Annotated in this window: 52 protein-coding genes, 1 tRNA gene and 3 pseudogenes; 29 read left to right on the forward strand and 27 right to left on the reverse strand. The window is 69.8% G+C overall.

What is annotated here, in order from left to right:
- From A5787_RS10635 to A5787_RS10645, 3 genes are all read left to right on the forward strand, one after another.
- The coding region (locus A5787_RS10635) for a cytochrome c biogenesis protein ResB (protein ID WP_197507074.1) at positions 1 to 932 on the forward strand (932 nt) is incomplete at its 5' end.
- On the forward strand, positions 929 to 1900 hold the full coding sequence (gene ccsB, locus A5787_RS10640; RefSeq protein ID WP_066965729.1) for a c-type cytochrome biogenesis protein CcsB: 972 nt from the start codon (positions 929 to 931) through the stop codon (positions 1898 to 1900). The genes A5787_RS10635 and ccsB, both read left to right, overlap by 4 nt.
- Before the next feature lie 44 nt (positions 1901 to 1944).
- Positions 1945 to 3240, forward strand: a complete 1296-nt coding sequence (locus A5787_RS10645; protein WP_066965859.1) for a MinD/ParA family protein — start codon at positions 1945 to 1947, stop codon at positions 3238 to 3240.
- An 8-nt stretch (positions 3241 to 3248) separates the two neighbouring features.
- Here A5787_RS10645 and A5787_RS27295 read toward each other — a convergent pair whose 3' ends face one another.
- On the reverse strand, positions 3249 to 3407 hold the full coding sequence (locus tag A5787_RS27295; RefSeq protein WP_156763882.1) for a hypothetical protein: 159 nt from the start codon (positions 3405 to 3407) through the stop codon (positions 3249 to 3251).
- A gap of 46 nt (positions 3408 to 3453) precedes the next feature.
- Between A5787_RS27295 and A5787_RS10650 the strand changes: the two genes are divergently transcribed.
- Positions 3454 to 3807, forward strand: a complete 354-nt coding sequence (locus A5787_RS10650) for a DUF4229 domain-containing protein (protein ID WP_066965731.1) — start codon at positions 3454 to 3456, stop codon at positions 3805 to 3807.
- Between the two features lie 113 nt (positions 3808 to 3920).
- On the opposite strand, the gene A5787_RS10655 is transcribed toward A5787_RS10650, so the two are convergent.
- Positions 3921 to 4793, reverse strand: coding sequence for a 1,4-dihydroxy-2-naphthoate polyprenyltransferase (locus A5787_RS10655; RefSeq protein ID WP_066965862.1), 873 nt, complete (start codon positions 4791 to 4793; stop codon positions 3921 to 3923).
- A gap of 34 nt (positions 4794 to 4827) precedes the next feature.
- On the opposite strand from A5787_RS10655, the gene A5787_RS10660 reads away from it, so the two are divergent.
- Positions 4828 to 5604, forward strand: a complete 777-nt coding sequence (locus tag A5787_RS10660; RefSeq protein WP_231993924.1) for an S-methyl-5'-thioadenosine phosphorylase — start codon at positions 4828 to 4830, stop codon at positions 5602 to 5604.
- Entirely contained in the window at positions 5601 to 6632 is a 1032-nt protein-coding gene (locus tag A5787_RS10665; RefSeq protein WP_066965737.1) for an NAD(P)-dependent oxidoreductase, read from the forward strand. The genes A5787_RS10660 and A5787_RS10665 overlap by 4 nt, the downstream gene beginning before the upstream one ends.
- Here A5787_RS10665 and A5787_RS10670 read toward each other — a convergent pair.
- On the reverse strand, positions 6629 to 8302 hold the full coding sequence (locus tag A5787_RS10670) for a hypothetical protein (RefSeq protein WP_066965741.1): 1674 nt from the start codon (positions 8300 to 8302) through the stop codon (positions 6629 to 6631). The two genes, A5787_RS10665 and A5787_RS10670, sit on opposite strands and share 4 nt — an antisense overlap.
- Positions 8303 to 8580: 278 nt before the next feature.
- On the opposite strand from A5787_RS10670, the gene A5787_RS27695 reads away from it, so the two are divergent.
- The 3 genes from A5787_RS27695 to A5787_RS10685 are packed head-to-tail and all read left to right on the forward strand — an operon-like array spanning position 8581 to position 12243.
- A complete protein-coding gene (locus A5787_RS27695; RefSeq protein ID WP_066965743.1) occupies positions 8581 to 10914 on the forward strand; it encodes a hypothetical protein in 2334 nt (777 codons plus the stop codon).
- A 13-nt stretch (positions 10915 to 10927) separates the two neighbouring features.
- Positions 10928 to 11584, forward strand: a complete 657-nt coding sequence (locus tag A5787_RS10680; protein WP_066965745.1) for a glycosyltransferase family 2 protein — start codon at positions 10928 to 10930, stop codon at positions 11582 to 11584.
- On the forward strand, positions 11581 to 12243 hold the full coding sequence (locus A5787_RS10685) for a DUF2064 domain-containing protein (RefSeq protein ID WP_066965747.1): 663 nt from the start codon (positions 11581 to 11583) through the stop codon (positions 12241 to 12243). The genes A5787_RS10680 and A5787_RS10685 overlap by 4 nt, the downstream gene beginning before the upstream one ends.
- A gap of 89 nt (positions 12244 to 12332) precedes the next feature.
- Here the strand turns inward: A5787_RS10685 and A5787_RS10690 are convergent, their stop codons facing one another.
- The 12 genes from A5787_RS10690 to A5787_RS10745 all read right to left on the reverse strand — a co-directional run bounded on the left by A5787_RS10690 (position 12333) and on the right by A5787_RS10745 (position 21756).
- Positions 12333 to 13685, reverse strand: a complete 1353-nt coding sequence (locus A5787_RS10690) for a hypothetical protein (RefSeq protein ID WP_066965751.1) — start codon at positions 13683 to 13685, stop codon at positions 12333 to 12335.
- Positions 13686 to 13696: 11 nt separating this feature from the next.
- Positions 13697 to 14779 (reverse strand): o-succinylbenzoate--CoA ligase, encoded by a 1083-nt coding sequence (gene menE / locus A5787_RS10695; protein WP_231993926.1) that lies wholly within the window; start codon positions 14777 to 14779, stop codon positions 13697 to 13699.
- 68 nt (positions 14780 to 14847) lie between these two features.
- Positions 14848 to 15150 carry a DUF3349 domain-containing protein gene (locus A5787_RS10700; RefSeq protein WP_066965757.1) on the reverse strand — a complete coding sequence of 101 codons (303 nt, stop codon included), beginning with the start codon at positions 15148 to 15150 and terminating at the stop codon, positions 14848 to 14850.
- Positions 15151 to 15197: 47 nt separating this feature from the next.
- Complete coding sequence (locus A5787_RS10705) at positions 15198 to 15503, reverse strand: hypothetical protein (RefSeq protein ID WP_066965760.1); 306 nt, start codon at positions 15501 to 15503, stop codon at positions 15198 to 15200.
- Positions 15500 to 16744, reverse strand: coding sequence for an inorganic phosphate transporter (locus A5787_RS10710; protein ID WP_066965763.1), 1245 nt, complete (start codon positions 16742 to 16744; stop codon positions 15500 to 15502). The genes A5787_RS10705 and A5787_RS10710 overlap by 4 nt, the downstream gene beginning before the upstream one ends.
- A gap of 113 nt (positions 16745 to 16857) precedes the next feature.
- The gene (locus A5787_RS10715; RefSeq protein ID WP_066965766.1) at positions 16858 to 17247 is read right to left on the reverse strand and encodes a VOC family protein; all 390 of its coding nucleotides are present in this window, start codon (positions 17245 to 17247) and stop codon (positions 16858 to 16860) included.
- Positions 17248 to 17260: 13 nt separating this feature from the next.
- The gene (locus tag A5787_RS10720; protein WP_066965769.1) at positions 17261 to 17887 is read right to left on the reverse strand and encodes a maleylpyruvate isomerase family mycothiol-dependent enzyme; all 627 of its coding nucleotides are present in this window, start codon (positions 17885 to 17887) and stop codon (positions 17261 to 17263) included.
- Entirely contained in the window at positions 17877 to 18767 is an 891-nt protein-coding gene (locus A5787_RS10725) for an SDR family oxidoreductase (protein WP_066965773.1), read from the reverse strand. Before A5787_RS10725 ends, A5787_RS10720 begins: the two co-directional genes overlap by 11 nt.
- Before the next feature lie 32 nt (positions 18768 to 18799).
- A complete protein-coding gene (locus tag A5787_RS10730) occupies positions 18800 to 19702 on the reverse strand; it encodes a 1,4-dihydroxy-2-naphthoyl-CoA synthase (protein ID WP_066965776.1) in 903 nt (300 codons plus the stop codon).
- Positions 19699 to 20397, reverse strand: coding sequence for a hypothetical protein (locus A5787_RS10735; protein WP_066965779.1), 699 nt, complete (start codon positions 20395 to 20397; stop codon positions 19699 to 19701). Before A5787_RS10735 ends, A5787_RS10730 begins: the two co-directional genes overlap by 4 nt.
- 5 nt (positions 20398 to 20402) lie before the next feature.
- Positions 20403 to 20894: a nitroreductase family deazaflavin-dependent oxidoreductase gene (locus tag A5787_RS10740; protein WP_369829104.1), complete on the reverse strand. Its 492-nt coding sequence runs from the start codon at positions 20892 to 20894 to the stop codon at positions 20403 to 20405.
- On the reverse strand, positions 20869 to 21756 hold the full coding sequence (locus A5787_RS10745) for an aldo/keto reductase (protein ID WP_066965785.1): 888 nt from the start codon (positions 21754 to 21756) through the stop codon (positions 20869 to 20871). Before A5787_RS10745 ends, A5787_RS10740 begins: the two co-directional genes overlap by 26 nt.
- An 83-nt stretch (positions 21757 to 21839) precedes the next feature.
- Here A5787_RS10745 and A5787_RS10750 point away from each other — a divergent pair, with 83 nt between their 5' ends.
- Complete coding sequence (locus A5787_RS10750) at positions 21840 to 22388, forward strand: TetR/AcrR family transcriptional regulator (protein ID WP_066965788.1); 549 nt, start codon at positions 21840 to 21842, stop codon at positions 22386 to 22388.
- A gap of 28 nt (positions 22389 to 22416) precedes the next feature.
- Here the strand turns inward: A5787_RS10750 and A5787_RS28605 are convergent, their stop codons facing one another.
- Positions 22417 to 24183: a PE family protein gene (locus A5787_RS28605; protein WP_066965793.1), complete on the reverse strand. Its 1767-nt coding sequence runs from the start codon at positions 24181 to 24183 to the stop codon at positions 22417 to 22419.
- 330 nt (positions 24184 to 24513) lie between these two features.
- Here A5787_RS28605 and A5787_RS10760 point away from each other — a divergent pair, with 330 nt between their 5' ends.
- Both A5787_RS10760 and A5787_RS10765 read left to right on the forward strand, forming a co-directional pair.
- On the forward strand, positions 24514 to 27132 hold the full coding sequence (locus A5787_RS10760; protein ID WP_082977157.1) for an AAA family ATPase: 2619 nt from the start codon (positions 24514 to 24516) through the stop codon (positions 27130 to 27132).
- An 834-nt stretch (positions 27133 to 27966) separates the two neighbouring features.
- Positions 27967 to 29028 (forward strand): hypothetical protein, encoded by a 1062-nt coding sequence (locus A5787_RS10765; protein ID WP_066965796.1) that lies wholly within the window; start codon positions 27967 to 27969, stop codon positions 29026 to 29028.
- A gap of 4 nt (positions 29029 to 29032) precedes the next feature.
- Here the strand turns inward: A5787_RS10765 and fadD8 are convergent, their stop codons facing one another.
- Complete coding sequence (gene fadD8 / locus A5787_RS10770; protein WP_066965799.1) at positions 29033 to 30634, reverse strand: fatty-acid--CoA ligase FadD8; 1602 nt, start codon at positions 30632 to 30634, stop codon at positions 29033 to 29035.
- Positions 30635 to 30700: 66 nt separating this feature from the next.
- Here fadD8 and A5787_RS10775 point away from each other — a divergent pair, with 66 nt between their 5' ends.
- From A5787_RS10775 to A5787_RS10800, 6 genes are read left to right on the forward strand one after another with little or no spacing between them, the layout of a single operon-like run.
- Positions 30701 to 32305, forward strand: coding sequence for an amidohydrolase (locus tag A5787_RS10775; RefSeq protein WP_066965801.1), 1605 nt, complete (start codon positions 30701 to 30703; stop codon positions 32303 to 32305).
- Positions 32302 to 33273 carry an o-succinylbenzoate synthase gene (locus tag A5787_RS10780; protein WP_066965805.1) on the forward strand — a complete coding sequence of 324 codons (972 nt, stop codon included), beginning with the start codon at positions 32302 to 32304 and terminating at the stop codon, positions 33271 to 33273. Before A5787_RS10775 ends, A5787_RS10780 begins: the two co-directional genes overlap by 4 nt.
- Positions 33270 to 34052, forward strand: coding sequence for an alpha/beta fold hydrolase (locus A5787_RS10785; protein WP_066965808.1), 783 nt, complete (start codon positions 33270 to 33272; stop codon positions 34050 to 34052). The genes A5787_RS10780 and A5787_RS10785 overlap by 4 nt, the downstream gene beginning before the upstream one ends.
- A 48-nt stretch (positions 34053 to 34100) precedes the next feature.
- Positions 34101 to 35738 (forward strand): 2-succinyl-5-enolpyruvyl-6-hydroxy-3-cyclohexene-1-carboxylic-acid synthase, encoded by a 1638-nt coding sequence (gene menD / locus A5787_RS10790; RefSeq protein WP_066965866.1) that lies wholly within the window; start codon positions 34101 to 34103, stop codon positions 35736 to 35738.
- A complete protein-coding gene (locus A5787_RS10795; RefSeq protein WP_066965811.1) occupies positions 35735 to 36268 on the forward strand; it encodes a DUF3592 domain-containing protein in 534 nt (177 codons plus the stop codon). The genes menD and A5787_RS10795 overlap by 4 nt, the downstream gene beginning before the upstream one ends.
- 38 nt (positions 36269 to 36306) lie before the next feature.
- A complete protein-coding gene (locus A5787_RS10800) occupies positions 36307 to 37461 on the forward strand; it encodes a glycosyltransferase family 1 protein (protein WP_066965814.1) in 1155 nt (384 codons plus the stop codon).
- 9 nt (positions 37462 to 37470) lie between these two features.
- Here A5787_RS10800 and A5787_RS10805 read toward each other — a convergent pair whose 3' ends face one another.
- On the reverse strand, positions 37471 to 37971 hold the full coding sequence (locus tag A5787_RS10805; RefSeq protein ID WP_082977160.1) for a MarR family winged helix-turn-helix transcriptional regulator: 501 nt from the start codon (positions 37969 to 37971) through the stop codon (positions 37471 to 37473).
- A gap of 55 nt (positions 37972 to 38026) precedes the next feature.
- Between A5787_RS10805 and A5787_RS10810 the strand changes: the two genes are divergently transcribed.
- Genes A5787_RS10810 through A5787_RS10820 form a run of 3 tightly spaced genes read left to right on the forward strand, consistent with a single transcriptional unit; the run spans position 38027 to position 41197 of the window.
- The gene (locus tag A5787_RS10810; protein WP_066965820.1) at positions 38027 to 39184 is read left to right on the forward strand and encodes a sulfotransferase; all 1158 of its coding nucleotides are present in this window, start codon (positions 38027 to 38029) and stop codon (positions 39182 to 39184) included.
- Positions 39174 to 40478, forward strand: a complete 1305-nt coding sequence (locus tag A5787_RS10815) for a DUF1214 domain-containing protein (protein WP_066965824.1) — start codon at positions 39174 to 39176, stop codon at positions 40476 to 40478. The genes A5787_RS10810 and A5787_RS10815 overlap by 11 nt, the downstream gene beginning before the upstream one ends.
- A gap of 29 nt (positions 40479 to 40507) precedes the next feature.
- Complete coding sequence (locus A5787_RS10820; protein ID WP_066965827.1) at positions 40508 to 41197, forward strand: demethylmenaquinone methyltransferase; 690 nt, start codon at positions 40508 to 40510, stop codon at positions 41195 to 41197.
- 55 nt (positions 41198 to 41252) lie between these two features.
- On the opposite strand, the gene A5787_RS10825 is transcribed toward A5787_RS10820, so the two are convergent.
- The 3 genes from A5787_RS10825 to menJ all read right to left on the reverse strand — a co-directional run bounded on the left by A5787_RS10825 (position 41253) and on the right by menJ (position 43605).
- Positions 41253 to 41588, reverse strand: coding sequence for a DUF732 domain-containing protein (locus tag A5787_RS10825; protein ID WP_066965830.1), 336 nt, complete (start codon positions 41586 to 41588; stop codon positions 41253 to 41255).
- Positions 41589 to 41613: 25 nt separating this feature from the next.
- A complete protein-coding gene (locus A5787_RS10830) occupies positions 41614 to 42291 on the reverse strand; it encodes a class I SAM-dependent methyltransferase (protein WP_066965833.1) in 678 nt (225 codons plus the stop codon).
- Positions 42292 to 42378: 87 nt separating this feature from the next.
- Positions 42379 to 43605, reverse strand: coding sequence for a menaquinone reductase (gene menJ, locus A5787_RS10835; RefSeq protein ID WP_156763884.1), 1227 nt, complete (start codon positions 43603 to 43605; stop codon positions 42379 to 42381).
- A 15-nt stretch (positions 43606 to 43620) separates the two neighbouring features.
- On the opposite strand from menJ, the gene grcC1 reads away from it, so the two are divergent.
- The 4 genes and pseudogenes from grcC1 to A5787_RS26600 all read left to right on the forward strand — a co-directional run.
- Positions 43621 to 44628: a nonaprenyl/(2E,6E)-farnesyl/geranylgeranyl diphosphat synthase gene (gene grcC1, locus A5787_RS10840; protein ID WP_066965836.1), complete on the forward strand. Its 1008-nt coding sequence runs from the start codon at positions 43621 to 43623 to the stop codon at positions 44626 to 44628.
- A 72-nt stretch (positions 44629 to 44700) separates the two neighbouring features.
- A complete protein-coding gene (gene htpX, locus A5787_RS10845) occupies positions 44701 to 45555 on the forward strand; it encodes a zinc metalloprotease HtpX (RefSeq protein WP_066965839.1) in 855 nt (284 codons plus the stop codon).
- Positions 45543 to 45662: pseudogene (locus A5787_RS28770) on the forward strand (XRE family transcriptional regulator); the annotation flags it as partial. The gene htpX and the pseudogene A5787_RS28770, both read left to right, overlap by 13 nt.
- 132 nt (positions 45663 to 45794) lie before the next feature.
- Positions 45795 to 46136 (forward strand): annotated as a pseudogene (locus A5787_RS26600) (type II toxin-antitoxin system HicB family antitoxin); the annotation flags it as partial.
- A gap of 9 nt (positions 46137 to 46145) precedes the next feature.
- Here the strand turns inward: A5787_RS26600 and A5787_RS10850 are convergent.
- Both A5787_RS10850 and A5787_RS10855 read right to left on the reverse strand, forming a co-directional pair.
- Complete coding sequence (locus tag A5787_RS10850) at positions 46146 to 47690, reverse strand: SulP family inorganic anion transporter (RefSeq protein ID WP_066965842.1); 1545 nt, start codon at positions 47688 to 47690, stop codon at positions 46146 to 46148.
- Between the two features lie 204 nt (positions 47691 to 47894).
- Positions 47895 to 48920 carry an NAD(P)H-dependent glycerol-3-phosphate dehydrogenase gene (locus A5787_RS10855; protein WP_066965845.1) on the reverse strand — a complete coding sequence of 342 codons (1026 nt, stop codon included), beginning with the start codon at positions 48918 to 48920 and terminating at the stop codon, positions 47895 to 47897.
- A gap of 148 nt (positions 48921 to 49068) precedes the next feature.
- Here A5787_RS10855 and A5787_RS10860 point away from each other — a divergent pair, with 148 nt between their 5' ends.
- The gene (locus A5787_RS10860; RefSeq protein WP_066965848.1) at positions 49069 to 50544 is read left to right on the forward strand and encodes a trypsin-like peptidase domain-containing protein; all 1476 of its coding nucleotides are present in this window, start codon (positions 49069 to 49071) and stop codon (positions 50542 to 50544) included.
- Here the strand turns inward: A5787_RS10860 and A5787_RS10865 are convergent.
- Positions 50541 to 52028 carry an NAD(P)/FAD-dependent oxidoreductase gene (locus tag A5787_RS10865; protein WP_066965851.1) on the reverse strand — a complete coding sequence of 496 codons (1488 nt, stop codon included), beginning with the start codon at positions 52026 to 52028 and terminating at the stop codon, positions 50541 to 50543. The two genes, A5787_RS10860 and A5787_RS10865, sit on opposite strands and share 4 nt — an antisense overlap.
- A 19-nt stretch (positions 52029 to 52047) precedes the next feature.
- Positions 52048 to 52539, reverse strand: coding sequence for a YajQ family cyclic di-GMP-binding protein (locus tag A5787_RS10870; RefSeq protein WP_066965853.1), 492 nt, complete (start codon positions 52537 to 52539; stop codon positions 52048 to 52050).
- Positions 52540 to 52608: 69 nt separating this feature from the next.
- On the opposite strand from A5787_RS10870, the gene A5787_RS10875 reads away from it, so the two are divergent.
- The 3 genes from A5787_RS10875 to A5787_RS10885 all read left to right on the forward strand — a co-directional run bounded on the left by A5787_RS10875 (position 52609) and on the right by A5787_RS10885 (position 53607).
- Positions 52609 to 52694 (forward strand) — tRNA-Tyr (locus A5787_RS10875).
- A 124-nt stretch (positions 52695 to 52818) separates the two neighbouring features.
- On the forward strand, positions 52819 to 53121 hold the full coding sequence (locus tag A5787_RS10880; protein WP_066965855.1) for a hypothetical protein: 303 nt from the start codon (positions 52819 to 52821) through the stop codon (positions 53119 to 53121).
- 138 nt (positions 53122 to 53259) lie between these two features.
- On the forward strand, positions 53260 to 53607 hold the full coding sequence (locus A5787_RS10885) for a DUF732 domain-containing protein (RefSeq protein ID WP_066965857.1): 348 nt from the start codon (positions 53260 to 53262) through the stop codon (positions 53605 to 53607).
- 18 nt (positions 53608 to 53625) lie between these two features.
- Here the strand turns inward: A5787_RS10885 and A5787_RS28775 are convergent, their stop codons facing one another.
- Positions 53626 to 54516: a hypothetical protein gene (locus A5787_RS28775; protein ID WP_369829105.1), complete on the reverse strand. Its 891-nt coding sequence runs from the start codon at positions 54514 to 54516 to the stop codon at positions 53626 to 53628.
- A gap of 5 nt (positions 54517 to 54521) precedes the next feature.
- Positions 54522 to 55592, reverse strand: a pseudogene (locus A5787_RS28780) (oxidoreductase); the annotation flags it as partial.

The following is a 55592-nucleotide window of genomic DNA, read 5'->3' on the forward strand; positions in this document are numbered from 1 at the left end:
ACCCGATCTGCATCCGGGTCAACGATTTTCAGGCCCACTACCTCCCGTCCGGGCAGGCCACCTCGTTCGCCGCCGACGTCGACTACCAGGCCGGTCAGGACCTGGCCGCCAATAGCTGGCGGCATTACCTGCTGGAGGTCAACCACCCGCTGCGGGTCGGCGGCGACCGGGTGTACCTGCAGGGCCACGGCTACGCGCCCACATTCACCGTGACCTTCCCGGACGGGCAGACGCGCGCGTCGACCGTGCAATGGCGACCCGAGAACCCGCAGACCCTGCTCAGCTCGGGCGTGGCGCGGATCGACCCGCCCGCCGGCAGTTATCCCAACGCGGCCGAGCGCCGACAACACGAGATCGCGATCCAGGGCCTGCTGGCACCCACCGAGCAGCTTGACGGGACGCTGCTGTCGTCGCGCTTCCCGGCGCTGAACGCCCCCGCGGTGGCCGTCGACATCTACCGCGGCGACACCGGCCTGGACACCGGGCGGCCCCAGTCGCTGTTCTCGCTGGATCCCCGGCTGATCGAGCAGGGCCGGCTGACCAAAGAGAAGCGGGTCAACCTGCGCGCCGGCCAACAGATCCGGCTCGACCAGGGTCCGGCCGCCGGCACGGTCGTGCGCTTCGACGGGGCCGTGCCGTTCGTCAATCTGCAGGTCTCCCACGACCCGGGCCAGACCTGGGTGCTGGTCTTCGCCGCCACGATGATGGCGGGGCTGGTGGTGTCGCTGCTGGTGCGCCGCCGTCGGGTGTGGGTCAGGCTCACCGCGGCCGGCGGCGAGGCGGCCGGTACGGTGAACGTCGAACTGGGCGGACTGGCGCGCACCGACAACTCCGGGTGGGGCGACGAGTTCGAGCGGTTGACCGGGCAAATATTGGACGGGCTGGGCGAGTCCGCCGCGTCCAGAACGAGTTCTCAGGTGGACGTCACATGAACACCCTGCACGTCAACATCGGGCTGGCGCGCTACTCCGACTGGGCGTTCACCTCGGCGGTGGTGGCCCTGGTGGTCGCCATGCTGCTGCTGGCCTTCGAGCTGGCCTACGCCGGGAGCCGCCGCGTGGACCGGCGCGTCCTGGCCGGCTCGGTCGCCTCCGACAGCGCCGTGCCCGGCATCGTCGAGGACACCGACCAGCGCCCGTTCGACGAGCGCGTCGGGCGGGCCGGGCTGGCGGTGGTCTACCTCGGCATCGGTCTGTTGCTGGCGTGCATCGTGCTGCGCGGCCTGGCGACCTTGCGGGTGCCGTGGGGCAACATGTACGAGTTCATCAACCTGACCTGCTGCTGCGGCCTGGTCGCCGGCGCGATCGTGTTGCGCCGGCCGCAGTACCGCCCGCTGTGGGTGTTCCTGCTGGTGCCGGTGCTGATCCTGCTCACGGTTTCCGGGCGCTGGCTCTACACCAACGCCGCGCCGGTGATGCCCGCGCTGCAGTCCTACTGGCTGCCCATCCACGTCTCGGTGGTCAGCCTGGGTTCCGGGGTGTTCATGGTCGCCGGCATTTCCAGCATCCTGTTCCTGCTGCGCACGTCCCGGCTGAGCGACCCGGAGGCCGAGGGCGCCCTGGCCCGGATGGTGCGGCGCCTGCCCGACGCGCAGACCCTGGACCGCGTCGCCTACCGCACCACGATCTTCGCCTTCCCGGTATTCGGTTTCGGGGTCATCTTCGGTGCCATCTGGGCCGAGGAAGCCTGGGGCAGGTACTGGGGCTGGGACCCCAAGGAGACGGTTTCGTTTATCGCATGGGTGGTATACGCCGCGTATCTGCATGCCAGGTCGACGGCGGGATGGCGGGACAGGAAGGCGGCGTGGATCAACGTCGTGGGTTTCGTCGCCATGGTCTTCAATCTGTTCTTCGTTAACCTGGTCACCGTGGGCCTGCACTCGTATGCGGGCGTGGGATGACAGTGAGCAACCGACCTAAGTAATCACCACAAGGGGGAGTGCAGGTGTCCGACCATCCAACGACGGGCGTGGGGGCGCCCGAGCCGCAGACCACCGAGCTGCCCCCAGCGCAGCAATCCAGCGAACAGTCGGCGGACTCGGGCGAAGCGCCGACCCGCGCCTTTGCCGGATTCCGCACCGAGCGGCGGGTCCCCCCGGCCGAGAGGCGGGAGGCGGCCCCGTCCACCGCGGCGGGACCCGCGCCCGCGCGCGGCGGGATGCCGCCCTGGGATTCCACGCCGGTTACGGGCATCCCCCGCGTCGACCCGACCGCCTACGGCGCCTACTACAACCGGCCGGCCGACGCACCGCCGGCCGAGGCCCAGGCGCCCCCGTACCGCCCCGAGCACCTGCCGCACACGCCCTACCCGGAGCTGTCCACCGGCATGCTGTTGCGGCCGGTCAAGCCGCCTCCCTCGGAGGGCTGGCGCCGGCTGGTCTACGACCTGTCCGGTCACCTGATCAACCTGGGCGAGAGCCCGCGCGCCCTGCGACACAACAACCTGGTGGCCCAGGTCAACCGCCCCCTGCGGGGTTGCTACCGGGTGGCGCTGCTGTCGCTGAAGGGCGGCGTCGGCAAGACCACGGTCACCGCGACGCTGGGGTCGACGTTCGCCGCCGTCCGCGGCGACCGGGTGGTGGCCGTCGACGCCAACCCGGACCGCGGCACGCTGAGCCAGAAGATCCCGCTGGAGACGGCGGCGACGGTGCGTCAGCTGCTACACGACGCCGGAACCATCGAGCGCTACAGCGACGTGCGCCGCTACACCTCGAAGGGCCCGAGCGGGCTGGAGGTGCTGGCGTCGGAAACCGACCCCGCCGTCTCCGAGGCCTTCAGCGCCGACGACTACGCCCGCGTCCTGGACATCCTGGAGCGGTTCTACGGCCTGGTGCTCACCGACTGCGGCCCCGGGCTGCTGCACTCGGTGATGTCGTCGGTGCTGGAGAAGGCCGACGTGTTGCTCGTGGTCGCGTCGGGGTCCATCGACGGCGCGCGCAGCGCCTCGGCGACGCTGGACTGGCTGGACGCGCACGGGCACCAGGAGCTGGTCCGCAACTCGATCGCGGTCATCAACGCGGTACGGCCGCGCACCGGCAAGGTCGACATGAACAAGGTGATCGATCACTTCTCGCGCCGCTGCCGGGCCGTGCGGCTGATCCCGTTCGATCCGCACCTGGAAGAAGGCGCCGAGATCGAGCTGGATCGGTTGCGGCGCGGAACCCGCGAGGCGCTCGCCGAGTTGGCGGCCGTCGTGGCCGATGGGTTCCCCGGCGATCAGCGCAACCCCGGAGTGGCTTAGCGGGGGTGCTAGAGGGGTTTGTCCCGGTGACCTAGCCGCCGCAAAAAGTCCGGATCGTCGTCTGGTCCGATGACGCGCGTCTTGGCCCGGTGGGCCTGTGAGCGCGCGGCGCGCCAGCCAACGTAGATCAGCGTCCCCAGGATCAGGACGAGCAGCAGGTAGAGCACTCAACACCTCCTTGGAGCGAATATACCCGCGCCGTAGGCTCGAGCTGTGTCAGAAGGAGCGAGGGACAACAGCACTGAGGAGCGCACCCGCAATCGTGTAGTCGTCGACGTATCGCTCTACGCGGTGGCGCGGTTGGCGCTCGTCGCCGCGGTGAGCGGCGCGATCTACGCGATCGCGCGGTTGCTGGGGGTCACCCAGTTCCCCGTCGTGGTCGCGGTGTTGTTCGCTCTGATCATCGCGATGCCCTTGGGCATCTGGCTGTTCGGCCCGCTGCGCCGGCGCGCCACCGCCGGGCTGGCGATCAGCGGCGAACGCCGGCGCCGGGAACGCGAACAGCTGCACGCCCGGCTGCGCGGGGAGGCCGTTCCGGATGAAGGACCCGACGAGCCCGAGGCCTAGCTGCGCCGCTTCGGGTGTGCGTCCAGGGCGTTGAGTGTGCGCGCAGGGCGGGAAAATCGCCCAGATCCGTCCGCCAGTTCACGCTCGAAACTCTGCACGCACACTCGAAGCGGTCAGTGCGCGAGCGCCAGCGCGGCCGCCACCGCGACGGCCCACACCACCATCGTCAGCCCGGTGTCACGCAGCACCGGAATCAGGTCGCGCCCGCCGCGCCCGGAGCGCACCGGCGCGAGCGCGCGCAGCGCCAGCGGCGTGGCCACCGATCCCACCGCGCACCACGGCGTCGCCGCCATGAGCACCAGGGTCAGCACCGCGGCCGTTCCCAGCAGCGCCTGATAGAGCACCCGGGTGCGGGCATCGCCCAGCCGCACCGCCAGGGTCATCTTCCGGGACTGCGTGTCGGTGGGGATGTCGCGCAGGTTGTTGGCCACCAGCACCGACGACGACAGCGCGCCGATCGACACGGCCAGCACCAGTCCGACCCAGTCCACCCGCAGCGCCTGGGTGTACTCGGTGCCCAGCACGGCGACCAGGCCGAAGAACACGAACACCGCGGCCTCACCAAAACCCGCGTAGCCGTACGGTTTTGACCCGCCGGTGTACAGCCACGCCCCGGCGATGCAGGCCGCGCCGACGGCGATCAGCCACGGCGCGCTCAGCATCGCCAGCGCCAGCCCGGCCGCCGCGCCCACCGACAGGCTCGTGACGGCCGCGGCCAGCACCGAGCGAGGGGCGGCCAGCCGCGAGCCCACCAGCCGCACCGGCCCGGCGCGCACGTCGTCGGTGCCGCGGATGCCGTCGGAGTAGTCGTTGGCGTAGTTGACCCCGATGATCAGCGCCACCGCGACCACCAGCGCCAGCAGCGCCTTCCACCACACCGCGGATCCCAGCCACGCCGCGGCGCCCGTGCCCGCCACGACGGGTGCCACCGCGTTGGGCAGCGTCCGGGGCCGGGCGCCTTCGACCCACTGCGCGAAACTCGCCACCAAGCCATCCTGCCCCATGCACCACAATGGGCGGATGCTCGGAGTCATCGGCGGCAGCGGCTTCTACACGTTCTTCGACTCGTCCGTCCGCACCATCGACGTCGACACCCCCTACGGCCCGCCCAGCGCGCCCATCACGGTGGGCTCCATCGGCGACCATGAGGTCGCGTTCCTGCCCCGGCACGGCGCGACGCACCAATTCTCGGCGCACACCGTGCCCTACCGGGCGAACATGTGGGCGCTGCGCAAACTCGGCGCGCGGCGGGTCTTCGGCCCGTGCGCGGTCGGCAGCCTGAACCCCGACAATGGCCCGGGCGCGGTGGTGGTGCCCGACCAGTTGGTGGATCGCACCAACGGCCGCGCCGACACCTACTTCGACTCGGGCGCCGTCCACGTCGACTTCGCCGATCCGTACTGCCCGACGCTGCGAGCCGCGGCCACCGGACTGCCCAATGTGGTGGACGGCGGCACCATGGTGGTGATCCAGGGGCCGCGCTTTTCCACCCGGGCCGAAAGCCGGTGGTTCGCCTCGGCCGGGTTCAGCCTGGTCAACATGACCGGCTACCCGGAGGCGGTGCTGGCCCGCGAACTCGAAATATGTTATGCGGCAATCGCTTTGGTGACCGACCTGGACGCCGGGATCGCGGCCGGCGAGGGCGTGAAGGCCGTCGACGTGTTCGCCCAATTCGAAAGGAACATGGGGCTGTTCAAGGAACTGGTGCGCGCGGCAATCCACCGGGTCGCAGTCGAGCACACCTGCAGCCACTGCCAGCCCCACACCGGCGTCACCCTGCCGGTGGAATTGCCATGAGGGTGCTGCTGACCGGTGCGGCCGGCTTCATCGGGTCGCGGGTGGACGCCGCGCTGCGGGCGGCGGGTCATGATGTCGTCGCCGTCGACATCCTGCTGCCCGCCGCGCACGGGCCGAATGCGGTGCTGCCCCAGGGATGCCGACGCGTGGACGTCCGCGATGGCGACGCGTTGGCCCCGCTGCTGGACGGCGTGGACCTGGTCTGTCATCAGGCGGCGATGGTGGGCGCCGGCGTCGACGCCGCCGACGCGCCCGCCTACGGCGGCCACAACGACTTCGCGACCACGGTGTTGCTGGCGCGGATGTTCGCCGCGGGGGTGCGCCGTTTGGTGCTGGCGTCTTCGATGGTGGTCTACGGGCCGGGCCAGTACGCCTGCCCCGAGCATGGACTCGTTGACCCGCCGCCGCGTCGGCGCGCCGATCTCGACGCCGGGATCTTCGAAAACCGCTGTCCGGTCTGCGGACTCGACACGACGTGGCGGCTGGTCAACGAGGATGCCGCCCTGCGCCCGCGCAGCCTGTACGCGGCCAGCAAGACCGCGCAGGAGCATTACGCCCTGGCGTGGGCGGAGGCGACGGGCGGCTCGGTCGTGGCGCTGCGCTACCACAACGTCTACGGCCCCGGAATGCCGCGCGACACCCCGTATTCCGGCGTGGCCGCGATCTTCCGCTCGTCACTGGAAAAGGGCGAGCCACCAAGGGTTTTCGAGGACGGCGGCCAGATGCGCGATTTCGTGCACGTCGACGACGTGGCCGCCGCCAATCTCGCTGCCGCGACCGCGGACGCCGAGGGCTTTTCGGCGTTCAATGTCTGCTCCGGGCGGCCGATCTCGATCCTGGAGGTCGCCACCGCGCTGTGCGACGCCCGGGACGGTTCGGTATCCCCGGTGGTCACCGGGCAGTACCGCAGCGGGGACGTGCGCCACATCGTCGCCGATCCCGCCCGCGCCGGCGAGGCGTTGGACTTCCGGGCGGCCGTCGGTCCGTTGGACGGATTGCGCGAGTTCGCTTACGCGCCTCTGCGTTAACGCGAGTCGTTCGGCGGCCGGAAGATCCGCGGCTTCTGCAGGGGGATCTGCCGGGTCGCGGAGTCGTCCCCCCGGAAGATTCGCGGTGAACCGGCCAGCTGCGGGGCGGCCCCGCCGGTCGGGATGCGCGTCGTCGCCGCCGCCGACGGCGGGGCCGCGTGGCCGACGGGGATGCGCGTCGTCGGCGCGGCCGGGCCCGGGTGGGTGCCGGCGGGGCCGCCACGGGTGTGGGCGGGACGGCGCCGCCGGCGTCGCACCCGCCGCCCGCCGAGCTGCCCGGTGATGACGGCGGCGGTGAGGATGCACAGGGCCAGCACGCACAGCGCGACGTCGAAGGTGCTGGTGATCTGTTGGGCAAGGTTGTTGCCGTACACCGGGTTTGGCGCGGGAGCGTTCGGCGACTCCTCGAAGCGCGGCGCCAGCGCGACGCCCACGACGACGCGGGTGATGCTCAGGGTGGCGACCAGCCCGCACAGCGACGAGATCAGCCGGGCGGAGACCGCGTCATTGCCGAGGTTGATCCGCAGCCACACCGCCAGCAAGGCCGTGGTCAGGTCGAACGCGGCCAGCACAATGCTGTCGTAGCGGGAGAAGGGGTAGTTCAGGGCCACGCCGACGGCGAGGTCGGTGATCCGCATGACCATCGAACCCACACACCAGACGATGATGAGCAGCAAGCCGTTTCGGGCCGCCGCGCGCCACGCGTTCTCCTCCGTTGCCGAGTGGTTCCGCCGGGCCAGCAGGGCGGGCGGTGCGAAAATCGCGGCGGCCGCCGCCCACGCCAGGTAGCCCTCGAACCCGACCCCCGCCGTCGACGTGTTCTGCGCGATGCCATGGAACGCGTCGATGTCGCGGCCCGCCGGAACGATCCACACGAGGATCCCGGCGACCAGCGTCGACACACCAAGCGCCACCGTCGCCAGCCGCGAGGCCCTGGTGCTGCGCAGCAGCCACCTCGACCCGACCACGACGGCGATCAACGCCACCACGCCGTAGACCACCGCCGTCGCGATGACCGCGATGTTCTGCTTGCCGAAATCCGAACCGCCCGCGCTCTGCAGCGCGTATCGCACCCGCCAGAACAGGTTGAAGCCAAAGCTCAGCGCGGCGCCCACCATCGAGGCGTAGCCGATGATCCGCACGGGCCCGCCATTGTCACCCCCGTCATCCGCCGCCCGGACCACCGGTCGCGCGCTCAGCAGGGCGCCGGCGATGCCCAACCAGGCCCCGGGTCCGACGCCGCCCGGCACGTTCACGCTGCCGCCGAAGCGGACCGTCTCGAACACATCGAAGGCGACGAAGCCGAGGACCAGCAGCGCGTAGGGGGCGTTGAGCGCCAGCCGAAGCCGCCCGGCCAGCGCGGCGTTGAATTTCGCGCTGGAGGATCTCCAGGAGCCGGCCAGGGCGATCGAAAGGAGGGCCAGCAGGGTCACGACGAACAGCACCGCCAGCAGCGTCTTGTTGCTGCCCGGGATTCCCATCCCGAAGTACAGGTTCCACGGCAACAGCAGCGCCACGACGAGCAAGGCGGCCGCGGTCAGGTCGCCGGCGATGTTCCGCCGCCGCGTGGGCGCCTGGACAGCAGCGGTCGCGGGCGTGCGGGGGCCCGGGGGCGGCGGCCCCTGCCCGCGGATGGGGCCGGTAGGGGCGTCGTCGCTGGTCTGACTCACGGTTCCCCCCGGGTGTCGAGGACGGCCACTGGCGGCGCAACTTTGGTTGCGAGGCGGGGGAACCCCCTGCCACGTCGACCACGTTGCTTACTTGGAAACATAATCTCCGTTCGGGCCGCGCGGCAGGACTGAGAATGTGGGCCCCCGGCGCGGTTTGCCAAGCCGGGACGCTCACAGGCAACGTTATAGCCCGAATGACTGTTACTGCCGACGGTATCGAAGTGTAATGATGCCGGGGACATGCTGGTTGTGGGGTAACCGGCCGAAGGAGAGCGGGTATGGACGTCGTTTTGGGGGTGGCCGTCACCGGTCCCCGTGCCCGCCTGGCGCTCGTCGGGTCGGGGGGAAGCGGCGCGGCCCTGATCGACGAGTACGCCGTCGACCTCTTTGACAACCCGATCGAAAAGTTGACCGAAACCGTTGTCGGCACGAATCGGTTGCTGGCCAACGAAAACCACCGACTGCTCGCAACTCGGCTGTGCTGGTCGGATCCGCGCCGGGTCGACGAGTTGCGCCGCGCCTTGGAGGATTCCGGCGTCCAGAATGTCGCGGTGCTGTCGGAGTCGCAGGCCACCGGCGCGCTGTCCGTCCCGGGGACCGCCACCGCAACCATGCAGGCCCAGGCCGCCGACGACCCGACCCTCGTGCTGGCCCGCGGCGCGGCCCTGGCGGCCGGGCTCGCCGGCGACGCGACGGCGATGGCCCCCGCGGTCGGACTCGACGGGGGCGCGACGGCGATGGCCCCCGCGGTCCCGGGAGCGTACGCGGCCGGCCAGGTGGGACCCGACTTGGCGTACTCGATGGCCGGGGAGTCCGACCTGCTTCCGATGGAGTGGCTGACCGAGCCCGAGGACGACGACGCCGAAACCGGTCCGGTGGGGCTCACCTCACGACGGCTGGGGGCGATGGACGCGGTGCTTGGCATCGCGGTCGCCGGTTCCGTTGCCCGCTTGGCGCTGGTGGGGCCGGTCGGTGGCGGTTATGCGGCGATCAAGCACCTGGTGGTGGAGCTGCCCGTCCCGCCGTTCGAAACGTTGATCCAGACGGTGGCCGGCTTTCAGCAGTCGCTGGCCGACGAGGGCCGCCACCTGGTGGCGACCCGGCTGTACTCGCCGGATCCCGCCCAGGCCGAAGCGCTTCGCCAGGCGTTGGCCGACTTCGGGGTTCCCGACGTCGGCCTGGTTTCCCAGCCGGAGGCAATCACGTCGCTGCTGCGGACCGTCTTCCGCGGCGCCGCGCTGCCCGGCGCCGTTGCGCTCGTGGTCACCGCCGAGGCGGCGACGTTGGTGGCGCTGGGGGCCGCGGACGCGCTGGCGAGCGTCGTGGCCACGGCGGCGCTGCAGGGCGTGGACGCCGCCACCGCGACCGTCGACATGGTGCTGGAGTGGCTGCGCTCCGCGCCCTTCGCGGTCGACGCCGCCTATGTGCTGGGGACGGTGGAAGACCTGACCAGGCTGGCCGAGGAGCTTCGCGCCCGATCGCCGCTGCGGGTCGAGGTGTTGGAGCGTCCCGACTTCGCGTTCGCGCGCGGTGCGGCGCTGGCGGCCGGGTTGGCCCCCACGACGCCCCAACCCCCGATCACGGCGGGATTGTCCACCGCGATGGCCCCCGCGGTCGGCCTCGGCGGGGCCGCGGCGGCGATGGCCCCCGCCGGCGACGAGACCGCGTTCGCGCCCGCGCCCGAGCCGGCCGCCGCCGATCAGCAGCTGGCGTACTCGCTGACCGACCAGGACCAGCCGCTCGGCGTGGACGAGTACGGCGACGAGGACTTCGACGACGATCCCGAAACCACCGCGACGGGTCGCGCGCCGCTGAGCCGGCGGTCGCTGGTGCTCGGCAATGCCGTCATCGCCTTCGCCGTCATCGGATTGGCGACGCTGGCCGCCGCGGTGGCCATCGCCGTTCGTCCGACCGCGAGTGCGCAGCCGGTGATCGGGCACCAAAACGCGGCCCCGGGCAAATTCATGCCGTTGTTGCCGACGCAGCAGCAGGCCCCCGTGCCGGCGCCGCCGCCCGACGCGCCCTGGTCAGGGTTCCAGGGCGGCGTCGTTCCGGACGCCAACGGCTACATTCCGCCGCAGCTGGCATCCCCCGGTGGTGCGCCGGCGCCCGTTCCCGCTTTCGTGCCGAACCCGGATCCTGGTGTGCCCATGCCGGTCATCGTTCCCTACCCGGGCTGGCGGCCCCCGTACTACCCGTACCCGAATGGCCCGACGACCACGACGCCGACGACGACCACCACCACGGTGACGACGACTACGACGACTACGACGGGGACGCCGTCGACCACCACGACACCACCGACGACGACAACGACCGAGCCGACGACGACCACGCAGCCGACGACGACGACCCAGCCGACGACGACCACGCAGCCGCCGTCGACCAGCACGCAGCCGACGACGACGCAGGCCCCGAAGGTGACGACCACCGTCCCGACGACCGTCGCGCCGAAGCCGACGACCGCCGCGCCGACGACCGCCGCGCCGAAGCCGGTGCAGCCGCAGCCCACGCAGACGGTGGCCCCGAAGCCCGTGACTCCGCAGCAGACGGTGGCCCCGAAGCCCGTCACCCCGCAGCTGCCGGCGACGCCTCTCCCCACCCATCACTGATCGCGGCCAGCGCATGCCCGACGACGCGGTCACGGTGGTGCTGCCCTGTCTCAACGAAGAGGAATCGCTTCCGGCGGTGCTGGCGGCGATGCCGGCCGGTTATCGGGCGCTGGTGGTGGACAACAACAGCACCGACGAAACCGCCGCGGTGGCAACCCGGCACGGCGCACAGGTGGTCGCCGAACCACGGCCCGGCTACGGGTCGGCGGTGCATGCCGGCGTCGTGGCCGCGACCACCCCGATCGTGGCGGTCATCGACGCCGACGGCTCGATGGATCCTGGTGAGCTGCCCCGGCTGGTGGACGCGCTCGACCTGGGCGCCGACCTGGTGATCGGCCGGCGCCGCCCGGTGCCCGGCCTGCACTGGCCGTGGGTCGCCCGGGTCGGGACCGTCGTGATGAGCTGGCGGCTGCGCACGCGCCATCGTCTGCCGGTGCACGACATCGCGCCGATGCGGGTCGCTCGCCGGGAGGCGCTGCTGAATCTCGGTGTCGCCGACCGGCGTTCGGGCTATCCGCTGGAACTGCTGGTCCGGGCGGCGGCCGCCGGCTGGCGCGTGGTCGAGCTGGACGTCAGCTACGGCCCGCGCACGGGCGGCAAGTCGAAGGTCAGCGGCTCGCTGCGGGGCAGCGTCACCGCGATCCTGGACTTCTGGAAGGTGATTTCGTGAGTGCCCTGCCGGTGACTGTGCTGGTGGTCGCCAAGGCGCCGGAGCCCGGCCGGGCCAAGACGCGGCTCGCGGCGACGGTCGGGGACCGGGTCGCCGCCGACATCGCCGCCGCCGCGCTGCTGGACACGTTGGACGCGGTGGCCGCCGCACCGGTGGCGTCGCGGGTGGTGGCCCTGACCGGCGATCTGGGCGCCGCGGCCCGCGCCGCCGAGCTTCGGCAACGGCTCGAGTCCTTCGCCGTGATCCCGCAGCGCGGCAACGACTTTGCCGACCGGCTCGCCAACGCCCACGCCGACTCGGCCGAGGGGTATCCCGTCTTGCAAATCGGGATGGATACCCCGCAGGTCACCGCCGAGCTGTTGGCCGACTGCGCGCGTCTGCTGCTGGACGCGCCGGCGATCCTCGGCCTGGCCCGCGACGGCGGCTGGTGGGCGCTCGGGGTGGCGGCGCCGCCGATGGCCGAATGCCTGCGCGGCGTGCCGATGTCTCGGTCCGACACCGGTGAGCTTACGTTGAAGGCGCTGCGCGACAACGGCATTGGCGTGACCGAAGTGCAGCGCCTGGCCGACGTCGACCTCGTCGACGACGTCGCCGTGGTCCGCGACGCATGCCGCCCCACAAGCCGCTTCGCGCTGGTCACCCGCGCGGCGGGGCTCTGAGCGTTCGCCGAGCCTGTAAATCTGCAGACAAAGTGCGGGTGAGGGCCTGCAGAATTACAGCCTCGCCGAAACCATGCGCGCACACTCGATCACCAGTTGGTGACGATGACGGTGTTCACCAGCAGGGCGCCAATGGCGTTGACCGCCAGCCACAACCGGTGTGAGCGGATCGGCAGCAGCGCCGGCGCCGCGGTGAGCCAGACGGTGAACGGCAGCCAGATCCGTTCGACCTCGGCCTTGCTCAGCATGCTCAGGTCGGCGAACACGATGGCGGCCAGCATGGCCAGCAGCACCAGATGGAAGCCGGAACGGCGTCGGATGGCGGCCCGGTCGAACAGCCGGCTGATCCCGGCGACGCCGCCCAGCCCGATCGCGCACACCACGCACGCCAGGTTGGCCCAGCTCCAGTACTGAAACGGCCGGTCCTTGGCGATGCCCTGCCAATAGCGCTGCTGCACAAGGGTATAGCCGTCAAACCAGTAGAACCCCGCCACGGCGAACGCCACCGCCACCGCCAGCGAGGTCAGCGCGGCGGGGCCCAGCGCGCGCAGCACCGCGCGCCAATCGGACGCCGAGACCAGGACGGCCAACGCCGGCAGGCCCAGCAGCGCCAGGCCGTAGCTGAGGAAAACGCTCCAGCCCAACAGCAGGCCGGCCGCCGCCGCGAGCAGCGCGGGGAATCGGACGCGGCGGTGTACCGCCACGGCCAACAGCGCCAGCCCCCAGGCCGCGACCCCGGCGAAGTATCCGTCGGCCGATACAGCGACCCAGATCGCCGTCGGGGCGACCGCGACGAAGGGTGCGGCCCGGCGCGCCGTCCGCTCGTCGGCGAGCGCGCGCACGCCGATCACCACGGCCGCAGCCGCACTGGAACCCACCAGCAGGCACAGCAGCCCCGCCCAGGCTCCGCCGTGCAGCCCGATCCGGTCCAGCCACACGAACGTCAGGAGCGCGCCCGGCGGATGCCCCGAGACGTGGGTGGTCCACGAGTTCGGCTGGAAGTCCACGATGCGGCTCGAGAACGTGCGGACGGTTGCCGGTATGTCGGTGATGCTCGGCACCTGCGACAGGTACTCGTCGCGGGTGGTCAACCGCCCGGCGAAACCGCGTTGCCAGCCGTCGATCATCGCCAGCGCGAACGCCCACCCGCAGGCGGTGGCCCAGGTCCCCAGCGTCAGAGTCCGCCACGAAAGCTGTTGCGCCACAGTGGGTCCCCACACGACCGCGGCCACGGCGATCAGAATCGCCGGGCCGGTACCCCAGCTGGCGTGGAGCTCCCACGCCCCGAAGATCGGCGAGGCCCCGGTGTGCGTGCCGAACCGCTCCTGGCCCACGTCCAGCCGCGGCCGCACGCCCCAGTGCAGGCGCGGCAGGATGAACGCCGCCGCCACCAGGACGACCCCGACCGCGACGGCTGCCCACTCCCGTCGCGCGACCCTCACGATCGACCAGCCTATTGATCGCCCGCGCCCGCGAAGCGGCGCACCAGCGCGACCCGGTCCACCTTGCCGATGCCGCGGCGCGGCAGCGCCTCGACGACGTGCAGCTCGCGTGGCGCGGCGGTGGCGTCCAACGTGCCCGCCAGGTGGGTGCGCAGCGCCTGCAGCGTCGGCGCGTCGCTGCCGTCGCGCACCACGATCACGGCGACCACCCGCTGCCCCAGCCGGTCGTCGGGCAGGCCGAACACCGCGCAGTCGCCGACCGCGGGATGGGTGCACAGCGCGGCCTCGACCGGCTGCGGCAGCACGGTCAGCCCGCCGGTGCTGATCGCGTCGTCGGCCCGGCCCAGCACGGTGAGCGCCCCGGCCTCGTCGAGGGCGCCCAGGTCGTCGGTGCGGAACCAGCCCGGCTCGGCGAACGGGTCGGGGTCGACCGGGTTGCGGTAGCCCTTGGCCAGCGTCGCGCCGCCGATGACGATGCGCCCGTCGGAGGACACGCGCACCAGCACCCCGTCCAGCGGGACACCGTCGTACACGCAGCCGCCGGCGGTCTCGCTCATGCCGTAGGTGCGGACCACCGCGACGCCCGACGCCGCGGCGGCGTCCAGAATCGGCCGGGGCGCCGGCCCGCCGCCGAGCAGCACGCCGTCCAGTTCGGCGAGCGCGGCCGCGGCCGCCGGGTCGGCCAGCGCCTTGGCCAGCTGCGCGGCGACCAGCGACGTGTAGCGCCGGCCGGGGCCCAATTGCCTTACCGCGCGGGGCAATTCGCTGGCATCGAAGCCGGCCGAGACGTCCAGCTCGACGGGCGCCGAGCCCGCCAGCACGCTGCGCACCAGCACCTGCAGCCCGGCGATGTGGTGGGGCGGCAGGGCCAGCAGCCAGGCGCCGGGGCCACCGAGGCGCTCGTGGGTGGCCGCCGCGCCGGCGGTCAGCGCCGCCGCGGTCAGCAGCGCACCCTTGGGCGCGCCGGTGGTTCCCGACGTCGCCACCACCAGGGCCACGTCATCGTCGATCGCCTCGCCGACCCGCAGGGCGCGCGGCGTGCCGTCGTCGTCGGGGGCCACCGCCACCAGCGCGGGCTCACGGCCGTCCAGCACACCTTCCAGGGCGGGCAACAGCACCGCGGCGGCGGAACCCGGTGGGACGCCCAGCGCACGCAGGACGGCTATGCCGGATCCTGGGCGTCGCGGGGCTCGTCGAACGGCCAGCCGTGGGTGGCCAACCGCGCCCGCACCCGCTCCACGTCCTCGTCCGACGGCAGGTCGTCGGTGACCTTGCTGATCGCCACACCGATGTCGATCTCGTCGAAATCGCCGCGGTCCATGAGTTCATGCGCCACAGCGATGACCTCGTCGTGGCCCAACCGGCGGGTCAGCAGGGCCAGCACCGGAAAGGTGTCGGTGGGCGGGATGCCCTCCGGGTATCCCGCGCGCAGCCACGAGACGATCGAATTCAGGAATCCGTTCACTTAGCTATCCCTCCGCGCGGGGGCTCGGCTGGGTGGACGATTCGATGCTACTTGTGGGGTGGCTTGGCCCCGAGGAAAGGCTGCCCGATCTGGTGCGCGACGAAGTCGCGCGAGATGTACAGCAGGGCGAAAGCGATCACCGCGACCACCACCGCGTAGATCACCCAGGCGATCGCCAGCAGCGCGGGATTCTTGTGCGGTGAGCCGCCGTCGATGCTGACCTGTCCGCCGCCGATGGCGTGCAACCGCAGCCCGAGGGCGAACACCCCCGGTAGCGCGGCGCCGGCCAGCATGCTGAAGAGCAGGATCTTCAGGGAGGCCTGGTAGTTGAACCAGTCGCCGAAGTGGCTCATGAGGGGTTCCCTGCGCTCACCGTGTCGTCGTCCGAGCCGGACCGGGGCGAGGCCCCGGTGCCGACCTTGGGCTTGGTATCGGAGGGCGGCTGTTCGTCCGCGCCCTCCAGGCCGGCGGTGAGGCTGCCCTCCCATTCGGCGTTGACGTTGTTGTGGTCGACCTTGACCCGCCGCGAGCGGATGTAGATGACCGCGGACACGGCGACCAGCAGCCCGAAGCCGATGATCGCGCCGGGGTATCCGCCGATGAGGTGCACGGTCCAGTAGGTGAGCGCGCCGACCAGACCCGCCAACGGGAGCGTGATCAGCCATGCGGTGACCATCCGGCCGGCCACGCCCCAGCGCACCTCGCCGCCTGGTTTGCCCAGCCCGCTGCCCAGCACCGAACCGGTGCAGACCTGCGTCGTCGACAGCGCGTAGCCGAAGTGAGTCGACAGCAGAATGACTGCGGCCGAAGACGATTCGGCGGCCATGCCTTGGGGCGACTTGATCTCGACCAGACCCTTGCCCAGGGTGCGGATGATGCGCCAGCCGCCCAGGTAGGTGCCCGCCGCCATCGCCAGGGCACAACAGACGATCACCCACAGCGGCGGCGCCGACTCGGTCTTGCTGACCGCGCCGTAGGACATCAGCGCCAGGAAGATGATGCCCATCGTCTTCTGCGCGTCGCCGGTGCCGTGCGCCAGGGAGACCAGCGACGCCGAGCCCCACTGGCCGTACCGGAACCCGGCCTCGGTGCGCTTGGTCGGGATGCCGCGGGTGATCCGGTAGACCAGCCAGGTTGCGATGGCCCCGACCGCGATGGCCAGGATCGCGGCGATGACGGCCGGGATGAGGACCTTGGACACCAGGCCCTTCCAGATCACCCCGTGTGAGCCGACGGCGGCGAGCGTGGCGCCGACGATGCCGCCGATCAGCGCGTGCGACGAGCTCGAGGGGATGCCGAGGAGCCAGGTCAGCAGGTTCCAGACGATGCCGCCGACCAAGCCGGCAAACACCAATTCCAGCGTCACGATGTGCCCGTCGATGAGGCCCTTGGCGATGGTGGCCGCGACGGCGGTCGACATGAACGCGCCCACCAGGTTCAGCACCGCCGACAGCGCGACGGCCGCCTTGGGCGCCAGCGCGCCGCTGGCAATGGACGTTGCCATCGCGTTGCCGGTGTCGTGGAAGCCGTTAGTGAAATCGAAAGCGAGTGCAGTGATTACGACAATGATGAGGAGGAACAAATCGATGTTCACAGCGCCTGATTCTCGTAGTAGGGGGCTTAAATTGTCGAACGGAGAAAGAGCCGAAACGCAGGTGTACCTCGACTTGCCGTCAGATGTTAGCCGTTCGTTAACCCGGCGTTCCCTCAATCACCGCGGGTGTCGCGGCGCAGCGGATGATCCCCTGGAACCTCGATGAAAATCAGCGTGATGCCGTCCGGATCGGTGACGTGCATCTCGTGCAGGCCCCACGGTTCGCGGCGCGCCTCGCGGGCGATCGGGACCCCCCGGCCCTGCAGCTCGGCCTGGGTCGCGGCGACGTCGCGGACCTGCAGCCACAGTGCACCCGGAAAGGGCCCCCGGGAATGGTCCGGGGACCCGTAACCGGCCAGCTCCAGCAAAGACTGCCCCGCGAAAAACACGGTGCCCGCGCCGTATTCGCGGGCTATCGCCAGCCCGATCTCGTCGCGGTAGAAGCTCAGCGACCGCTGATAGTCCGCCGGCCGGAGCAGCATCCGGCTGGCCAGGATCTCCATAGCGTCGTGTCTATCACGCGCAGCGGCTGCGCAGGGTCGCCACACCCGGGCCGGCGAGGTCGTCGCAGGCCGCGGCCCGCCCGGTCGTGGCGAGTAACAGCGACAGCAGCGGGCCCTCGACCGCTTCGCCCTGCCCGTGCTGCCAGTCCTGGTCCGTGGCGCGCAGCGCCAGACCGGCGATGCGGTTCTTGGAGCCGATGAGCATGTTGGAGCCCTTGTAGAAGTCGATCGCCTGGCGGACGGCGTCGGGCGGGTAGGCGTGCGGGATACCCAGCGGGCGCCGTACGTCGGCACCGTGCACCACCACCTCGCCCAGCCACGAGGTTTTCGGGCCCGGCGGCGCGGATGTCGAGTTCTGCAACCCCCGGAACTCGGCCAGGGTGGCCCCGGTGTCGGCGCCGCGGTGCTTGGCGATCTGGCCGTTGGCGAAACGGTCGAAGTTGAACCCGGCCTTGGCCATGTTGAGGAAGAAGGTGGCCGGGTTCAGCGAGGCGGTTGCCGACAGGTGCGCGACGATGTCGCGCACCGTCCAGCCCGCGCACAGCGACGGCGTCTCCCATTGCGCCGGCGTCAGGCCGGCGAGGTCGGTGGCCAGCGCGCCGCGCTCGGCCGCGATGGTGTCCCAGAGATCAGGCTTCATGGTTGGGCTGGATGCTCTGCCGTTGCATAAGGGTATTAACCCAGCGCGGGCCGAACGTGTCCAGAGCCTTGGCCGCGATCGCCATCCGGGGCGCGATCCGCACCGGCCGGGTGCGCGCCGCGGTGACCATCCACTCGGCGGCCTCCTGCGACGTCAGCGCGGGCATCCCGGCGTAGGCCTTCGTGGGCGCGATCATCGGCGTGGCCACCAGCGGGTAGTACAGCGTCGTGGAGTGCACGCCCTTGCGGCCCCACTCGGTTTCGATGACCCGGCTCACCGTCGACAGCGCGGCCTTCGACGCGTTGTAGACCGAGAACAGCGGCGATGCCTCCGACAGCACGCCCCACGTCGAGACGTTGATGATGTGGCCGTCGCCGCGCTCGAGCATCCCGGGCGCCAGCCCGCGGATCAGCCGCAGCGGCGCGTAATAGTTGAGCACCATGGTCCGCTCGACGTCGTGCCAGCGTTCCAGCGAGTCGGCCAGCGGCCGGCGGATGGACCGGCCGGCGTTGTTGACCAGGATGTCGATGCCGCCGAGGCGCTTTTCGACGTCGGCCACCAGCGCGTCGACGGCGTCCATGTCCGAGATGTCGCACGGGATGGAGATGGCGGCGCCGCCGGCCTTGGCGATCCGGTCCGCCAGGGAGTCGAGCAGGTCCTGGCGGCGGGCGACGACGACCACCGTCGCGCCCTCGCGGGCCAGCTGTTCGGCGCCCGCCTCGCCGATGCCCGACGACGCCCCGGTCAGCAGGATCCGCTTGCCGTCGAGGTCGACCGGTTTGATCGCGGGCCGGTTGACCAGGATTTGCGGCGCGGCGGGCGGTCGCATGGTCGCCAGCACGAGCTGGTCTCTGATCCTGCCGAGGGGACTCTTGCTCACGTGGGGAGTCTAGGCGGGCGCCCGAAGCCGCCTCAGAAGTAGCGCGGGAAGGGGCTCCAGTCCGGCGGCCTCTTCTGCAGGAAGGCGTCGCGGCCCTCCACGGCCTCGTCGGTCATGTACGCCAGCCGGGTGGCCTCCCCGGCGAACAGCTGCTGGCCCACCAGCCCATCGTCGAGCAGATTGAACGCGAACTTCAGCATGCGCTGCGCCTGAGGGGATTTCGCGTTGATCTCGGCCGCCCACTGCACGCCGACCCGCTCCAGGTCCGCGTGCGCCACGACCTCGTTGACCGCGCCCATCTGGTGCATCTGCTCGGCGGTGTACTCCCGGCCCAAAAAGAAGATCTCGCGGGCGAACTTCTGGCCCACCTGCCGGGCCAAATACGCGCTGCCGTAACCGCCGTCGAAGCTGCCGACGTCGGCGTCGGTCTGCTTGAAGCGCGCGTGCTCAAGGCTGGCCAGGGTCAGATCGCACACCACGTGCAGGCTGTGGCCACCGCCGGCGGCCCAGCCGTTGACCAAACAGATCACCACCTTGGGCATGAACCGGATCAGCCGCTGCACCTCGAGGATGTGCAGGCGCCCGGCGCGCGCGGCATCGACGGTGTCCGCGGTGTCTCCGCTGGCGTATTGATAGCCGGACCGGCCGCGGATGCGCTGATCGCCGCCGGAGCAAAACGCCCAGCCGCCGTCCTTGGGCGAGGGGCCGTTGCCGGTCAGCAGCACCACACCCACGTCGGGCGACATCCGGGCGTGGTCGAGCGCCCGGTACAGCTCGTCGACGGTGTGCGGCCGAAACGCATTGCGCACCTCGGGACGGTTGAACGCCACCCGCACGGTGGCGTCGTCGACGTGGCGGTGGTAGGTGATGTCGGTCAGGTCGCCGAATCCGTCGACGGGCCGCCAGGCCTGCGCATCAAAGGGGTTGGCACTCAAGGCTGTCGAACTCCGTCCTTGCTGATGGTGAGGTCGCCGCAGCTGATCGTCTGTGCGGAGACCACCACGGGGTCCTGCGCGGAGGTGGCCGTCAGCGTGTCGGACTGTCCGATGGTAGCCAGCGCGCCGTTGAGGTCGATCTCGGTGCGGCGCACCGTCCACTGGCCGTCCTGGTTCGAGGCCCGCAACCCGACGAGGTGACGGCCGGGCATCGGCGGGCCCAGGTTGCCGCAGCCGATGCCGGTGCCGTTCTCGCGCAAGTCCTGCAGGTCGAACAGGAACGGGGAGCCCTGGTTGTCGGAGACCGTCTGCAGCCGGCAGTCGGCGAACACGTACAGGTGCGCGCCGCGGCCGTCGCTGACGATGACCTGGTGCTGCCCGTCCTGCTGGGCATCGATTGCCAAGGCGGTCAAGGGGATTGGGCTGGCCGACGGCACCTCCACGCCGGAGTTGGCGCCGCTCGCCGTCGTGATCCCGACGATCCGAGCGGTGCGGCCCGAGCCGTCGCGAAACGTCCCGACCCACAACGTGTCCGGCTGGCCGTCCCAGTCCAGATCGCTGACCTTGCGCTGGGCCGCGCCGGCCGGGGGAGGCGCGCCGCCGGGCGCGCAGCCCGTCGTGGCCGACGACCGCGGTGCGAGCACGCCCAGGGAGGCGGCCACGAGCAGGGTCACCACCAGCACCGCGCGCCCCATCGCGGCTACACCGGGTCCAGTCGGAACACGGCGCAGTGGCCGGCCAGGGCTTCGAATTCCTCGGGCCGGCCGTCGATGACCAATCCGGCGCGCTTCATGAAGCCGACGCCGGTGGGCACCTCGGTGGGGAAGACACGCAGAATCGGCCGCGCGTCCTCGGGTGACAGTTCCACCATCCGCACCGTGTCGACGTGGCGGCCGCGGGCGACGGTCGCCTGCCCGGCGGCGCGCGCGTTGGCCACCCAGTCGGCACCGGGAAACCCGGCGACGACGAACTGTTTCCCGTCGACGGTCATCGGGGTCACCGGCGTTGAGCGGTCGCGTCCGGACCTGCGCCCCTTGACCGTCAGCGCCACGGGGCTCTCGCCGCCGAAACTCATTCCGAGCCGGGACATCTGGATGAAGACCTTGTTCGCCGGCTTCAGCCACCACGGCGGCCGGACGGTTTTGGCACTGCCCACGGCAGCGACGTTACCTGTGAAAGGGCTCCGCACCATGCGGCTGGGGTTCGGTTGTACCGATGGCGTTCAGCCGTTCCAGCGCTTCGGCATCGAGGGTGACGTCCGCCGCGCCCAGGTTTTCCTCGAGGTGCCCGACGGATCGCGTCCCCGGAATCAGCAGCGTGTTCGGCGCGTGCGCCAGCAGCCACGCCAGGCCCACCTGGGCGCCCGTGACGCCGAGTGCGCCCGCGATCTCGGCCACCACCGGCTGGTCGGCGACCTTCGGAAAGCCCGGGAACGACGAGCCCAGCGGGAAGTAGGGCACCCATGCGACGCCCTCGGCGGCGCACAGGTCCAGGGTGGTTTCCTGCGAGCGTTCCAGCACGCTGTAGGCGTTCTGCACGCAGACGATCCCCGCGGGCAACGCCCGCCGCACCACGTCAACCGGCACGGCGCTGATGCCGATGGCGCCGATCTTGCCCTCGTCGCGCAGCGCGATCATCTCGGCGAGCTGGTCGTCGACGTCGACGGCCTGGTCGCCCTCGGCGGCTACACCGGGCCCGAGGTCCATGCGCCGCAGGTTGACCACCGGAATGCGGTCCAGGCCGAGCTGGCGCAGATCGTCTTCGACCGCGGCGCGCAGCTCCGCGGGCTTCTGTGCGGCGGCCAGGGGGATGGGTTCGGTGCCGGTGTAGCGCGCACCGACCTTGCTGACGATGACGAGCTCGTCCGGGTAGGGCGCCAGCGCCGCCCGGATTCGGCGGTTGACCTCGCCGGGGCCGTAGAACGACGCGGTGTCGATGTGGTCGACGCCGAGCTCGATCGCGCGCCGCAGCACGCCGACCGCGTCCTCGGGTGTGGCCTCGAACAGCTGCATCGCGCCGTAGCCGATGCGCGCGACGGTGGGAAAGGTTCTCATGGCGCTCCCGTCTGACACACTGGAAGGAATGCGGAGGACCCTCCGCTTGTACGCAGCCTAGCAGAAACGGAGGGGCCTCCGCTTTGGCCCAGCCCGGCCGGTCCGACGCGCGCCGCAACCGCGAGAAGCTGCTGGCGGTCGCTACCGCGGCGTTCGCCGGCGCGCAGGGGCGACCGGTGTCGCTGGAGTCGATCGCGCGCGACGCCGGCGTCGGGATCGGCACGCTCTACCGCCATTTCCCCAACCGGGAGGCCCTCGTCGAGGCGATCTACCGCGCCGAGCTCGCCGAAGTGGCCGCGGCGGCCGAACAGCTGCTCAACCGGCATCCGCCCAGGGCCGCCCTGCGGCGCTGGATGGATCGTTACGCAAGCTTCGTGGCCGCCAAACGCGAGATGGCCGAGTCGCTACACGCGATCTTCGACTCCGGTGCGATGGAGCCCAGCCAGACGCGCGACAGCATCGTCGGCGCCGTCGAGATGCTGCTGCGGGCCGGGGCCCGCGACGGCAGTTTGCACCCCGGCGTGCAGGCCGACGACGTGGTGTCCAGCCTGATCGGCATCTTCCTGGTCAGCGGTTCGCCGGAGCAGACGTGCCGCATGCTGGACCTCTTGGTGGCCGGCGTGTCTCGCTAACCGGGGTTGGCCTAGCGACAAGTCGGTACTAGCCGCCTCCGTCGCCGCCGTGACCACCGTTGCCGTTGCCGACGTTGCCCAAGATGGCTCCGCCCCCGCCTCCCCCGCCGATGCCGGCGTTGCCGCCGCTGCCGCCCGGGCCGACGCCGATGCCGCCGGGGTTGCCTGCGGTGCCACCGGAGCCGCCGCCGTAGTATGCGCCATTGCCCGAGATCTGATAGTTGGCACCGCCGCCGTCCCCGCCGCTGCCACCGAAACCGTCGGTGCCCCCGCCGCCACCACCACCGCCGCCGCCGGAGGCAACGACCGATGTGGTCACCGAGCCGCCACCGGCGGAGCCGCCGTTGCCGCCGTTACCGCCGTCGAGGATGCCGCCGCCGCTGCCGCCGGTGCCCCCGGTGATGCCGGGGCCGGTGGCTCCGACGCTGGCGGCCACGCCACCGCCCCCGCCACCGCCGGGACCGCCAGCGGGGCCGACGTGGCTGCCGCCAGAGCCGCCGTCGCCGCCGATGCCGTCGGCGTAAGCAGTCAAGGAACCCGGATTGATCCCGACCTCACCACCGCCGCCGCCTTTGCCGCCCTCACCGCCGTGGCCGCTGGTGCTGTGGCCGCCGGCACCGCCGCCGCCACCGCCGCCGCCGGCCAGGGTGCCTTGCGTGACGTTGGTGAGCACACCGCCACCGCCGGCGCCGCCGTTCCCGCCGTTCCCGCCGTTGCCGCCGATGCTGTTGCCGCCGCTGCCGCCGGAGCCTCCGTTGCCGCCGACGTCACCACTGAGGCCGAAGAGGCCGCCGCCGCCGCCGTTGCCGCCGTTGCCGCCGTTGCCATCGACGCCGGCGATCGCGCCGGCGCCGCCCGCGCTGCCACCCAGGCCGGCGTTGCCGCCGTTGCCGCCGTTCCCGCCGGCGCCGCCAAGAAGCGGAGAACCGCCCTGGCCGCCTTGGCCGCCGTCGCCGCCGGCGCCGCCATCGCCGTTGGCGCCCGCATGACCGCCGAACAAGCCCGACAATCCCTGCGCCTGGCCCCCGACCCCACCCGTACCGCCGTTGCCGCCGTGACCAGCGTTAGTGGCGCTTCCGGCGAGCGCACCAGAGATGCCGGCAGCGCCCCCACCGCCTAGCCCACCCACACCGCCGATACCACCCGCACCGCCGCTGCCCCAGATCAGCCCGCCATTGCCGCCTGCCCCGCCGGCTCCGCCGCTGCCACCCGTGCCGCCGTTGGTGTGGCTGGCTGTCGAGCCCAGTGCGCCGGTGACTCCGGTTCCGCCGGCCCCGCCGTGGCCACCGCTGCCGAAGAGCCAGGCGTTGCCGCCCCGACCGCCGGGCTGCCCGGGTGCGCCGGACCCGCCGTCACCGCCCGGCCCGAACAACAGCCCGCCCGGCCCACCGGGCTGCCCGGTCCCCGGCGCACCGTTGACGCCCTTGCCGATCAACGGCGTCCCCAACAACAGCTCCGTGGGCGCATTGATCACCCCGCGCACGTCTTGCCACGCGGTCTCCAGCGGCGAGACGTTCGCCGCCTCGGTGGCCGCATAGGCACCCCCGCCGGCGTCGAGCGTCCGCACGAACTGGTCGTGGAACGCGGTCGCCCGAGCGCTGAGCGCCTGAAACGCCTGTCCGTGCGCGGCGAACAGCGACGCCACCGCCGCCGACACTTCGTCTTCGGCGGCCGCGAGCAGGCCTGTGGTCGGGCCCGCCGCCGCTGCGTTCGCGGAGCTGATGGTTGAACCGATGCCGGCCAGGTCTGTTGCTGCCGCCGCTATGTACTCGGGAACTGCGAGAATGAACGACACGTGCTGATCCTTCGAACTAGTAGCCGTGATGGTTGGGAGTGCGACCGCGATCGGTAGATCGTCGGCCGGTCGGACAGCTCGTTTCGATGTGCCGGCTCCTGGTCTGCGGTGGGGTCGTCGGTTGGCGGAATGAGACGCGTCCGGGCGGTGTCGCGGCTACAGTGAGAGCCGCATCATGTCCGGATGTGCGGCTGCTGTGGCCGCGGCGGTCCGCCCGGGGCGCGCGTGTGTAGTGTGCGCCGGCGGGGAGGCGCGGTTGATGGGCAATTGGGCCCATCTTTCTGGCAACCGCTACAGACGGCGGGGTCTTGGCAGAACGAGGCGGCGTCGGTGGAGGGGTTGCTGGAGCGCTCGGCGGTGCTCGCCGAGCTCGGCAATGTGGCGCGGCAGGTTGCCCGCGGCGGTGCGGGGCGGCTGGTTTTGGTGCGGGGGGAAGCCGGGGTCGGAAAGACCGCGGTGCTGGATCACTTTGCGGCCAGGCTGGATTCCTCGATGCGGGTGCTGCGCGGCTGGTGTGATCCGCTGGTCGCGCCGCGCCCGTTGGGGCCGCTGATCGACGCGTTGGCCGGGGTGGGCCCCGCCGCTGCCGGCGCGCTGGACGCGGCGATTCAATCTGGTGACACCGGCGTGCTCTACCGGCGGCTGCTGGCGGTCCTGCGTGACGGGCACACCTGGGTGTGGGTGATCGAAGACGCCCATTGGGCCGACGGTGCCACCTTGGATCTGCTGCGCTTCCTGGCCCGGCGCACCGAGTCGCTGCCGCTGCTGCTGGTGGTGTCCTACCGCGATGATGAACTTGACCGCCAGCACCCGCTGTCGGTGGTCCTGGGGGATGTGGCCACCTGCGCGGCGGTGCGCCGCATCGGGCTCGAGCCGCTGAGCCGCCATGCGGTGGCGCAGCTGGCCACCGGCAGCGGGGTCAACGCCGAGCGGTTACACGAATTGACCGGGGGTAACCCGTTTTTCGTGACCGAGGTGTTGGCCGCCGGCCCGGCGGCGCTGACCCGGCAGGGGTTGCCCCGCAGCATCGCCGAAGCGGTGCGCGGCCGGCTGGCGCGCCTGTCGCCGGCCGCGCGCGAGACCGCCGCTGCGGTAGCGGTCTGTGGCCCACGCGCCGCTGTCGCCCTGGTGGAAAAGGTCTGCCCCGCGGCCGCCGTCGGACTGGCCGAATGCCTCGACGCCGGGGTGCTGGTCGAAGGGCACGACGTCATCGACTTCCGCCACGAACTGGCCCGCCGCGCCACCGCCGACCAGATCGCCAATTACCAGCGGCGAGTGTTGCATAAGCGGGCGCTGGCGGTGCTGGCCGAACCGCCAATCGATCCGGATACCTTGGCGGCGTTGGCGTTTCACGCCGAGCAGGCCAGCGATACTGACGCCGTCATCCGTTATGGGCCGGCGGCCGCCGAACGGGCGTCGGTACTTGGCGCGAACCGGGAAGCCGCCGAGCTATACGAGCTCACGCTGCGCCAGGCCGATAGCGTCCCCGTCGAACAACAGGTCCGCTTGATTGAGCAGCACGCGTTGACCTGCTATCTGTGTGGGCTCGCGGAGGCAGCGGTGTCGTCGTGGCGTGAGGCGATCCGGTGGCGTCTCGCGCTGGGTGATTCACTCGGCCAAAGCGAGAATCTGCGCTGGCTCTCCCATGAGCTATGGGGCATGGGCCGGGTCAGCGAGGCGTTCGATGCTGCACGAGCCGCGTTAGAGCTGGTGCGCGACGCCGGACCGAGCCCACAGCTGGGCTGGGCGCTGGTCAACTTGGCCGAGTTCGGGAGTTGGGGTTTCGACCCGGCCGCCGTTGACTACGCCGCCCGAGCCATCGCCTTAGGAACGCGCATCGGTGATAACGCCCTGGTTATCCGGGCCCGCGCCGCTGCCGCAACGGCTCAGATCCTCGCCACCGACACCGGTTGGGAGCAGCTCGAAGCGGCATGGCGTGACGCGATGGCCACCGAAACTCGCGGCGAACATGCCGGACTTCTGGCGACTCTGGTTTGCTGTCTGGCGGCGTTGCACTACGACCTCGATCGCGCCGACCGCTACATCGCCGATTCCCTCGCCTACTGCCGCGACCGTAACGTGTTCACCTTCGAGGCCTTAGTCGTCGGGGGCGATGCGGTGGTGCGGCTGCATCGCGGCGACTGGGACCATGCCCGCACAGCTGCCGAAGACCTCCTCACCCGGCCAGGCCTGGCCGCAGTGAACCGGATTCTGCCGCAGCTCATCCTCGCCCTGATCCATGCGCGGCGCGGCCGGCATTCCGCCGCCACGCTCCTTGATGACGCCCTAGCCGGAGCCGAAACGGACCACCTTCGGTTCTTCTCGGTGTGGGCAGCGCGTGCCGAGGCGGCCTGGCTGGCCGGCGACGACGACACCTGCCGCAGCGAAGCCCGCGCCGGGCTGGCGGCATCGGCCGCCCGCGCCGACCCCTGGCTGGTCGGAGTGCTGCGCCGCTGGCTGTATCTGGCCGGTGGAAGACCCGAGGCCGGCACCGGCGACCCACGCACACCGTTCGAGCTAGAGATCCGGGGCGACTGGCAGGCCGCCGTCGAGGAATGGCTGCGCCGCGGCTGCCCCTACGAGGCGGCCATCGCCCAACTCGGCGGCGATATCGTCGCCGTGCAATCGGCATTGGCGACCTTTGACAGCCTCGGTGCCAGGGCCGCGGCACGGCGCGCCCAACAACGGCTCACCGAGTTGCGGGGTCGCACTCGCCGCACCCGTCGCGCCGAGATCCTCGCCGACCCCGATGGGCTGACCCGGCGCGAAAGAGAAGTACTGACGCTGATCGCCGCGGGTCACAGCAACGCCGACATCGCCACCGAACTGACCATCAGCCGCCGAACCGTTGCCCACCATGTCGCGGCGATCCTGGCCAAACTTGGCGTCGACAACCGCATCCAAGCCGCCGCCCACGCGCTGCAACGCCAATCCGCATCGACGCCCTGACACGACATTTCGCGCGCCCCTGACGCCGCCGCAACCCGCCCCGTTCTGACAAGGCTTCACGGTGCCGTCTTCGCCGCGTGCCAAAAATGGGCCTGATTGCCCATCAACCGTGCCCGCCCGCCGGCGCACACTTTTACACGCGCGCACCTGGGCGGGCCGCAGCGACGCGTGAGCCGGCACATCATCGGTGAAAAGTGGCCGACCGGCGGACTATTGGTGAGCGCAGCGATCGAAGGTGAGCTACAACATGAACACCAGGCACACCCTGAAGAAGATCGTCGGGCGGACGCTGCTGTCGGGCGGCGTCGCGGTGGCGGGTTTAGGCCTGGCCGCGGGCACTGCCCAAGCCCATCTCGGCCTGATGCCGCCGATGCAGGGCCTTTCGCCAGAAGACCGCCCAGTACCGCCGGGCGAATCCGGGCCGTACAGGTGTTGCCCCGGAGATGGAATGGGACTTCACGGAGCTACCGGTCACGGATGCCCGCCCGGGTCAAACGGGCTTGGCGTCAACTGGGACAGGAATCAGTGCCACACGTGGTGGGGCGTCGTCTGGGGGCATGGAAACGTTGACGCCAGTGTCTGGGAGGGAACTGATCCACCGCCGCCGGAGGCTACGCAGCGGCCACCGTGCGGGTTTCCCTTCATGTGTTCGGGAACGCCGTGATCCCCAGCCGGCAGGGGGTACCGCGCCCGCGGTGGAATGACTTGCATTGTCTGACGGGATAATTCGCTTCGACGCGCTCGCGGTCCCCAAAGCGGGGCGCAACGTGATCATCATCCTTCCGATTTGCGACGAGATCGGCGTGCGCGACTGATCCGGAGGAGGCATTCGGGATGAACGGCAACGACGGATCGGCTGCGTCGCGCCAGTTCGTGGCCGCGTCGCCGTCCGTTTCCTCCACCATGAATGAATTCGCGACCGGGAACCGGACCCTCGTTCTCTTATACGCCATGGGGATCGGCGTCGGTTTGGGGGTCGGCGCGGGCGTCGGGGCGAGCGTGGGCGTGGGCATGGGGCTCGGCGTGGGCCTGGGCTCCGGGACGGCCATCATCATGCTGGTCCCCCTGGTTTGGTTGGTCTACGCGTGGTGGCGTTCGCGCCGATCCGTTCTCATTGGCGTCACGAGCGACGGCCTGACCGTCAGCCAGCGGCCCGGTGATGTCTTTTCACTCGTTGAGGCGGAGCTGGGCCCATGGGTGACGATGGGCGTGGCGTTGCACCTGCGCTGTGGCCGTCACCGGTTTGTCCTCGGGGCGCGAGATCGTCGCATCAGTCCCGCTACCCGGCTCGACGCACCACCCGTCGCGGCCGTCGACGCGTGGTTATCGGACTCGGAGTTCAACGAGCTTCTCGCCATCGGCGGTGGCCGCGGTGCGGTGAATCTGCGCGAGCCCGCACTCGGGGAACGGACTCGGTGCCCGCTGTTTCCCAACCCCTATCTGGCCGAACAGGCGGGGTCGTTTGCCCTCCGAAAACAACTGCGGCTTCAGCGATCACTCCGGCATCCCAGCCTGTTCCTTGACGTGGACGTCAATGCGATCCGAGTGGTCGACCCGCACAGCGATGCGACCAGTGCCTCGGCGTCGCCTACGCGGGCGACCGCGACGCCTGCAGCCTTCCAGCCCGATAGCGTCACGAGCGGCGATGGCAGCACGCATGTCTATCCCGGGGTCACCGGACTGGTCGTGTGCGTTCCGGGTGTGCGGCCACTGACCATCGGATGTCTGGAGGCATCGGGGTCCGGACTTCGATTTTCGTGGCGCGGCAATGTGTCCACGCGGAATGAACGTCCTGTTTATGTTGTCTCGGGTGCGGATTGGCTGACGCTCGCTCAGATATTCGGCTTGGCCCCCCGTGTGGAAGACGCAGCGGCAACCGGCCGGACCTCGCGCTAAAGCCTTAGCCCACCGCGCGGCCGGCGCCCTCCCAGAACTGCGCCCGGACGGACTTCTTGTCCGGCTTGCCCAGCCCGGTCAGCGGCAGCGCGTCGACGACCACCACCCGCTTGGGTGATTGCACCGAGCCCTTGCGCTCCTTGACCGCGGCCTGGATCTCGACGGTCATGGTCTCGACCGCGGCGTCGTCGCGGGACGCGTCGGCACGCAGCACCACCACGGCGGTGACGGCCTCGCCCCACTTCTCGTCGGGCGTGCCGACCACGCACACCTGCGCGACGGACGGATGTTCGGCGATGACGTCCTCGACCTCGCGGGGGAACACGTTGAACCCGCCGGTGACGATCATGTCCTTGACCCGGTCGACGATGAAGAAGAAGCCGTCCTCGTCCTCGCGGGCCATGTCGCCGGTGTGCAGCCAGCCGTCCTTGAACGTCTCCGCCGTCGCCTCCGGCAGATTCCAGTAGCCGCCGGCCAACAGCGGTCCGCTGACGCAGATCTCGCCCGGCTCGCCCTGCGGCACCGGCTTGCCGTCGGTGCCCAGCAACGCCACCCGGGCGAACAGCGTCGGACGCCCGCAGGAGGTCAGCCGCTTGTCGTCGTGGTCGGCCTTGGCCAGGTAGGTGATCACCATCGGGGCCTCGGACTGCCCGTAATACTGAGCGAAGATCGGGCCGAAGCGCCGGATCGCCTCGGCCAGGCGCACCGGGTTGATCGCCGATGCGCCGTAGTAGACGGTCTCCAGCGACGACAGGTCGCGGGTGTGCGAATCGGGATGGTCCATCAGCGCGTAGAGCATCGACGGCACCAGCATGGTGGCCGTAATTCTTTGCTCTTCAATAACTCTCAGCACTTCGGCCGGGTCGAACTTGCTCAGCACCACCATCTCGCCGCCCTTGACCACCGTGGGCGTGAAGAACGCCGCGCCGGCGTGCGACAGCGGCGTGCACATCAGGAACCGGGGGTGCTCGGGCCACTCCCACTCGGCGAGCTGGATAGCGGTCATGGCGGCGATGTTTCCGGTGGTCCCGATCACGCCCTTGGGCTTGCCGGTGGTCCCGCCCGTGTAGGTCAGGCCGCCGATGTTGTCCGGCGGCAGGTCGGCGACCACCAGCGGCTTGGGCTCGTACTTCGCCGCCTCGGCCGACAGATCGACGGCCACACCCCGCAGCGCCTCGGGCACCGGGCCGATGGTCAGGATCTGGTTGAGCGACGGCACCTTTTCCAGCAGGCCCAGCGCGCGCTCGGTGAACATCGGGTTGGGGTCGATGATCAGCGAGCTGACCCCGGCGTCGGTGAGCACGTACGCGTGATCGTCCAGCGAGCCGAGCGGGTGCAGGGCGGTGCGCCGATAGCCCTGGGTCTGGCTGGCGCCGAGGATCATCAGCACCTCGGGGCGGTTGAGCGAGAGCAGCCCGACGGTGACACCGGTGCCGGCGCCCAGCGCCTCGAACGCCTGCGTGTACTGGCTGATCCGCTCGGCCAGCTGACCACCCGTCAGCGTGGTGTCGCCGAGAAACAGGACCGGCCGGTTCTTGTGGCGCTTGAGCGCCCCCACCAGAAGGTGGCCGTTGTGGGTCGGGTTGCGCAACAGGTCGTCACTCATGGGGCAAGACTAGAACGTGTTGCAATTCGGGTCAGCTGGACCCTCCACGCACTAGCATCCGTGCACATGGGGCAGGCAGATCTCGTCGTCACCGGGACCGTACTGACCGTCGACGACGCGCGCCCCACGGCCGAGGCGATCGCCGTGGCCGACGGCCGGATCGTCGCCGTCGGCAGCCGCGCCGACGTCGCCCCCCTCATCGGCCCCGACACCCGGACCGTCGACGTGGGGGACGGCTGCGTCATGCCGGGATTCGTTGAGGCGCACGGCCATCCGTTGATGGAGGCCATGGCGCTGTCCGACCGGATCGTCGACATCCGCCCGGTCACGCTGCCCCGCGCCGACGACGTCGTGGCGGCCCTGCGGCGCGAGGTCAAAGCGCGGGGAGCCGCCGGCGCCTACCTCAACGGCTGGGATCCGCTGCTGCAGAACGGGCTTCCCAACCCCACGCTGGCCTGGCTCGACGACGTCGCACCCGACGGGCCGCTGGTGATCATCCACAACTCCGGGCACAAGGCGTATTTCAACTCGCGCGCCGCCCGGGGCGCCGGCCTGACCCGCGACACTCCCGACCCCAAGGGCGCCCGGTTCGGCCGCGACGCGCATGGCGAACTCGACGGCACCGCCGAGGAGACCGGCGCGGTGTTTCCGCTGCTCGCCGGGGCCATCGCGCCCGGCGACTATCCGGCGATGCTGCGCGCCGAGTGCGCCCGGCTGAACCGCGCGGGGCTGACCACCTGCTCGGAAATGGCCTTCGACCCGGCGTTCGGGCCGCTGGTCGAGCAACTGCGCGACGACCTGACAGTCCGGCTGCGCACCTACGAGATCTCCAACCCGCAGATGCGCACCGACGCCAACCCCGGTCAGGGCGACGACATGCTGCGCCAGGTCGGCATCAAGATCTGGGTGGACGGCTCACCGTGGGTCGGCAACATTGCCTTGTCGTTCCCGTACCTGGACACCGAGGCCACCCGCGCCATCGGCGTGCAGCCCGGTTCCTGCGGCCACGCCAACTACACCCGCGAGCAGCTGGCCGAGATCGTCGACGCCTATTTTCCGCTGGGCTGGCCGATGGCCTGCCACGTGCAGGGCGACGCCGGCGTGGACACGATCCTGGACGTCTACGAGGAGGCACTCCAGCGCCATCCGCGCCCGGACCACCGGCTGCGCCTCGAGCACGTCGGCGCCATCCGGCCCGAGCAACTCCAACGAGCCGCCGACCTCGGCGTCACCTGCAGCATCTTCGTCGACCAGATCCACTACTGGGGCGACATCATCGTCGACGGCCTGTTCGGCCCCGAGCACGGATCCCGTTGGATGCCGGCGGGTTCCGCGGTGGCCACCGGCATGCGGATTTCGTTGCACAACGACCCGCCGGTCACGCCCGAGGAGCCGCTGCGCAACATCAGCGTGGCCGTCACGCGCAGGGCGCCCAGCGGCCGCGTGCTGGCGCCCGAGGAGCGGCTGACCGTCGAGCAGGCGATCCGCGCGCAGACCATCGACGCCGCCTGGCAGCTGTTCTCCGACGACGTGATCGGCTCGCTGGAGGTCGGCAAGTACGCGGACCTGGTGGTGTTGTCGGCGGATCCCCGGACCGTCGCGCCGGAGCGGATCGCCGACCTCGAGGTGCGCGCGACGTTCCTGGCAGGCCGCCAGGTTCACGGCCAGTGAGGCCGCCCCTCTCCGATCTGCTGGACGGCCTGCACGTGGTGGCGCTGCCGATGCGGGTGCGCTTCCGCGGCATCACCACCCGCGAGGTCGCGCTGATCGAGGGCCCCGCGGGCTGGGGCGAGTTCGGGGCCTTCCTGGAATACGCGCCGCCGGAGGCCGCGCACTGGCTGGCCTCCGCCGTCGAGGGCGCCTACCGGCCGCCGCCGCCCGTCCTGCGCCAGCGCGTTCCGATCAACGCCACCGTGCCGGCCGTGCCGGCCGCCCAGGTGGGCGAGGTGCTGTCCCGGTTCCCGGGGGCCGGCACGGCCAAGGTCAAGGTCGCCGAGCCGGGCCAGACGCTGGCCGACGACGTGGCGCGGGTCAACGCCGTGCGCGCACTCGTGCCGACCGTGCGGGTGGACGCCAACGGCGGTTGGACCGTCGAGCGGGCGGCGCGGGCGGCGGCCGCCCTGACCGCCGACGGCCCGCTGGAGTACCTCGAACAGCCCTGCGCGAGCGTCGACGAACTCGCCGCGCTGCGCGCGCGGATCGACGTGCCGATCGCGGCCGACGAAAGCATCCGCAAGGCCGACGACCCGCTCGCGGTGGTCCGCGCCCACGCCGCCGACATCGCGGTGCTGAAAGTCGCCCCGCTGGGCGGGGTCTCGGCCCTGCTCGCCATTGCCGCCCAGATCGACATCCCCGTGGTGGTCTCCAGCGCGCTGGACTCGGCGGTCGGCATCAGCCATGGTTTGACCGCCGCGGCGGCCCTGCCGCAACTGCGCCATGCCTGCGGGCTGGGCACCGGCGGCCTGTTCTCCGAGGACGTGGTGGACGTCGCCGCGCCGATCGACGGCTGCCTGCCGGTCGGGCCGGTGACGCCGGATCCGGCGCGGCTGCGCGCGCTGGCCGCGCCGCCCGAGCGGCGGCAGTGGTGGATCGACCGGATCAAGGCCTGCCATCCGCTCCTTGTACCGTCTTCCGGGTGATCAACCTGGCATACGACGATCGCGGGTCCGGCGAGCCCGTCGTTTTCATCGCCGGCCGCGGCGGCGCCGGGCGTACCTGGCACCCCCATCAGGTCCCGGCCTTCCTGGCCGCGGGGTACCGCTGCATCACCTTCGACAACCGCGGGGTCGGCGATACGGAAAACGCCGAGGGCTTCACGACGCAAACGATGGTCGCCGACACCGCCGCGCTGATCGAGTCGCTGGACGCCGCCCCGGCGCGGGTCGTCGGGGTGTCCATGGGCGCATTCATCGCGCAGGAGCTCATGGTGTCGCGGCCCGAGCTGGTCTCCTCGGCGGTGCTGATGGCCACCCGAGGCCGCCTGGACCGCGCCCGCCAGTTCTTCCACGAGGCCGAGGTCGAGCTGCATGCCTCCGGGGTCCAGCTGCCGCCCGGGCTCGACGCGAGAAACCGGCTGCTGGAGAGCTTTTCGCGCAAGACGATCAACGATGAAGCGGCCGTGGCCGACTGGATCGCGATGTTCACCACCTGGCCGATCAAGCAGACACCGGGCCTGCGCGCCCAGATGTACGTCTCTCCGCAGACCAACCGGCTGGCCTCCTACCGCAGCATCGCCGCGCCGGTGCTGGTGCTCGGCTTCTCCGAGGACATCGTGACGCCGCCCTACCTGGGCCGCGAGGTCGCCGACGCGATGCCCAACGGCCGGTACCTGCAGATACCCGACGCCGGTCATCTCGGCTTCCTGGAGCGGCCCGAGGCCGTCAACGCCGCGGCGCTGCAGTTCTTCGCCAGCACCTGAAAAATCCGCGGCGGCCGCCCTGGTAGGGGCTTGTGACACGCTGTAGTGGTGAACCCCTCGACGACACAGGCCCGCGTCGTCGTCGACGAACTGATTCGCGGCGGCGTCCGCGACGTGGTTTTGTGCCCGGGGTCGCGGAACGCGCCGCTGGCCTTCGCGCTGCAGGACGCCGACCGGTCCGGCCGGATCCGGCTGCACGTCCGCATCGACGAGCGCACCGCCGGCTACCTGGCCATCGGGCTGGCGATCGGCGCCGGCGCGCCGGTCTGCGTCGCGATGACCTCGGGGACCGCCGTGGCCAACCTCGGCCCGGCGGTGGTGGAGGCCAACTACGCGCGGGTGCCGCTGATCGTGCTGTCGGCCAACCGGCCCTACGAGCTGCTGGGCACCGGGGCCAACCAGACCATGGAGCAGCTGGGCTACTTCGGCACCCAGGTCCGCGCCACCATCAGCCTGGGCCTGGCCGAGGACGCGCCCGAGCGGCTGGATTCGCTCAACGCCACCTGGCGATCGGCCACCTGCCGCGTGCTGGCGGCCGCCACGGGATCTCGCACCGCCAACGCCGGCCCCGTGCAGTTCGACATCCCGCTGCGCGAACCGTTGGTGCCCGATCCCGAACCGCGCGGCGCCGCGACCCCGCCGGGCCGCCCCGGCGGCAAGCCGTGGACATACACGCCGCCGGTCACCTTCGACCAGCCGCTGGAGATCGACCTGACGCCCGACACGGTCGTCATCGCCGGGCACGGCGCCGGCACCCACCCCAACCTGGAGCAGCTGCCCACCGTCGCGGAGCCAACGGCGCCCGCCCCGGCCAACCCGCTGCACCCCCTCGCGCTGCCGCTGCTGCGCCCCAAGCAGGTGATCATGCTCGGCCGCCCGACGCTGCACCGCCCGGTGTCGGCGCTGCTGGCCGACCCGAAGGTGCCGGTGTATGCCCTCACGACGGGCCCGCGCTGGCCCGACGTCTCGGGCAACTCGCAGGCCACCGGCACGCGGGCGGTCACCACCGGCACGCCCCACCCCGCCTGGCTGCACCGCTGCGCGGAAATGAACCGGCACGCGATCTCCGCGGTCCGCGGCCAGCTGGCGGCGCACCCGCTGACCACCGGGCTGCACGTCGCCGCGGCCGTGGCCGCCGCGCTGCGGCCGGGCGATCAACTGGTGCTCGGGGCGTCCAATCCCGTCCGCGACGCGGCGCTGGTCGGTCTCGGGTCCGCGAGGCATCGCGGACAGATCACAGTCCGCTCCAACCGCGGGGTCGCCGGCATCGACGGCACCGTGTCCACCGCGATCGGCGCCGCTCTGGCGCACGAGGGCCGCACCGTCGCGCTGATCGGCGACCTGACGTTCGTGCACGACAGCTCCGGGCTGCTGATCGGGCCCACCGAACCGACACCGCAGCGGCTGACGATCGTCGTGTCCAACGACAACGGCGGCGGCATCTTCGAACTGCTCGAGCAGGGCGATCCCAGGTTTTCCGATGTGTCCTCGCGAATCTTCGGCACCCCGCACGACGTCGACGTCGGCGCGCTGTGCCGCGCCTACCACGTGGAGAGCCGGCAGATCGAGGTCGACGAGCTGAACGCGGCCCTGGACGAACCGGGGACCGGCATGCGCGTGTTGGAGGTCAAGGCCGACCGCTCCTCGCTGCGCCAGCTGCACGCCGCCATCAAGGCCGCCTTGTGACTTCGCCGAAAGTGTTGCTGCGCATCCTGCTTCATGGTCGCAGCGATGAGCCGCCGACGACCCGGGCCAGGATTGCGTTGCGGTGGTTGCGGATTGCGGTGCTGATCCTGGCGGGGCTGGTCACCCTGCAGTCGGTGCTGCTGGTGGCCGGCGCCTGGCGAGACGATCTTGCGATTCGACACCACATGGGTGTGGCGCAGGCCGAGGTACTCAGCGCCGGGCCGCGGCGCTCCACCATCGAATTCGTCACACCCGAACGCGTCACCTACCGCCCCGAACTGGGCGTGCTGTACCCGTCCGAGTTGGCGACGGGGATGCGGATCTACGTCGAATACAACAAGAACAACCCGAACCTGGTTCGGGTGCAGCACCGCAACGCGGGGCTGGCGATCATTCCGGCAGGATCCATCGCGGTGGTGGCGTGGCTGGCCGCGGCGATGGCCCTGGCGGGCCTGGCGCTGCTGGACAGGTGGCCGGACCGCCGCGCCAAGGCGCCCGACCAGCAGATTTCGCACGACGTATTCCCGTAGGCAACCTTTCCGACAGCCGACGCTGACATGGTGGTGTTGTGCGCGTAGCCATCGTCGCCGAATCCTTCCTCCCCAATGTCAACGGTGTCAGCAACTCAGTGCTGCGCGTGCTCGAGCATCTGCGTCGCACCGGGCACGAAGCCCTCGTCATCGCCCCCGACAATCCGCCGGGCCAGCCCCCGGCGGATCGGGTTCACGACGGCATCCGGGTGCATCGGGTGCCGTCGCGGATGTTCCCCAAGGTGACCACGCTGCCGCTCGGGCTCCCGATGCCCCGAATGGTGGGCGTGCTGCGCGGATTCGACCCCGACGTGGTGCATCTGGCGTCGCCGGCGTTGCTCGGCTACGGCGGCGTGAAAGCCGCGCGCTGGCTCGGGGTGCCGACGGTCGCGGTGTATCAAACCGATGTCCCGGGCTTCGCGGCGAGCTACGGCATTCCGATGACGACGCGCGCGGCGTGGGCGTGGTTTCGCCACCTGCACAGCCTGGCCGACCGGACGCTGGCGCCGTCCAGCGTGACGATGGAGTCGCTTGTCTCCCACCGGTTCCCGCGGGTGCACCGGTGGGCGCGCGGGGTCGACGTGCTGCGGTTCGCGCCGTCGGCCCGCAGCGACGAGCTCAGGCGGCGGTGGTCGGCGGCCGGCAAGCCGATCGTCGGTTTCGTGGGCCGGCTCGCGCCGGAGAAGCACGTCGAACGGCTGATCGCGCTGACCGCCAACGATGCCGTGCAGCTCGTCATCGTCGGTGACGGCGTCGATCAACGCAAACTGCAATCGGCAATGCCCGCAGCGGTTTTCACCGGAGCGCTGTACGGCGAGGAGCTCGCCGCGGCGTATGCCAGCATGGACGTCTTCGTGCATCCCGGTGAGCACGAGACGTTTTGCCAAGTCGTGCAGGAAGCGATGGCATCGGGCTTGCCGGTGATCGCCCCCGACGCCGGCGGCCCACGTGACCTGGTGGCCCCGTACCGCACCGGACTGCTGTTGGATGTCAACGAGTTCGAGACGCGGCTGCCCGAAGCCGTGGCGCACCTGCTCGCCGAGCGGCACCGCTACGCGCTCGCCGCCCGGCGCAGCGTGCTCGGCCGCAGCTGGCCGGTCATCTGCGACGAGCTGCTCGGCCACTACGAGGCTGTGCTGTCGCCCTTTTCGCGGCGGCGAATGTCCGCCAAGCGCTACGCGCAGGGGGAGTGAGCAAGCGCGCTAGGGGTGGTCGATCGGCGTCGCGGTCGTATCGCTGAGGAACTTCGTCAAGAGCCGATCGAACTGCCGGAGCTCGTCGGTCGACCAGCCGGAAAGCGCGCGCGCCAGATGATCACGCCGCACCCCGTGCAGCACGCCGGCGGCGCGTCGGCCCTGCGCCGTGGCGTCGACGACCGAGACCCTTCCGTCGTTGGGGTCGGTGTAGCGCGCGACGAGTCCCGCATCGGCAAGGGCGCGCACCCGCCGGGTGGCCATACCGAGGTCCATGTGGGCCATCCGCGCCAGTTGCCCCATCGACGACGGCCCTTCGTCGATCAGGACGCGCAGCAAAACGTACGACGGTTGCGACAGTTCGGTATTGGCGGCAGACGCCTGGCGCGCGAACGCCGCACGGCTTGCGCTCAGCCGCACCACCCGCGCGAGGGTGGCGCTGATCGAGTCCACCGAATCCAGCTTGCGCGCTGCCGTCACACGCGCACGGTATCCCGATACGCTTGACATAGTCAAATAAATATGGATAGTTTGGCCCCCTCCGGCCTGGACTGAGGGAGAGGTCATGCACGCAGCGTCCTTCTACTTTGACTGGGCGAACTATCGGACGATGCTGCGGCTGTTACGTCGCGACCCACCGGCGTCCAAGCCGTGGCTCCGCTATTTCGCCTTCCTGCTCGGCGTGCCCGCCGCCGCGGCCGTCCATGGGGTGTGCTTTGCGCTCGATCCGATCCTGTTCGGATCGTTGCGGCGCACCCGGGTGACGGCCCCGACCTTCTGCATCGGTCATGCCCGCAGCGGCACGACGTATCTGCACCGGCTGATGGCCGCGGACCCGCAGTTCAGCTACGCGTTGATGTATGAGCTGTTCTTCCCTTCCCTGCTGCAAAAGCGCCTGCTGCGCATGCTGTTTCGGCTCGACACCGCGGTTTTCGGCGGGCGGCTGCGTCGCCGCCTCGATGCGGCCGAGGAGCAGCGGTTCTCGGCGACCGACGACATGCACAAGACCGGCTTCTTCGTGCCGGAGGAAGACGACTTCTTTCTGACCTGGTCGCTGTGCTCCGGCTTCTGGATCGTCATGTTTCCGTTCATGGGCGAGCTGGACTTCTACCACGTCGACCAGTGGCCGGAACGCAAACGCCGGCGCGTGATGGACTTCTATAAGGAATGCGTCCGGCGGCAGGTCGCACTGAATGGCGGCGGGACGCACCTGAGCAAGAATCCCACCTTCTGCGGCCGTGTCGAAGCACTGATCGAGACATTTCCGGATGCGAGATTCATTGTGCCACTGCGTAATCCCGATGAGACGATCCCGAGCCTGCTCAAGCTGTTGAAGAGCGAGTGGGACCTGCGCGGCCGCGACGAGCACCTGATCGCGAAATCGCTGCGCGTCCTCGCCGATCAGTCGTTCGACGCGTACCTACGCCCGCTCGACGTGCTGGCCACACACCCCGAGGTTCGATCGACCGTCGTCGACTATCGCGAGCTGGTGGCGCACCCCGAGGCGACGATGCGCCGGATCTACCGCGAGCTGGGGCTCGACCTGGGGCCGGTGGCCGCCAAGGCGTTCGAGGCGGCCGGAGCCGGAGGCGGGCACGAGTCGGCCCACCGCTACAGCCTCGAGGAGTTCGGACTCGATCCGCAGGAGATCCACACGCGCCTGGCCGAGCTGTTCGAGCAATACCGGTGGGATATCGAAGGAGAGGGCGCACATGTCCACTGAGTCAAGCCAAGTCGCGCTGCGGGGCGCCTGGACCGAGATGATCGACGCCCTGAACCGGGCCCGCGACGCCGTCGACTCCACCGAGCTGCACGCCCCGCCGGTCACCGAACAGAGCCTGGCGGACGGGTACCGCTACCTGCTGGGCTTCGTGTTCAGCGCCATCGAGCGCGGCCTGTGCGAAGATCCCGATTTCCCCTATTTCCGGCGTGCCATCCAGCCCGTGGACAAAGCCACCATCGACAACGCCGACGCGCTGTACCTCTCGGCGTGCATCGACGGCACCAGGAGCTACCGAATACGGGGCCGGCTCGTTCCGAAAGCGCCGCAGTACATCATCTTTGAAGCCCAAAGCGTCTATGCCGGCGACACCGGCAGCCTCGCCGAACTCGCTCCCGGCGGGCGCGCCGTCACCGGGACATTGGACGCCTCGGATCTGCTCGTGGACGACGACGGCCGGTTCGAGATCCTGCTGGCGCCACAGCGGCCCGCCGACCACTCGGGTAACTTCATCGCCACGGCGACGGCCGACGGCACCGCCTCGGCGCGATACCTGATCGCCCGCATGCTCTTTCACGACTGGGAGCAGGAAGCATCGCCCGACCTTCACATCGCGCAGATCGGCAAGGAGGGCGCCCAGCCCGCACGGCCCGACCCCGACGCCGTGGCGCGCGGCGTCCGGCGCATCGGCACCATCGTCGAAAACCAGATGACGTTCTGGAACCAGTTTTATGACCTGGTGCTGGAGGCGCACGGCGACAAGAACGGCGACGGGCTCACCCTCATGCCGCGCAACGACCTGAACGAGCCGGCGTTGGCCAACCTGGCGATGGGCGGCGGGCAGAGCACCAACGTGTACTCCGGTGGCGTCTACGACCTCACCGATGACGAAGCGCTTCTGGTCGAGGTCGTCGTGCCGGTGCCGCCCGCGTACATGGGCTTTCACCTGTCCGACCTATGGGGCGAGTCGCTCGATTACGCCAACCACACCAGCAGCCTCAACGGATTTCAGTCCGAACCGGATCCCGACGGGACCATCCGCTACGTCGTCGCCGGGAGCGACCCCGGGGTGCCGAACTGGCTCGACACCGTCGGCCACCCGGGTGGTTTCCTGGCCCTGCGGTGGACCTACTCCGCGCCCCCGCCCGAATTGCCGAAGGCGTCGGTCACCAAGGTGGCGCTGGCCGGCGTGCGCGAACACCTGCCCGCGGCCACCCGCGTCGTCTCCGCCGAGGAACGCCGAGAGCAGATCAGGGTGCGCCAAGAACACGTCCAACGGCGTTACCGGCAATACTGACCCCTCCCGGCCCCGGTAGCGTCGACGTCGTGAGTCGCGCGGCGTTGGACAAGAACCCCCGGGACGTCGCGTCGATGTTCGACGGCGTCGCCCGCCGCTATGACGTGACCAACACCGTGCTCTCGCTGGGGCAGGACCGGTATTGGCGGCGTGCCACCCGCTCGGCGTTGCGCCTCGGGCCGGGTCTACAGGTGCTGGACCTGGCCGCGGGCACCGCGGTCTCGACCGTCGAGCTGCGCAAGTCCGGGGCTTGGTGTGTGGCCGCCGATTTTTCGGTCGGGATGCTGGGGGCGGGCGCCGGCCGCGACGTGCCGAAGGTCGCCGGGGACGCCACCAAGCTGCCGTTCGCCGACGCCGTGTTCGACGCGGTCACGATCAGCTTCGGGTTGCGCAACGTCGCCGACCAGCAGGCGGCGCTGCGGGAGATGTTCCGTGTCACCCGGCCGGGTGGCCGGTTGGTGGTGTGCGAGTTCTCCACCCCCACCAATGGGCTGTTCGCCACCGTCTACAAGGAGTACCTGATGCGGGCGCTGCCGCGGGTCGCGCGGGCGGTGTCCAGCAATCCGGACGCCTACGTCTATCTGGCCGAGTCGATCAGGGCCTGGCCCGACCAGCCCACGCTGGCGCACCGAATTTCAGCGGCCGGGTGGTCGGCGGTGCGCTGGCGCAACCTGACCGGCGGCATCGTGGCGCTGCACGCCGGCTACAAGCCTGCCTAGTGCCGATCGCAAGCGCGGCGCTGGCGCCGGGCGCCGGGGGTCGGCACCATCAGACCTAGTGGGCGGCGCGTTGGATGAAACCGACCTGGTCGGGGCAGTAGTGGTCGATGGCCGCGCCCAGGAACTGGAACGCCTGGCCCTGGCTGGTGCCCAGCGCCAGGTTGTGCTGGATGAAATTCGCCGACTTGTACGGGTCGCCGTCCACGCCCCTGCCGATCCGGTCACACGAGATCTTGCCCAGCCACGCGAGCTGGTCCTGCGGGCCGTACACGCCGAAGTGGTTGACGGTCTGCTTGAACACGTAGTCGTAATCGTCGGCCTGTGCGGGCGCCGCCAATGCGACAGCGGCGCCCGCCATGGCGATCAGAGAACCCAGCCTCAAAGCCTTCATTAGCCGGACTATACACCTGGTTGTTTTATACGCCCAGGTGCGCGGATAGCAGCCAGGCGCCGACCGACTTGAGGCCGTTGGGCTCGTCGCGGACGTCGCCGAACGGCGAGTCGGGAAAGCCGTCCGGCAACTTGGCGTAGATGCGCGACGGCGTGATGTCGTCGACGACCCAGTACTTGGACACCGCCGCGCGCAGTTCGCCCGCGGTGACCGCGTTGATCGGGCCCCCGGGCACCGCGGCCTTGTCGAAGACCAGCGCGTAATAGGACGCGCCGGGCGCCGCGGCGCGCGCGATCGATTGCTGGTAGCCCTCGCGAGCCTCGACCGGAATCGAGTGGAAAAGCGTCGAGTCGACGATGGTGCCGAACCGGCCGTCATAGCCGGTGAACGAGCTGATGTCGGCCACCTCGAAGGTGGCGTTGGTCAGGCCCCGCTTCTGGGCCTCGCGCCGGGCCAGGTCGATCGCGGTGGGGGAGAGGTCCAGCCCCACCGTGGTGACCCCCCGCTCGGCGAGGGTCAGCGAGATCGCGGCTTCGCCACAGCCCACGTCGAGGACGTCGCCGTGGAACTTGCCCTGCTCGATCAGGGCGGCCAGCTCCGGCTGCGGGGCGCCGATGCTCCAGGGCGGGCGCGTGCCCTCACCGAATTGGGCGGATTCACCCCGGTAGGCGGATTCGAATTCGAAATCAGCTGGTTGAGTCATGCTCCTAGGTATATCAACAGGTCTGATATATGTCAACAAGATTGATATGTGGGGCCAGAGGCTGCCGCCTGCCTGCCGAAAGGTGGCTCAGCTGAACGGCGTTCGGCGGTCGATCAGCCGCGAGAAGCGCCCGCCGCCGCGCCAGGCCCGCGCCACCCAGTCGGCGTCGTCGTCGGTGACCAGGTTGGCCATCACCCGCACGGCGATCGTCATCAGCCGCGTCGAGCGCATCGCGACGGGGCCCGTGGCGGGCAGGAACCGCTGGAAGGTCAGCAGCAAGGCGAGCCGGCGCGCGACCGAAAATCCGCGGCTGTAGTGCTCCTGCAGCAGCGATGGCCACACGCGCGACAGGTCGCGGCAGTCCAGCAGTTCGGCGGCCAGCCGCCCCGTCTCCAGGCCGTAGTCGATGCCCTCGCCGTTGAGCGGGTTGACGCAGGCCGCGGCGTCGCCGATCAGCATCCAGTTGGGCCCGGCCACCCCGGAGACCGCGCCGCCCATCGGCAGCAGCGCCGACGCCACCGCCCGCGGCTCGCCGGAAAAGCCCCACTCGTCGCGGCGTAGGTCCGTGTAGTACGAGATCAGCGGTCGCAGCGCCAGGTCCGCCGGCCGCTTCGACGTCGACAACGCCCCGACGCCGATGTTCACCTCGCCGTTGCCCAGCGGGAAGATCCAGCCGTAGCCGGGCAGCACGGCGCCGTCGGGGGAGCGCAGCTCCAGATGCGAGGTCAGCCAGGGGTCGTCGGCCCGGGGGGTGGTCAGATAACCGCGCGCGGCCACGCCGTACACCGTCTCCTGATGCCAGCGCCGGCCCAGCTTGCGGCCCAGCGACGAGCGGGCCCCGTCGGCGACGATCAACCGGCTACACCGCACCTCGGTGCCGTCGGCCAACGTCAGCGATACCACGCGTCGCGACGAGTCATGATGCGCGGCAACGGCTTTGGTTCCGAGCAGCATCCGGGCCCCGGAGTCCTCCGCGCACTTGCGGATGCGGTCGTCCAGCTCCAGGCGGGCCACCGCGCTGCTGGTCGACGGGAAGGACGGGCCCGGCCACTCGATCTCCACCTCGCCGCCGAATCCGCTCATCCGCAGCCCGCGGTGCCGGATGCGCGTGTCGAGCCAGTCGCCCAGGCCCAGGCGTTCGAGCTCGGCGACGGCGCGCGGGGTCAGCCCGTCCCCGCATGGTTTGTCGCGGGGGAACCCGGCGGAGTCGATGACCAGGACGTCGCGACCGGCGCGGGCGGCCCAGGCGGCCGCCGCCGAACCGGCGGGCCCGGCGCCCACGACCACCAGGTCGGCTCCGACATCCACGCCCACCAGTATGTTGGTCGCGTGAGTACTCCGGCGACGGTGGTGGCGGGCATTGACTTCGGGGATGCCGCTTTCGCCGCGACCGTGCGCGAGGGCGTCAGCCGCATCGAGCAGCTGATGGACGACGAGCTGCGCGGCGCCGACGAGGTGATGACCGACTCGCTGACGTACCTATTCAAGGCCGGCGGCAAGCGGTTCCGGCCGTTGTTCACCGTGTTGTCCGCGCAGCTCGGGCCCAACCCGGACGCGGGGGAGGTGACGATCGCCGGCGCCGTCATCGAGCTGGTGCACCTGGCCACGCTCTATCACGACGACGTGATGGACGAGGCGGAGGTCCGCCGCGGCACGCCCACGGCCAACGTGCGCTGGGGCAACAACGTCGCGATCCTCGCCGGTGACTACCTGTTCGCGACGGCATCTCGGCTGGTGTCGCGGCTCGGGCCCGAGGCGGTGCGGCTCATCGCCGAGACGTTCGCGCAGCTGGTGACCGGCCAGATGCGCGAGGGCCGGGGCGCCGCCGAAGGGGCGGATCCGGTCGAGCACTACCTGAAGGTGGTGTACGAGAAGACGGCATGCCTGATCTCCGCGGCGGGCCGGTTCGGCGCGATGTTCTCGGGCGCCGACGGCGACCAGGTGGAGCGGCTGAGCCGGGTGGGCGGCATCGTGGGCACCGCTTTCCAGATTTCCGACGACATCATCGACATCGACAGCGACTCGCACGAGTCCGGCAAGCTGCCCGGGACGGACGTCCGCGAAGGGGTGCACACCCTGCCGATGGTGTACGCGCTGCGCGAGCCGGGGCCCGAGGCCGCGCGGCTGCGCGAGCTGCTGTCCGGGCCCGTCACCGATGACGAGGCGGTGGCCGAGGCTTTGACGCTGTTGCGTGCGTCACCCGGGATGACCAAGGCCAAGCAATTCCTGGCGCAGTATGCGGCCGACGCGCGCCAGGAGCTGGCCCTTTTGCCCGAGGTTCCGGGCCGGCGCGCGATGGAGACGCTGATCGACTACACGGTGAGCCGGCACGGTTAACGGCCTAACGGAACCTCCGGCGCCGTTTCAGGCGTTCAATGAGCGGTAGGTAACGCTCCAAGGAGGACACTGATGACCTGGCATCCGCATGCCAACTGGCTGAAGACCTTCGCCCTGTTGGTCGGTATGTCCGCGTTGATCGTGTTTGTCGGCTCGCTGTTCGGCAGGACGGCGATGTGGCTGGCGGTGCTGTTCGCCATCGGCATGAACGCCTACACGTACTTCAACAGCGACAAGCTGGCGCTGCGGGCGATGCACGCGCAGCCGGTCTCCGAGCTGCAGGCTCCGGTGATGTATCGGATCGTGCGCGAGCTGGCCACCTCGGCGCACCAGCCGATGCCCCGGCTGTACATCAGCGACACGAACGCGCCCAACGCGTTCGCCACCGGGCGCAACCCGCGCAATGCGGCGGTGTGCTGCACCACCGGCATTTTGGGGCTCCTCACCGAGCGCGAGCTGCGCGCAGTGCTGGGCCATGAGCTTTCGCACGTCTACAACCGCGACATCCTGATCTCCTGCATCGCCGGGGCGATGGCGTCGGTGATCACCGCGCTGTCCTACATGGCGATGTTCTTCGGCGGCGGAAACCGAGAGGGTGGCAACCCCTTTGCGATGCTCCTGGTTTCGTTGCTGGGGCCGATCGCCGCGACGGTGGTCCGGCTGGCCGTGTCCCGGTCCCGCGAGTACCAGGCGGACGAGTCGGGCGCCGTGCTGACCGGCGACCCGCTGGCCCTGGCGTCGGCGCTGCGCAAGATCTCCGGCGGCGTTCAGATCGCGCCGCTGCCGCCGGAGCCGCAGCTGGCCAGCCAGGCGCACCTGATGATCGCCAACCCGTTCCGCGCGGGCGAGCGGATCGGATCCCTGTTCTCGACGCACCCGCCGATCGAGGACCGCATCCGCCGGCTGGAGGAGATGGCGCGGGGATGAACCAGGCCCAACTGGCCGAAGCGCTCGGCATCAGCCGGGAAGTGGTTGCGGAGCGTGTGGCTCAGGTCTGCGGCAAGCGGCCGCACATCAGGATCGACGTCGACTGATAGCCTGCTGACCCGCCAAGTTGGTAGCGCATGCGCTACCGAATTCGGGGTGCGTCATTTGGTCTGGAGAGCCGGCTCTCCTGGGGGATGGCGACTCGCGAATTCGATAGCGCATGCGGTATCAAATCCCGCGTGGGCCACTACACCTTTCGCGCTGAATGGTCGCGCCATGACAACGAGTACGTCGGTGTGTGCGTCGAACTGCCTTACTTGAGGCGCGAGGCGCCGACCGCCCCTCAGGCGATCGCCGCAATCGAGGAGGCGCTCGACGAACACCTGAAAAGCCTGCGCGCATGCGGAGACCCCATCCCGACACCGCTTTCCGAACGCAACTACAGCGGGACGTTCAGCGTCAGAACGTCCCCGGAGCTGCACGCCCGCCTCGCTCTGGAGGCCATCGAGCAAGGGGTTTCGATGAACCAGTGGATCGTTCAGAAGCTCAGCGGGCGCACGCCGAGCAGCACCTTCGGGCTCCGGCTTCGATTAAGCCGCGCGTCGATCATCGATGCCGCCGCGCGTCCTCCCCGCGAAGTGCCCCGTCTCGAGCATGCCCCGGATCACGACCGTGCCGCCGGTGGCCTCGAACTGGCGCTGCCAGTCATCGATCGCCTGATGCGCGGCGTGGTCGAGGTAGTTGACCGAAAGATCAACGGTCACAACGGCGCCGGCAGGGATGGACGCCAGCACGCGCGTCAGCCGCGGCAGGGCAAGAAAGGTACACGCCGGCCCCTCGATCAACACCCGCCAGTCCTGCCCGACCGTCTCGGCCTCCACTCTGGCCCAGATCACCCGCCATCCGGTCAACGCGATGGCGAGGGCGAGTCCGATCAGCACGCCGTGCAGCAGGTTGAGGAAAACCACGCTGACGGCGGTCACCACGTATACGGCGAGATCCCCGTGCTTCGTTGCGGTTTCGATGTGCGCCGGCTTCAGCAGCTGAATGCCGATGACGATCAGCAGCCCGGCCAGCGCCGCGGTCGGGATCTCTTCGACCAGCTCCGCGAAGGGCACGGTGAACAGCAGGATCCAGAAACCGTGCATGATCGACGAGGCGCGCGACCTGGCGCCCGCGTTGACATTGGTTGAGCTGCGGACGATTACACCGGTGATCGGCAGCCCGCCGATGCTCCCCGACACGATGTTCGCGGTGCCCTGCCCGATCAACTCACGGTTGAAATCAGTGCGCGGGCCGTTGTGCATCCTGTCGACCGACACCGCCGACAGCAGGCTTTCGACGCTGGCGATGAGGGTGACGGTGATTACGCCGATCGCCACCGCGCCCCAGTTGCCGTGCGGCAGATCGGGCAGACGTAGCGCGCTCAGCGGCGACGAATCGATCTCGATCCGGCGCACGTGGAACGGGAAGACCAACGAGATGATCGTCACCGCCACGATGGCGACCAGCGGGCCAGGGACGAAGCGCAACCGGGCCGGAACCCAGCGCCAGGCGACCAGGATGGCGATCACCAGCACGCCCAGCAGCACCCCGGGCCGATGCGAGTCGATGATCTGACCCGGCAGGCCGATGAGGTTATGCCAGGCCGAGCTCTTGGATTTCCCGCCCAGCAACACGTGCGCCTGTTGCAACGCGATCGTGATCCCGATGCCGGCCAGCATGGCATGCACGACGACCGGTGAGATCGCCAGGGCTGCGCGCGCAATACGGCTCAGTCCCAACAGAACTTGCAGCACGCCCGCCGCTGCGGTGATCAAACACGTTATCCCCCAACCAAAGTCGGAGATCAGATCGGCGACCACGACGGTCAGCCCGGCCGCCGGACCGCTGACCTGCAACGGTGATCCGCCGATGGCTCCGGCGATGATGCCGCCGACAATCGCGGCGATCAGGCCGGCGAGCACCGGGGCGTTCGAGGCGATCGCGATTCCCAGCGACAACGGCAATGCGACCAGGAAAACCACGAGTGAAGACGGCAGGTCGTGCCGGACAATGGATCTTATCCAGTCGCGCTGTGATCCCTTGTGGGCCTGGTTAATTGTTTGATCGCCGAGCTGTTCGATGTTTTGCATCGGTCGCTTCCGTCGTTAAGTGTGAGGGGGGCTGCGCTACGTCGGCGTAGCTCATTGGCGCACAATCAATTACGACTGCACCAATCGGCAGGCAACAGCCTGGCTACCTCGTTCGACGGTATGGGGCCGACAAACCGCAGGTCAAGCGAACGGGCCTGCCCCATATCGAATGCAAATATTTTCGTTACGAGTTGTTTGGTTGACTCAGAACCCCGAGCCGTGCACCTCGTGCCCGGGAACCTCGACCATCAGGCCGCGGTAAGCCTCCTCGACGCTCGAGCCGTGATTGATCACCGCGTCGACCTCGCGGGCAATGGGCATGTTCAGGCCAAATTCATTGGCGAACTCCATGATCACGCTGGCGGCCTTGACGCCCTCGGCGACCTGGTTCATCGAGGAGATGATCTCGTCGATCGGCTTGCCGGCACCCAGTTGTTCGCCGACGTGGCGGTTGCGGCTGCGCTGGCTGGTGCACGTCACAATCAGGTCACCGAGGCCGGCCAGTCCGGGGAAGGTGTCCGGATCACCGCCCATCGCTACGCCGAGCTTCGTCATCTCCCGCAACGCGCGCGCGATCACCAGCGCGCGGGTGTTTTCGCCGATGCCCAGCGAGTAGCCCATCCCGACCGAAATGGCGTAGACGTTCTTCAGCGCACCGGCCATCTCGACGCCGACCACGTCGTCGGTGGTGTACACGCGGAAGCGCCGGGTCCGGAACAACCCGGACAGCCGGGTCGCCAGGTGTTGGTCGGGCATCGCCAGCACGGCGGCGGCGGCGTACCCCTCGCCCACCTCGCGCGCGATGTTCGGGCCGGCCAGGATGCCGGCCGGGTGACCCGGCAGCACCTCCTCGATGATCTGCGACATCCGCATGTTGGTGCCCTGTTCGAGGCCCTTGACCAGCGACACCACCGGAACCCACGGCCGCAGCTCCCTGGCCAGCTCGGTCAGCACGCCCCGGAAGCCATGCGAGGGCACCCCCATCACCACGACGTCGGCGCAGCTGGCCGCCTCCGCGAAGTCGGTGGTGGCGCGAAGGGTGTCGCTCAGGATGACGTCGTTGCCGAGATAGCGGCTGTTGCGGTGGTCCTCGTTGATGTCCTTGGCGGTCGCTTCGGAGCGCACCCACTGCAACGTCGGCCCGCGCCGCGCGCAGATGGACGCCACGGTGGTTCCCCAGGAACCTCCGCCGAGGACAACGACCCGGGGTTCGCGCTTGTCAGCTGCCATGGCGACCAGCGTATTGCCGACATCGGAGATTTAGAAGCAGTTCACCTCAGTCCAACCCAACGGCCCCAGCGCAGGTGACTTCGGTCCCTACCTCGACGGCCCGATCTGCCGGATCGTCAAAGTACAGGTCCGCCACGAGGGAGGTTTCATGCCCGGACACGACCGACGGGGCCGCGTATTCGCGTCGCTGGCCGCGGCCGCTATCGCGGTTTCGGTTGGTTCGCCGGGCGTTGCGGCCGCCGACGGCGGTCGTCCACAGGCCAACCCGGAGGAACGGGCGGCGGCGATGATACGGCCGGCCGTCATGTATCTCGCCGGCCAGAGCTACGGCGCGGTCCGGCTGCCCGACGGCCAGATCCTGTCGCAATTCGGCCCGGGCACCACCGTGCCGTTCATCGCGGCCTGGGCCTGCACCGCGTTCGTCATCAATCCCGACGGGTGGGTGGCCACGGCGGGCCACTGCGTCGATCCCGACAGCGCCAAGTTACTGATCCTCAAACGGGCGGCCAAGGAATACATCGCCCAGTTTCCCGACGCGCCCGAAGCGCGGAATCCGGCCTCTGCGCTGGAGTGGCTGCAAAAGAACGCGAAGGTCGAGGGCAACACCGCCGACCGGGGCCCCGAAGTCAGCCTCGCGCTGACGTACGGCACCGGCACCACGGTCGCGGGCAAGGCCGCGGCCAACGTCGTGGATTTCCGGCCGCTCGGTAAGGGCGACGTCGCGCTGCTCAAGGTGGACAAGCACAACCTGCCGTCGTCGGAGCTGGCCACCGATGCCGACGTCAGCATCGGCACCGCGGTTCTTGCGGTCGGCTTCGCGCAGAGCACCGAGAACGTCACCGGACCGTCGCTGGACCCGACGAACAAGAGCGGCACGGTCAGCAAGAAGTCGACCATGGGGTCCGCCGCGGAGTACGAGATCGACGCCCCGGTCTCCGAGGGCATGAGCGGCGGCCCCACCGTCGCGCTCAACGGCAAGGTGATCGGGGTGAACAGCTTCGCCCCGATCGGCGAACCGCAACCGTTCAATTTCGTCGCGCCCGCCGACGGCCTGGCCGCGATCCTGGCGAGCAAGGGCGTCAAGGCGACGCTGGGACCCGCCGACGCGTATTACCGCAAGGGGCTCAAGCATTACTACGCCGGCCAATACACCGAGGCGATCGACGATTTCGACCAGGCCCTGTCGATGTCCCCCGACTATCCCGGCCTCGCCGAGCTCAGGACGAGCGCGGCCAACCTGCGGCAGCAGCACGGCGATTCCTCGGTGCTCAGTGGTTCAAACCTGGTGTGGTACATCGCGGGTGGCGTCGCCCTGGTGCTCGCGGCCGCCGCCGGTCTGGCCTTCATGGTGGTGCGAAACCGTTGGCACCTCGACACCTCGGCGAAAGCGCCCGGGTTGCGGCTGGTTTCGGGCAAGCGTCCCGGCACCGGAAAACGGGTTTCTGCACGGGCGGGCATCAAACTCGGTGCTGCCCGGCTCATCGGCGCGGCGCCGACACACGAGCCGGCGGCACCCCATTTCTGTTCGGGTTGCGGAGCCGAACACCACCCCGCCGAAAAGTTCTGTCCGAACTGCGGCAACGAAATACTTGGCGACGAATCCGCTCAGGGAGCCAGCCGCTAACCCGCCAGCTGTGCGCGGTCGGCCGCCCGGCCGAACACCATCGCCTCCTCGATCCGGTCGAACCGGTAATCGATGGCATCGGCGAGATAGTTCTGCCGCACATTCCACGGCCGCTTGGTTCCCGACTTGGGCAGCGCGTGAACCGACCGCTTGACGTAATTGGCCTGAATGTCCCAGGACGGCTTGACGTCCATCGGCTCGTTGCCCAGGTGCGGATAGGCGTGCGTGTAGCCGTGGGAGGCCATGTGCGCCAGCAGCTTTGCCGTCGCCCGCGCGGTGATGTCGGCCCGCAGCGTCCACGAGGCGTTCGTGTAACCCACGCACCAGAACAGGTTGGGCACGTCCTCGAGCATGTGGGCCTTGTAGACGAAGCGGTCGCGGTGATCGATCGCGACGCCGTCCAGGCTGATCGTGGCCCCGCCCAGCGCCTGCAGCTGCAGGCCGGTCGCGGTGACGATGATGTCGGCGTCGAGGTGGCTGCCGGATTCGAGCACGATGCCGGTGGCGTCGAAGCCCTCAATCGCGTCGGTGACCACCTCGGCGCGGCCGCCCTTGACGGCGTTGTAGAGGTCGGCGTCGGGGATCAGGCACATCCGCTGGTCCCACGGGTTGTACCGCGGCTTGAAGTGGACGTCGACGTCGTAGCCGGCGGGCAGGTTCTTGATCGCGACCTGGCGTAGCAGCCGCTTCACCAGACCCGGCGCCTTGCGCGACAGGGCGAAGAACGCCGCCTCCGTCAGCGCGCTGTACATCCGGATCACCAGATGGGCGGCGTTGCGGGGCAATAGCATCCGGGCCACGGCGGCGACCTTGCCATACTTGGACGCCGAGATCAGATACGTCGGTGAGCGCTGCAGCATGGTCACTTTCCGGGCGCGTTCCGCCAGCGACGGGATCAGCGTGACGGCGGTGGCGCCGCTGCCGATCACGACGATCTTCTTGCCGGTGTAGTCCAGATCCTCGGGCCAGTGCTGGGGGTGCGCGACGGTGCCCGCGAACCGATCGATGCCGGGGAAATCGGGGGTGTAGCCCTCGTCGTAATTGTAGTAGCCGCTGCCGAAGAACAGGAACCGCGCGCGGTATCGCTTCTCGCTGCCGTCCTGCACGACGGTGACCGTCCAGGTGTCGGTGGACGAATCCCAATCCGCCGACCGCACATGGCTGTTGAACCGGATGTGGCGGTCGATGCCGTACTTGCGCGCGGTGGCGGCCAGGTACTCGCGGATGTGCACGCCGTCGGCCACGCCTTCCTTCCGGGTCCACGGCTCGAACGGAAATGACAGCGTGAAGATGCTGCTGTCGGAGCGAACGCCGGGGTAGCGGAACAGGTCCCAGGTGCCGCCGATCTGCGCGCGCCGCTCCAGGATGGTGTAGCTCAGACCGGGGTTGCGCTCGGCGATCCGATAGGCCGCGTCGATGCCGGAGATGCCCGCGCCGACGATGATGACGTCGAAGCGGTCGTCCTGCTGCGGAGTCACGGTCATCGAAGAACCTCGCTTCCCGCTACCGATAGTTGACGAACTGCAGCGCCACGTCCAGGTCGGCCTGCTTCAGCATCGCGATGACGGCCTGCAGGTCGTCCCGCTTCTTGCTGGTGACGCGGACCTCGTCGCCCTGGATCTGAGTCTTGACGTTCTTGGGCCCCTCGTCGCGGATGAGCTTGGTGATCTTCTTGGCGTTCTCGCTGCTGATGCCCTGCTTGAGGGTGCCGCTGACCTTGTAGGTCTTGCCGGAGGCCTGCGGCTCGCCCGCGTCGAAGGCCTTCATCGAGATGTCGCGGCGGATCAGCTTCTCCTTGAACACATCGACCGCGGCCCTCACCCGCTCCTCGGTGGACGACGTGAGCTCGATGACCTCGTCACCCTTCCACTCGATCTTGGTGTCGGTGCCGCGGAAATCGAATCGCGTGGCCAGCTCCTTGGCCGCCTGGTTGAGCGCGTTGTCGACCTCCTGGCGGTCCACCTTGCTGACGATGTCGAACGATGAGTCAGCCATCCGATCGTTCCCTTCCTCGGGTGCTAGCCGTTTGTGCCTTGTCTACCCGTTCGTTGTAACCTGTCTGGCGGCAGGTTGCCCGAGCGGCCAATGGGAGCGGACTGTAAATCCGTCGGCTTACGCCTACACAGGTTCGAATCCTGTACCTGCCACCATGGATCAGCCCCCATTCTGGCGTTCCGCGCCGTGAAATGGGTCACCATCGCCCCAAATCGGGCAGCTCTCGCGCCGCGCCGGCGTTTAGCCAGGCAATAACCCCTACTCCCTCGGGAGGCAGACATGCGGCACACCACGATCGGCGCACACCGCGACACCCACGACGCGGAGGCCATCGCGTTCTGGGTCTTCGGCGGCATCATCATGTTGATCGCCTTCGGGGAGGCTCTGGCGGTATTGGCCGCCGTCGTCGCAATCGTGGCCGCGGCCTCCTGGATCTACCGCACGGTCGAGCGCCGCTTCGAGCGAAACGACGAGCGCAACGCCATCGCGGCGGCTCCGGTGACCCCGTTGCGCCTGACCGGTCACGGCGACGCGGGGTGGGCTTCGGCGGACCCGCGCTGGCACGGCCCCCGCGCCGCGTAAGCGGTTTCCCAAAAAATCTGGCCCTGCCAAAAAAGCCTCGAAAATCCGATTATTCAGCTTTCGATAATCTGCTTTTTCCCCGCGCTATCTATTCTTCCTGGTTCATCGTGAACGCCAAGAAGAAAGGAAGCGCATCAAATGCCCTCACCTCGTTGGCTGGCCATGCTGACCATCCCCGTCATGGCCGGCGCTGCCTTGATTTCTAGCGCTGCGATTGCGACCGCCGATCCCGCGGACGACGCATACCTCGCCCAACTGCGCGCCGCCGGATTCAGCTGGCCGCCGAATCACGACGAGGCCCTCACCGCGGTCGGTCGGCTCGTCTGCGACGACCTCGCCTGGGGCTGGACTTATGACGCGCTCGCCCAGAACATCCACGCCACCCTCGACCCGAGAAACGTGACCTTCGGGGAGATCGGAAATATGGTGCGGATCGCGCATGCGACGTACTGCCCCACTCAGGCTTGCTGGAACACGCACTGCTGAGGGCTCGTTCAGAACCGTTCAGGGCGACGGCGTCTCACGCACCTGCCGCAGAATTTCCCCCGTCGCCTCCGCGCCGGCGCTGGAATAAAGCGACCTCCGGGCCACGGAGGGCGACGCGCCGAATTCCACGCGTTCCATGGCGTTGCTGAATGGCGAAGCCAGGGATTGCTGGGCGGCCGCCTCCGTCACATACGGCGCGGCTCTGCGGGCGGCTGATGAGGCGGCCGCAGCCGCCGCCGGGTCGGCTCGCCGGCGGGGGCCGTTGAACTGATACCCGAAGTCGTACTCGGGCGGACTGAGCACCTGCGCATGTTCCGATGCACTGACAAACGGGCCGACCGGCCCGGAAACGGGGCCGGAGATCTGGGTCACGGTGTAGCTGCCGGGCGGTAATAACTCCACCGGCGGCCACGTCACGGTCGATCCCTTGCGGGCCCCGCTGGTCGACATGGTGCCGCCCCCGCCGTCACCGGGAGGGGTGGGCCCAACCGGTGGCCTCGGGGGACGGCTTTTCCCGTCGCCGCCAGTCGGGGGCCCGCCCGCGGAGGTGTCGGCGGGCTGCGCCGTCGGCTGCTGCTCAGGAGGCGCCTGCGCCGATCCCGGTGTTGCACCCGTCGTCTGCTCGAGGTACTGGCGCCACGCCTGAAGGTAGGCGAACAGTTGCTGCGTGTAGTCGGCCGGCGCCGGTGGCGCCGGAGCCACCTGAGCGGTGGGCGGCATCGGCGGCATGAACGGCGCCGAGGGCGGCATAAACGGCATTCCGGGCGGCGCGCTGGGCATCGCGCTGGGCATCGCGTACGGGGCATTCATGAACGATGATGCGGCCGCGATTGCCGTCCACTGTTCCAGAAGTTGTCGCCAACCCTGAAGATAGGCGAGCATCTGCTGGCTGTAATCGGTTGTTGGCATGAACATTATTTACCTCCAGCGAGCGGGGGGACGGGGGACGAGGGGACGGTGAACTGAGACGTCGTAGGTATGTCCAACGGGTGCGGCAGCGACCGCTCGCAGAACCTTGAGTCCAGCGTGCGCAGGGCACGGGTGTCGGCCGGCTCGCGGTTCTCGATGTCGAAGACGTAGCAGTAGTCACCGGCCGGTGTGGGCAACCTGATGGGACTCGAAAGGCCCTGGTCGAGGAAGCCGTAAGGAAACTCCCAGGCGAGCGTCGTGTGCTTGCGGCGATCCATACCGCCGGAGTTGACCCAGATGTAGTGATCGAGAATCGCGTTGACGGCATGGCGCCCCGACTCGCAGGCAGCCTCCATCGACGTCATCCGGGTGAACGTCTTGTTCCAGGTCCCCGCGAAAACCACCGAATTGTTGTGCACCTGATAGCCGCCGTGGCGCGCCTGCCAAACGTTCCGCTGCTCGAGATCTTCAAGCCACAACTCTTCGCGGGGTGCGCTGCTCCACGACGATCCGTGCGGATTCCATGGGTCGCTGCTGGGCCGGTTGCTCCAGTCCCCGACGATGGGAACCAGGTACGGTGTCTCGTTGCGAACCACGCGGCCCCGGCCCTGACCGGGTCCGTGAGCCATGACCAGGCCGCGATCGAGCGCGTACCACGCGGGCCACGGCATGCTTTCCTCCGCTAGCGATTTGACGTTGCTCGTCAGCGCGGAAACGATCTGGCGCCACACCTCCGCGGCGATCTCGTCGGGGGTGCAATCGCGGGCCGCCTTGCCGAGTTGACGGGACGGGGCATTGAAATTTCCTATGTCGACCGAGAGCACCGAGACGTGGCCGTCGCGGTCCAGAATCGGTTGCCTCTCCCACAAGCCGTGCTGGTTGATCGACGACAGGGCCCAATCCGTGCCGGCGTACAACATGTGCCCTCGAAGCAGCTGGAATTCCGTGTCGAAGTAGTACTGGATGCCGCACAGCGTTTGGAACCGATCCCAGGGCACCCGTCCCATCTCGTCGAGCGCGTAGGGATTCCGCCGGTGTTGCGGGCGCGTCGCCCGGGGCTGCAAGGGGCCGTCGGG

Origin of the sequence: Mycobacterium sp. 852002-50816_SCH5313054-b, from assembly GCF_001667185.1 — a bacterium.
In the GTDB taxonomy this organism is placed as follows: domain Bacteria; phylum Actinomycetota; class Actinomycetes; order Mycobacteriales; family Mycobacteriaceae; genus Mycobacterium.

Bases quoted from the DNA above. Each gene is read 5' to 3' on its own strand.
- ccsB (WP_066965729.1), top strand. From the start codon at position 929: ATGAACACCCTGCACGTCAACATCGGGCTGGCGCGCTACTCCGACTGG.
- A5787_RS10660 (WP_231993924.1), top strand. From the start codon at position 4,828: ATGCTCGGAGTCATCGGCGGCAGCGGCTTCTACACGTTCTTCGACTCG.
- A5787_RS10665 (WP_066965737.1), top strand. From the start codon at position 5,601: ATGAGGGTGCTGCTGACCGGTGCGGCCGGCTTCATCGGGTCGCGGGTG.
- A5787_RS27695 (WP_066965743.1), top strand. From the start codon at position 8,581: ATGGACGTCGTTTTGGGGGTGGCCGTCACCGGTCCCCGTGCCCGCCTG.
- A5787_RS10680 (WP_066965745.1), top strand. From the start codon at position 10,928: ATGCCCGACGACGCGGTCACGGTGGTGCTGCCCTGTCTCAACGAAGAG.
- A5787_RS10705 (WP_066965760.1), bottom strand. From the start codon at position 15,503: ATGAGCCACTTCGGCGACTGGTTCAACTACCAGGCCTCCCTGAAGATC.
- A5787_RS10715 (WP_066965766.1), bottom strand. From the start codon at position 17,247: ATGGAGATCCTGGCCAGCCGGATGCTGCTCCGGCCGGCGGACTATCAG.
- A5787_RS10720 (WP_066965769.1), bottom strand. From the start codon at position 17,887: ATGAAGCCTGATCTCTGGGACACCATCGCGGCCGAGCGCGGCGCGCTG.
- A5787_RS10735 (WP_066965779.1), bottom strand. From the start codon at position 20,397: ATGGGGCGCGCGGTGCTGGTGGTGACCCTGCTCGTGGCCGCCTCCCTG.
- A5787_RS10740 (WP_369829104.1), bottom strand. From the start codon at position 20,894: ATGGTGCGGAGCCCTTTCACAGGTAACGTCGCTGCCGTGGGCAGTGCC.
- A5787_RS10745 (WP_066965785.1), bottom strand. From the start codon at position 21,756: ATGAGAACCTTTCCCACCGTCGCGCGCATCGGCTACGGCGCGATGCAG.
- A5787_RS10765 (WP_066965796.1), top strand. From the start codon at position 27,967: ATGAACGGCAACGACGGATCGGCTGCGTCGCGCCAGTTCGTGGCCGCG.
- fadD8 (WP_066965799.1), bottom strand. From the start codon at position 30,634: ATGAGTGACGACCTGTTGCGCAACCCGACCCACAACGGCCACCTTCTG.
- A5787_RS10775 (WP_066965801.1), top strand. From the start codon at position 30,701: ATGGGGCAGGCAGATCTCGTCGTCACCGGGACCGTACTGACCGTCGAC.
- A5787_RS10805 (WP_082977160.1), bottom strand. From the start codon at position 37,971: ATGTCAAGCGTATCGGGATACCGTGCGCGTGTGACGGCAGCGCGCAAG.
- A5787_RS10810 (WP_066965820.1), top strand. From the start codon at position 38,027: ATGCACGCAGCGTCCTTCTACTTTGACTGGGCGAACTATCGGACGATG.
- A5787_RS10815 (WP_066965824.1), top strand. From the start codon at position 39,174: ATGTCCACTGAGTCAAGCCAAGTCGCGCTGCGGGGCGCCTGGACCGAG.
- A5787_RS10825 (WP_066965830.1), bottom strand. From the start codon at position 41,588: ATGAAGGCTTTGAGGCTGGGTTCTCTGATCGCCATGGCGGGCGCCGCT.
- A5787_RS10830 (WP_066965833.1), bottom strand. From the start codon at position 42,291: ATGACTCAACCAGCTGATTTCGAATTCGAATCCGCCTACCGGGGTGAA.
- htpX (WP_066965839.1), top strand. From the start codon at position 44,701: ATGACCTGGCATCCGCATGCCAACTGGCTGAAGACCTTCGCCCTGTTG.
- A5787_RS10850 (WP_066965842.1), bottom strand. From the start codon at position 47,690: ATGCAAAACATCGAACAGCTCGGCGATCAAACAATTAACCAGGCCCAC.
- A5787_RS10855 (WP_066965845.1), bottom strand. From the start codon at position 48,920: ATGGCAGCTGACAAGCGCGAACCCCGGGTCGTTGTCCTCGGCGGAGGT.
- A5787_RS10860 (WP_066965848.1), top strand. From the start codon at position 49,069: ATGCCCGGACACGACCGACGGGGCCGCGTATTCGCGTCGCTGGCCGCG.
- A5787_RS10865 (WP_066965851.1), bottom strand. From the start codon at position 52,028: ATGACCGTGACTCCGCAGCAGGACGACCGCTTCGACGTCATCATCGTC.
- A5787_RS10870 (WP_066965853.1), bottom strand. From the start codon at position 52,539: ATGGCTGACTCATCGTTCGACATCGTCAGCAAGGTGGACCGCCAGGAG.
- A5787_RS10880 (WP_066965855.1), top strand. From the start codon at position 52,819: ATGCGGCACACCACGATCGGCGCACACCGCGACACCCACGACGCGGAG.
- A5787_RS10885 (WP_066965857.1), top strand. From the start codon at position 53,260: ATGCCCTCACCTCGTTGGCTGGCCATGCTGACCATCCCCGTCATGGCC.
- A5787_RS28775 (WP_369829105.1), bottom strand. From the start codon at position 54,516: ATGCCAACAACCGATTACAGCCAGCAGATGCTCGCCTATCTTCAGGGT.